General features: G+C 65.7%; 52 protein-coding genes, 7 tRNA genes, 1 pseudogene and 1 riboswitch (1 of these 61 cut by a window edge). Of the genes and pseudogenes, 39 read left to right on the top strand and 21 right to left on the bottom strand.

What is annotated here, in order from left to right; all coding sequences use genetic code 11:
* The 3 genes in view from J7I84_RS19425 to J7I84_RS19415 are tightly spaced (at most 10 nt apart) and all read left to right on the top strand, a layout consistent with a single transcriptional unit that may run on beyond the window.
* A protein-coding gene (locus J7I84_RS19425) for an ECF transporter S component (RefSeq protein ID WP_214946148.1) crosses the window boundary here: on the top strand, window positions 1-128 show its 3' end. It extends 766 nt beyond the left edge of the window; the window shows 128 of its 894 coding nt (coding positions 767-894); its start codon lies off the left edge, out of view; it ends in the stop codon at window positions 126-128.
* A gap of 10 nt (window positions 129-138) precedes the next feature.
* Window positions 139-921, top strand: coding sequence for an energy-coupling factor transporter transmembrane protein EcfT (locus J7I84_RS19420; protein ID WP_214946147.1), 783 nt, complete (start codon window positions 139-141; stop codon window positions 919-921).
* A complete protein-coding gene (locus J7I84_RS19415; protein ID WP_214946146.1) occupies window positions 914-2512 on the top strand; it encodes an ABC transporter ATP-binding protein in 1599 nt (532 codons plus the stop codon). Before J7I84_RS19420 ends, J7I84_RS19415 begins: the two co-directional genes overlap by 8 nt.
* A gap of 12 nt (window positions 2513-2524) precedes the next feature.
* On the opposite strand, the gene J7I84_RS19410 is transcribed toward J7I84_RS19415, so the two are convergent.
* From J7I84_RS19410 to J7I84_RS19370, 9 genes are all read right to left on the bottom strand, one after another.
* Window positions 2525-4690: a 3-hydroxyacyl-CoA dehydrogenase NAD-binding domain-containing protein gene (locus J7I84_RS19410; protein WP_214946145.1), complete on the bottom strand. Its 2166-nt coding sequence runs from the start codon at window positions 4688-4690 to the stop codon at window positions 2525-2527.
* On the bottom strand, window positions 4687-5967 hold the full coding sequence (locus J7I84_RS19405; RefSeq protein WP_214946144.1) for an acetyl-CoA C-acyltransferase: 1281 nt from the start codon (window positions 5965-5967) through the stop codon (window positions 4687-4689). The genes J7I84_RS19410 and J7I84_RS19405 overlap by 4 nt, the downstream gene beginning before the upstream one ends.
* A 122-nt stretch (window positions 5968-6089) precedes the next feature.
* Window positions 6090-7424: an HRDC domain-containing protein gene (locus J7I84_RS19400; RefSeq protein WP_214946143.1), complete on the bottom strand. Its 1335-nt coding sequence runs from the start codon at window positions 7422-7424 to the stop codon at window positions 6090-6092.
* Window positions 7425-7436: 12 nt separating this feature from the next.
* Window positions 7437-8126, bottom strand: a complete 690-nt coding sequence (locus J7I84_RS19395) for a DUF3000 domain-containing protein (RefSeq protein WP_214946142.1) — start codon at window positions 8124-8126, stop codon at window positions 7437-7439.
* A gap of 58 nt (window positions 8127-8184) precedes the next feature.
* Window positions 8185-9282, bottom strand: a complete 1098-nt coding sequence (locus tag J7I84_RS19390) for a low specificity L-threonine aldolase (protein WP_214946167.1) — start codon at window positions 9280-9282, stop codon at window positions 8185-8187.
* Window positions 9283-9322: 40 nt separating this feature from the next.
* Window positions 9323-10069, bottom strand: a complete 747-nt coding sequence (locus tag J7I84_RS19385; protein ID WP_311381170.1) for an SDR family NAD(P)-dependent oxidoreductase — start codon at window positions 10067-10069, stop codon at window positions 9323-9325.
* Window positions 10066-11433, bottom strand: a complete 1368-nt coding sequence (locus J7I84_RS19380) for a DUF6421 family protein (protein ID WP_214946141.1) — start codon at window positions 11431-11433, stop codon at window positions 10066-10068. Before J7I84_RS19380 ends, J7I84_RS19385 begins: the two co-directional genes overlap by 4 nt.
* A gap of 172 nt (window positions 11434-11605) precedes the next feature.
* Window positions 11606-12139, bottom strand: coding sequence for a peptide-methionine (R)-S-oxide reductase MsrB (gene msrB / locus J7I84_RS19375; protein ID WP_214946140.1), 534 nt, complete (start codon window positions 12137-12139; stop codon window positions 11606-11608).
* Between the two features lie 14 nt (window positions 12140-12153).
* Complete coding sequence (locus tag J7I84_RS19370) at window positions 12154-12645, bottom strand: hypothetical protein (protein WP_214946139.1); 492 nt, start codon at window positions 12643-12645, stop codon at window positions 12154-12156.
* Between the two features lie 160 nt (window positions 12646-12805).
* On the opposite strand from J7I84_RS19370, the gene J7I84_RS19365 reads away from it, so the two are divergent.
* The 3 genes and pseudogenes from J7I84_RS19365 to J7I84_RS19355 form a co-directional block, all read left to right on the top strand.
* Window positions 12806-14140, top strand: coding sequence for a S9 family peptidase (locus tag J7I84_RS19365; RefSeq protein WP_251046848.1), 1335 nt, complete (start codon window positions 12806-12808; stop codon window positions 14138-14140).
* Between the two features lies 1 nt (window position 14141).
* Window positions 14142-15713 carry a succinic semialdehyde dehydrogenase gene (locus tag J7I84_RS19360; RefSeq protein ID WP_214946138.1) on the top strand — a complete coding sequence of 524 codons (1572 nt, stop codon included), beginning with the start codon at window positions 14142-14144 and terminating at the stop codon, window positions 15711-15713.
* A gap of 37 nt (window positions 15714-15750) precedes the next feature.
* Window positions 15751-16275, top strand: a pseudogene (locus tag J7I84_RS19355) (SDR family NAD(P)-dependent oxidoreductase); the annotation flags it as partial.
* Here J7I84_RS19355 and ybaK read toward each other — a convergent pair.
* Genes ybaK through J7I84_RS19340 form a run of 3 tightly spaced genes read right to left on the bottom strand, consistent with a single transcriptional unit; the run spans window position 16249 to window position 18208 of the window.
* Window positions 16249-16794, bottom strand: a complete 546-nt coding sequence (ybaK, locus tag J7I84_RS19350) for a Cys-tRNA(Pro) deacylase (protein ID WP_214946165.1) — start codon at window positions 16792-16794, stop codon at window positions 16249-16251. The pseudogene J7I84_RS19355 and the gene ybaK sit on opposite strands and share 27 nt — an antisense overlap.
* 9 nt (window positions 16795-16803) lie before the next feature.
* On the bottom strand, window positions 16804-17256 hold the full coding sequence (locus J7I84_RS19345) for a SufE family protein (RefSeq protein WP_214946137.1): 453 nt from the start codon (window positions 17254-17256) through the stop codon (window positions 16804-16806).
* A gap of 28 nt (window positions 17257-17284) precedes the next feature.
* Window positions 17285-18208, bottom strand: a complete 924-nt coding sequence (locus tag J7I84_RS19340) for a sulfurtransferase (protein WP_214946136.1) — start codon at window positions 18206-18208, stop codon at window positions 17285-17287.
* A gap of 201 nt (window positions 18209-18409) precedes the next feature.
* Between J7I84_RS19340 and zapE the strand changes: the two genes are divergently transcribed.
* On the top strand, window positions 18410-19447 hold the full coding sequence (gene zapE / locus J7I84_RS19335) for a cell division protein ZapE (protein WP_214946135.1): 1038 nt from the start codon (window positions 18410-18412) through the stop codon (window positions 19445-19447).
* Here zapE and J7I84_RS19330 read toward each other — a convergent pair.
* The 7 genes from J7I84_RS19330 to J7I84_RS19300 form a co-directional block, all read right to left on the bottom strand.
* Window positions 19444-20676, bottom strand: a complete 1233-nt coding sequence (locus J7I84_RS19330; RefSeq protein ID WP_214946134.1) for a benzoate/H(+) symporter BenE family transporter — start codon at window positions 20674-20676, stop codon at window positions 19444-19446. The genes zapE and J7I84_RS19330 overlap by 4 nt on opposite strands.
* 182 nt (window positions 20677-20858) lie before the next feature.
* Window positions 20859-21122 carry an antitoxin gene (locus tag J7I84_RS19325; RefSeq protein WP_214946133.1) on the bottom strand — a complete coding sequence of 88 codons (264 nt, stop codon included), beginning with the start codon at window positions 21120-21122 and terminating at the stop codon, window positions 20859-20861.
* A 143-nt stretch (window positions 21123-21265) separates the two neighbouring features.
* Window positions 21266-21340, bottom strand: a tRNA-Val gene (locus J7I84_RS19320).
* A 33-nt stretch (window positions 21341-21373) separates the two neighbouring features.
* Window positions 21374-21446, bottom strand: a tRNA-Gly gene (locus tag J7I84_RS19315).
* Between the two features lie 57 nt (window positions 21447-21503).
* Window positions 21504-21575, bottom strand: a tRNA-Val gene (locus J7I84_RS19310).
* Window positions 21576-21612: 37 nt separating this feature from the next.
* Window positions 21613-21683: transfer RNA gene (locus tag J7I84_RS19305), tRNA-Cys, on the bottom strand.
* A gap of 47 nt (window positions 21684-21730) precedes the next feature.
* Window positions 21731-21803 (bottom strand) — tRNA-Gly (locus tag J7I84_RS19300).
* A 325-nt stretch (window positions 21804-22128) separates the two neighbouring features.
* Between J7I84_RS19300 and J7I84_RS19295 the strand changes: the two genes are divergently transcribed.
* The 14 genes from J7I84_RS19295 (at window position 22129) to hisF (ending at window position 33504) form a co-directional block, all read left to right on the top strand.
* Window positions 22129-22200: transfer RNA gene (locus J7I84_RS19295), tRNA-Val, on the top strand.
* 104 nt (window positions 22201-22304) lie between these two features.
* A complete protein-coding gene (locus tag J7I84_RS19290; RefSeq protein ID WP_214946132.1) occupies window positions 22305-23159 on the top strand; it encodes a cytochrome in 855 nt (284 codons plus the stop codon).
* A gap of 78 nt (window positions 23160-23237) precedes the next feature.
* Window positions 23238-23840, top strand: a complete 603-nt coding sequence (gene def / locus J7I84_RS19285) for a peptide deformylase (RefSeq protein WP_214946131.1) — start codon at window positions 23238-23240, stop codon at window positions 23838-23840.
* A complete protein-coding gene (gene fmt / locus J7I84_RS19280) occupies window positions 23837-24757 on the top strand; it encodes a methionyl-tRNA formyltransferase (RefSeq protein WP_214946130.1) in 921 nt (306 codons plus the stop codon). Before def ends, fmt begins: the two co-directional genes overlap by 4 nt.
* Window positions 24754-26382 (top strand): RsmB/NOP family class I SAM-dependent RNA methyltransferase, encoded by a 1629-nt coding sequence (locus J7I84_RS19275; RefSeq protein WP_214946129.1) that lies wholly within the window; start codon window positions 24754-24756, stop codon window positions 26380-26382. The genes fmt and J7I84_RS19275 overlap by 4 nt, the downstream gene beginning before the upstream one ends.
* A 115-nt stretch (window positions 26383-26497) precedes the next feature.
* Window positions 26498-27175: a ribulose-phosphate 3-epimerase gene (rpe, locus tag J7I84_RS19270; protein WP_214946164.1), complete on the top strand. Its 678-nt coding sequence runs from the start codon at window positions 26498-26500 to the stop codon at window positions 27173-27175.
* 39 nt (window positions 27176-27214) lie between these two features.
* A riboswitch (FMN riboswitch) is annotated at window positions 27215-27363 on the top strand.
* A 171-nt stretch (window positions 27364-27534) separates the two neighbouring features.
* Window positions 27535-28674: a bifunctional diaminohydroxyphosphoribosylaminopyrimidine deaminase/5-amino-6-(5-phosphoribosylamino)uracil reductase RibD gene (gene ribD / locus J7I84_RS19265; protein ID WP_214946128.1), complete on the top strand. Its 1140-nt coding sequence runs from the start codon at window positions 27535-27537 to the stop codon at window positions 28672-28674.
* A complete protein-coding gene (locus J7I84_RS19260) occupies window positions 28674-29336 on the top strand; it encodes a riboflavin synthase (RefSeq protein ID WP_214946127.1) in 663 nt (220 codons plus the stop codon). Before ribD ends, J7I84_RS19260 begins: the two co-directional genes overlap by 1 nt.
* Before the next feature lie 71 nt (window positions 29337-29407).
* Window positions 29408-30121, top strand: a complete 714-nt coding sequence (ribB, locus tag J7I84_RS19255) for a 3,4-dihydroxy-2-butanone-4-phosphate synthase (RefSeq protein ID WP_214946126.1) — start codon at window positions 29408-29410, stop codon at window positions 30119-30121.
* Window positions 30118-30852 carry a GTP cyclohydrolase II gene (gene ribA / locus J7I84_RS19250; protein WP_214946125.1) on the top strand — a complete coding sequence of 245 codons (735 nt, stop codon included), beginning with the start codon at window positions 30118-30120 and terminating at the stop codon, window positions 30850-30852. The genes ribB and ribA overlap by 4 nt, the downstream gene beginning before the upstream one ends.
* Before the next feature lie 33 nt (window positions 30853-30885).
* A complete protein-coding gene (gene ribH, locus J7I84_RS19245; RefSeq protein ID WP_018770776.1) occupies window positions 30886-31374 on the top strand; it encodes a 6,7-dimethyl-8-ribityllumazine synthase in 489 nt (162 codons plus the stop codon).
* 104 nt (window positions 31375-31478) lie between these two features.
* Entirely contained in the window at window positions 31479-31742 is a 264-nt protein-coding gene (locus J7I84_RS19240; RefSeq protein ID WP_009358176.1) for a phosphoribosyl-ATP diphosphatase, read from the top strand.
* Between the two features lie 84 nt (window positions 31743-31826).
* Complete coding sequence (gene hisG / locus J7I84_RS19235) at window positions 31827-32687, top strand: ATP phosphoribosyltransferase (protein WP_214946124.1); 861 nt, start codon at window positions 31827-31829, stop codon at window positions 32685-32687.
* Between the two features lie 40 nt (window positions 32688-32727).
* Entirely contained in the window at window positions 32728-33504 is a 777-nt protein-coding gene (gene hisF, locus J7I84_RS19230; RefSeq protein WP_214946123.1) for an imidazole glycerol phosphate synthase subunit HisF, read from the top strand.
* 17 nt (window positions 33505-33521) lie between these two features.
* Here hisF and J7I84_RS19225 read toward each other — a convergent pair whose 3' ends face one another.
* Entirely contained in the window at window positions 33522-34166 is a 645-nt protein-coding gene (locus J7I84_RS19225) for a TIGR03085 family metal-binding protein (protein ID WP_214946122.1), read from the bottom strand.
* Between the two features lie 112 nt (window positions 34167-34278).
* Between J7I84_RS19225 and hisI the strand changes: the two genes are divergently transcribed.
* The 11 genes from hisI to pyk all read left to right on the top strand — a co-directional run bounded on the left by hisI (window position 34279) and on the right by pyk (window position 49655).
* Complete coding sequence (gene hisI / locus J7I84_RS19220; protein WP_214946121.1) at window positions 34279-34722, top strand: phosphoribosyl-AMP cyclohydrolase; 444 nt, start codon at window positions 34279-34281, stop codon at window positions 34720-34722.
* A 110-nt stretch (window positions 34723-34832) separates the two neighbouring features.
* Entirely contained in the window at window positions 34833-36395 is a 1563-nt protein-coding gene (locus J7I84_RS19215) for an anthranilate synthase component I (RefSeq protein ID WP_214946120.1), read from the top strand.
* Window positions 36395-37072 carry a Trp biosynthesis-associated membrane protein gene (locus J7I84_RS19210; RefSeq protein WP_214946119.1) on the top strand — a complete coding sequence of 226 codons (678 nt, stop codon included), beginning with the start codon at window positions 36395-36397 and terminating at the stop codon, window positions 37070-37072. Before J7I84_RS19215 ends, J7I84_RS19210 begins: the two co-directional genes overlap by 1 nt.
* Before the next feature lie 105 nt (window positions 37073-37177).
* A complete protein-coding gene (locus tag J7I84_RS19205; RefSeq protein ID WP_214946118.1) occupies window positions 37178-37465 on the top strand; it encodes an HGxxPAAW family protein in 288 nt (95 codons plus the stop codon).
* Window positions 37465-38286 (top strand): indole-3-glycerol phosphate synthase TrpC, encoded by an 822-nt coding sequence (trpC, locus tag J7I84_RS19200; protein WP_214946117.1) that lies wholly within the window; start codon window positions 37465-37467, stop codon window positions 38284-38286. Before J7I84_RS19205 ends, trpC begins: the two co-directional genes overlap by 1 nt.
* A gap of 123 nt (window positions 38287-38409) precedes the next feature.
* Window positions 38410-39729: a tryptophan synthase subunit beta gene (trpB, locus tag J7I84_RS19195; RefSeq protein ID WP_214946116.1), complete on the top strand. Its 1320-nt coding sequence runs from the start codon at window positions 38410-38412 to the stop codon at window positions 39727-39729.
* A gap of 29 nt (window positions 39730-39758) precedes the next feature.
* Window positions 39759-40574, top strand: coding sequence for a tryptophan synthase subunit alpha (gene trpA, locus J7I84_RS19190; RefSeq protein WP_214946115.1), 816 nt, complete (start codon window positions 39759-39761; stop codon window positions 40572-40574).
* Window positions 40575-40577: 3 nt separating this feature from the next.
* Window positions 40578-41744 carry a prolipoprotein diacylglyceryl transferase gene (lgt, locus tag J7I84_RS19185; protein WP_214946114.1) on the top strand — a complete coding sequence of 389 codons (1167 nt, stop codon included), beginning with the start codon at window positions 40578-40580 and terminating at the stop codon, window positions 41742-41744.
* 262 nt (window positions 41745-42006) lie between these two features.
* Window positions 42007-46620, top strand: a complete 4614-nt coding sequence (gltB, locus tag J7I84_RS19180; protein WP_214946113.1) for a glutamate synthase large subunit — start codon at window positions 42007-42009, stop codon at window positions 46618-46620.
* Window positions 46613-48070 carry a glutamate synthase subunit beta gene (locus J7I84_RS19175; protein WP_214946112.1) on the top strand — a complete coding sequence of 486 codons (1458 nt, stop codon included), beginning with the start codon at window positions 46613-46615 and terminating at the stop codon, window positions 48068-48070. Before gltB ends, J7I84_RS19175 begins: the two co-directional genes overlap by 8 nt.
* Before the next feature lie 76 nt (window positions 48071-48146).
* A complete protein-coding gene (gene pyk / locus J7I84_RS19170) occupies window positions 48147-49655 on the top strand; it encodes a pyruvate kinase (RefSeq protein ID WP_214946111.1) in 1509 nt (502 codons plus the stop codon).
* Between the two features lie 133 nt (window positions 49656-49788).
* On the opposite strand, the gene J7I84_RS19165 is transcribed toward pyk, so the two are convergent.
* Window positions 49789-50394: an ANTAR domain-containing response regulator gene (locus tag J7I84_RS19165; protein WP_009358190.1), complete on the bottom strand. Its 606-nt coding sequence runs from the start codon at window positions 50392-50394 to the stop codon at window positions 49789-49791.
* A gap of 203 nt (window positions 50395-50597) precedes the next feature.
* Between J7I84_RS19165 and J7I84_RS19160 the strand changes: the two genes are divergently transcribed.
* The 7 genes from J7I84_RS19160 to J7I84_RS19130 all read left to right on the top strand — a co-directional run bounded on the left by J7I84_RS19160 (window position 50598) and on the right by J7I84_RS19130 (window position 57247).
* Window positions 50598-50679: transfer RNA gene (locus J7I84_RS19160), tRNA-Leu, on the top strand.
* Between the two features lie 135 nt (window positions 50680-50814).
* Complete coding sequence (locus tag J7I84_RS19155) at window positions 50815-51900, top strand: site-specific integrase (RefSeq protein WP_251046837.1); 1086 nt, start codon at window positions 50815-50817, stop codon at window positions 51898-51900.
* Window positions 51901-52002: 102 nt separating this feature from the next.
* Window positions 52003-52275 (top strand): hypothetical protein, encoded by a 273-nt coding sequence (locus J7I84_RS19150; protein WP_214946109.1) that lies wholly within the window; start codon window positions 52003-52005, stop codon window positions 52273-52275.
* 325 nt (window positions 52276-52600) lie between these two features.
* Complete coding sequence (locus tag J7I84_RS21660; protein WP_311381171.1) at window positions 52601-53128, top strand: HNH endonuclease family protein; 528 nt, start codon at window positions 52601-52603, stop codon at window positions 53126-53128.
* A 460-nt stretch (window positions 53129-53588) separates the two neighbouring features.
* Window positions 53589-55088 carry a class I SAM-dependent DNA methyltransferase gene (locus J7I84_RS19140; protein WP_214946108.1) on the top strand — a complete coding sequence of 500 codons (1500 nt, stop codon included), beginning with the start codon at window positions 53589-53591 and terminating at the stop codon, window positions 55086-55088.
* Window positions 55081-56244, top strand: a complete 1164-nt coding sequence (locus J7I84_RS19135) for a restriction endonuclease subunit S (protein ID WP_214946107.1) — start codon at window positions 55081-55083, stop codon at window positions 56242-56244. Before J7I84_RS19140 ends, J7I84_RS19135 begins: the two co-directional genes overlap by 8 nt.
* A gap of 655 nt (window positions 56245-56899) precedes the next feature.
* On the top strand, window positions 56900-57247 hold the full coding sequence (locus tag J7I84_RS19130; RefSeq protein WP_214946106.1) for a hypothetical protein: 348 nt from the start codon (window positions 56900-56902) through the stop codon (window positions 57245-57247).
* The last annotated feature ends 283 nt before the right edge of the window (window positions 57248-57530 follow it).

The raw sequence follows: 57530 nt of genomic DNA, 5'->3' as shown, positions 1-57530 counted from the left end.
TCCTCCGGCGCCACCGCGTGCTCGCCGGCAACAGCCAGCCCATCGGGACCCGTGCGGACGCCCCAGTGAAGGATAAGGCACACGGTACTGCTTCGGGTTCAGCCAGCGATTCAACGCTGAACGGCTGACCCGGGCACCGTGACGGCATCCCCGGCAGGCGCCGCCCCAGCACCGGCCAGGCGGGAACGGCTTAATCCGCTGACCCTGCTGGCGGCTGCCGCAGCCACGGCGGTAATCACGACGGCGGCCGGCAGCTGGGCACTGTCCCTCGCCGTGGTTGCCGCCTGCCTTGGCCTCTCCGCTGCAGGCGGCACAGCCGGGCGCGTGCTGCCGGCGGCCGCAGCGGTCCTGATCCCGTTTGGCCTGTCGCTGCTGGTCCTGCACGGGCTGTTCTTTCCCGAGGGCCGGACTGTCCTCGCCGAGTGGGGACCTGCCCGGGTCACCGCAGAGGGCCTGGACTTCGCCGGGCAGCGCATAGTGCAGCTGGCCGCCGTGGTCCTGGCCCTGCTGCTTTTCTCGTTCAGCGTCAGCATCCCGGACCTCGTGGCGGCGCTGTCCGCCCGCGGCGTCCAGGGCAGGTTCGCTTTCGTGCTGGCGTCCACCCTGACCCTGCTGCCGGCCATCGCGGACCGGGCGCGGCGGATCCGGCAGGCCCAGGAAGCGCGCGGCCTGGTGGTCTCGCGGAGCCTGTTAGCCAGGATCGGGGCATTCCGGCTCCAGGCAGTACCACTGGTCCTGTCCCTGATCGAGGATGCCGGTACCCGCGCTGCTGCCCTGGAGGCGCGTGGACTGAGCAACCCCGGGCCGCGGACCAGCTACCGGGAGGTGGCTGATTCCCGGCTTCAGCGGACAGTGCGGACAGTCCTGATGCTCGCGGCCCTGGCCGCGGTGGTTCTGCGGGTGGTGGCGCCCGGTGCCTGAATGCACCGCGGCTGCCGGCCGCGCCGTCCCCGTCAACAGGCCCGTCCTGGCTGCCGGCATCCGGGACTTCACTTTCCACGACGGGCATGCCCCCGTGCTGCATGATGTGGCCGTTACCGTGGCGCCGGGCTCCTTCACGGCCATCCTGGGCGCATCCGGAAGCGGCAAATCCACCCTGGGGTGCCTGCTGGCCGGTTGGCTGCCACCGGGCGGCCACGGAACGCTCGCAGGATTCCTGCAGCTGTCCGGTACACGGCTGGAGTTCGACGGCGGCGCGGGGGATCCCCGGATCGATCCCGCCCAGTGGGGCCGGCAGGTGGGGTTCGTGCCGCAGGACCCTGCCGCAGTCCTGTCGACTGTCCGGTCCACGGTGGCCGAGGAACTCGCGTTCGGCCTGGAAAATGCCGGCATGGAACGCGGCAGCATGAAAGCCGCCGTGGAGCGCACCGCACGGCTGCTGGGACTTGGCAGCCAGCTGGACCAGGACCCTGCCCGGCTCTCCGGTGGCCAGTTGCGGCGGTTGGCCATCGGCTGTGCAGTCATCCCCGGGCCCCCGGTGCTGGTCATGGACGAACCCTTCGCGTCCCTGGATGCGGCAGGAGCCAACGAGCTTGCCGCCCTGGTCCGGGATCTCATAAAGCGGGGGACCGCCGTCGTAATCCTCAGCCAGACAGTTAGCCCGCTCCTGCTGGAAGCCGGTACGTGGTTCGTGCTGAAGGACGGCAGGCTCACCGCCAGCGGGCCTCCCGCCGCAATGGGGCCCGGTTCCGGGCTGCTGCCGCCGGCCATTCGGCGCCTTGACGGCCTGGAAGCCGCTACGACGCCCGTGCTCCGGGCCTCGAGTCGCCAACCGGGGGAACTGCCGGCAGGCCCTGCGCTGGAGCTTCGGGGGGTGTCCTTTGGATACCCGAAAGCGCCCGTAAGCCGCCGCAGGCGTCGAAGGCAGGAGCCGGTGCCCGACCGCCGGGAAATGGTACTGCAGGATGTCCACCTGGCGGTTTATCCGGGGGAGATCGTGGCCGTCACCGGGCCCAACGGGGCAGGGAAGTCAACGCTCCTGCGGCACTTTAACGGCCTGCTGCGCCCCAGTGCGGGGACCGTCCTGGTGCATGGCGCCGACATCGGAGGTGTTCCAGTGGGAAAGACCGCGGCATCCGTGGGCCTGCTCTTCCAGCAGCCCCGTGACCAGCTGTTCGAACGGACTGTGCTCCGGGAGGTGATGTTCGGGCTGGACCGCCTGGTGGGAGCGGACGTGGCGGTGGCGCGCGCCGGCGCGGCGCTGAAGGCTGTCGGCCTGGCGGATGCAGCCCCGGAGCATCCCGCTGAGCTGCCGGCGTCCGCCCAGCGCCTGCTGGCCCTGGCCACCGTCCTGGCGCGCAGGCCCGCCGTCCTGGCGCTGGATGAACCTACCGTGGCGCTGGACGGGGACGGGCTGGCCCTGCTTGACGCCGCCGTACGCTCGGCAGCGGAGGCGGGCGCCGCCGTCGTGCTGGTCACCCATGAGTTGGGCTATGCACGTGCGGCGGCGCACCGCATCCTGGCGCTCGACGGCGGCCGGCTGCTGCCGGCGCACCGGCCGCCAGGGTACTGACCGCCGGTGCGCTTACCGCTGGGCCCGGCTTGAGGCCACGCCGGGTTGCAGGAACCGCTTGCCGTTGACCCGCTCCGACGCGCCCACGCGATCCAGGTACGGCGTGATGCCGCCCAGGAACATGGGCCAGCCCGCGCCCAGGATCATGCACAGGTCGATGTCCTCCGGGCCGGCGACGACGCCTTCGTCCAGCATCAGGCCGATTTCCTGAGCCAGTGCATCCTGGACGCGGTGCAGGACCTGCCCTGCCGTGGAAGGGCTGGTGCCAAAGGACATCAGTTCAAGGGTGGAGTGGGGGATGGCGCGGGAACCATCCGGGGCGGTCTCCCAGAGTGCCTTGACGTTGTTGTCGATGAGCTTCTTGAGGTTGACGGAGACCGGGAAACGGTCGCCGAAGGCAGCGTTCAGCGATTCCTGGACATGCTGCGCCACAGGGAGGCCCACCATGGCCAGCAGCGTGAAGGGCGTCATCGGCAGGCCCATGGGCCGCAGGGCGGTGTCCGCCACCTCTGCCGGAGTGCCTTCGTCGAAGGCGGCCGTCACTTCCCCCATGAGCCGCAAAAGGATGCGGTTGACCACGAACGCGGCCGCGTCCTTGACCAGCACGCCGGTCTTCTTCAGGGCCTTGGCCAGCTCAAAGGCGGTGGCCAGCACCGCGTCATCGGTCCGCGGGGCACGGACAATCTCCAGCAGCGGCATCACGGCCACGGGGTTGAAGAAGTGGAAACCCACCAGCCGTTCGGGGTGCTGCAGGTCCGCGGCCATTTCCGTCACCGAGAGGGAAGACGTATTGGTGGCCAGGATGCACTCCGGCGACACGATGCCTTCCAGCTCGGCGAAGACCTGCTTCTTGATGTGCAGTTCCTCGAAGACAGCCTCGATCACGAAGTCGGCGTCCGCGAAGGCTTCCTTTGACACCGATCCTGTCACCAGCGCTTTCGTGCGGTTGGCAGCGTCCTGGCTCACGCGCTTCTTCGCCAGCAGTTTGTCCACCTCGCCATGGACGTAGGCCACGCCTTTGTCCACCCGGGCCTGGTCGATGTCGGTGAGGACCACGGGCACCTTCAGTTGGCGGGCAAAGAGCAGGGCAAGCTGGCCGGCCATCAGGCCGGCGCCCACCACGCCCACCTTGGTAACGGGGCGGGCCAGCTTGCGGTCGGGAGCCCCGGCCGGGCGCTTGCCACGCTTCTGGACCAGGTCAAGGAACGCGTAGACGGTGGAGCGGAACTCATCCGTCTGCATCAGTTCAGCCAGGGTTTCGCACTCCAGGGCAGCGGACTCCGCTGCCGTCAAGGTGCGGTTGGCTTCCAGGATGTCCAGGACTTTGGCAGGGGCAGGGGAGGCATTGGAGGTCTTGCCTTCCACGAACTTCCGTCCGGCGTCCACGGCAGCGGACCAGCGGGCCGCTGCCTCAGGGGAGGTGGGGTCGACGGCGTTGGCACGGTCAGGGACCACCTCGCCGGAGATGACTCCCGCGGCCCAGGCCAGTGACTGCTCCAGGAAGTCGGCAGGTTCAAAGGCGGCGTCGGCGATTCCCAAACCGAACGCCTGCGCGCCGGAAAGCGTCCGGTTGTTGCTGAGCGGGTTCTCGATCATGACCTTGACGGCGTTTTCAGGCCCCACCAGGCGGGGAAGGATGTACACGCCGCCCCAGCCAGGCACCAGGCCCAGGAAGGCTTCCGGGAGCGCCAGTGCGCCTGCGCCGGTGGACACCGTGCGGTAGGTGGACTGCAGGGCGATCTCCAGGCCGCCGCCCAGGGCGACGCCGTTGATGAAGGCGAAGCTGGGGACGCCAAGGTTTGCCAGGGTTGCGTAAACGTCGTGGCCCAACTGAGCCATCCACAGCCCGTGCTCGCGGTTTTCCAGCGACTTCACGGCGGACAGGTCCGCTCCGGCCACTAGGTAATGCGGCTTTCCGGTCACCCCGACACCCACGATGTCTCCGCGGGCGGCACGGTCCCGCAGCCCTTCCAGCAACGTGCCGAGCTCGACCAAAGTGTTGGGGCCAAGGGTGGTGGGCTTGGTGTGGTCAAGGTCGTTGTCCAGCGTGACCAGGGCGAAGGTGCCCGGGCTTGGCTTCCCTGCAGTTCCCGGCAGGGTGATGTCCTGGACGTAAGAGTGGGTCACGGTTTCGTTGGGGAAGAGGTCCGCCAACTTGCGGTAATCTGCGGCGCTCATGCGTGGGCTCCTTCGGAAACGGTGGCGGAAGCGGTCTCCCCGGCGGGGGTTCCACTGTAGTCGGGGTGGTGCGGGTTCTCCCAGATCACGGTGCCCCCCATGCCCAGGCCCACGCACATGGTAGTCAGTCCATAGCGGACCGACGGGTCTTCCTCAAACTGGCGCGCCAGCTGGATCATCAACCGGACACCGGAGGAGGCGAGGGGGTGGCCCACGGCGATGGCGCCGCCGTAGCGGTTGACCCGGGGGTCGTCGTCGGCAATGCCGTAGTGGTCCAGGAAACTCAGGACCTGGACGGCGAAGGCCTCGTTGATTTCGAACAGCCCAATGTCATCGATGCCCAGGCCCGCAGTCTTCAGGGCCTTTTCGGTGGCTGGGACAGGACCGATGCCCATGACCTCCGGCTCCACTCCTGCATAGGCGTAGCTGACCAGCCGCATCTTGACGGACAGGCCCAGTTCGGCGGCGGCTTCGGCGGACGCCAGGACGGCGGCGGTTGCGCCATCGTTCAGGCCGGCGGCGTTTCCGGCGGTGACCCGGCCGTGGGCGCGGAACGGTGTCCGCAGGCCGGCGAGATCGGCCAAGGTGGTGCCCGGGCGGGGAGGTTCGTCCTTGCTGTGGACAGTCCAGCCCTCACCGGGCTTCCGGGCGGCAACGGGAACCAGGTCCGGCTGGATCATGCCGTCCTGGTAGGCGGCAGCCAGTTTGTCCTGCGAAGCCACCGCATAGGCGTCCGTGCGCTCCCTGGTGATGGCGGGGAAGCGGTCATGCAGGTTCTCGGCGGTGTTTCCCATGTTCAGGGCCGCCGGGTCCACCAGCCGTTCAGACATGAACCGGGGGTTGGGGTCGGCGCCTGAGCCCATGGGGTGGTGTCCCATGTGTTCCACCCCACCGGCAATTACCACGTCGTAGGCGCCAAAGCCGATGCCGCCCGCCGTGGTGGTGACAGCGGTCATGGCACCGGCGCACATGCGGTCGATCGCGAAGCCGGGAACCGTGCGCGGAAGGCCGGCCAGCAGCGCGGCCGTCCTGCCCAGGGTGAGGCCCTGGTCACCGGTCTGGGTGGTGGCGGCAATGGCCACCTCGTCGATCCGCTCCGCCGGCAGCGACGGGTTGCGGCGCAGCAGGCCGCGGATGCATTTTACGATCAGGTCGTCGGCCCGGGTTCCGGCGTAGATTCCCTTCTCGCCGGCCCTTCCGAAGGGTGTGCGGATGCCGTCCACAAAGACGACGTCGCGGACAGTGCGCGTAGATGCGCCGCTTCCGTGCTGGCTCACGTGTAACTCCTCATCGAGATGTGGCGCGCCGGGTGCATGCCGGAGGGCGGCAGCAGCCTGGCGTCGGTTCCACCGATGTTACTCGTGAGTAACTTAGCCTGCAAGGGCTTGGGCTTGCCTGGCTACTGTCCGCCGGCTACAACAGTGGCTTTGGGCTCCTTGGGCGGCAGCGGCTGCGGGCTCAGGAAAGCGGCCGTGATCAGCGGAGCAGCGAGTTCCACCTGCCACCCGCGGGCGCCGAGTTCCCGCAATTCAGCGGAAATTGAATCCTCGGAAACGTCTTCAGGCGGCCGCCATGCGACCCGCCGCAGGTAGTCGGGCGTCAAGAGGTTTTCCAGCGGCAGGTTCAGTTCCTCGGCCTTGGCCTGGAGCAGCGGGCGGGCGGTGGCCAGGCGTGCGGCGGCCTCGGGATCGCGGTCTGCCCAGACCCTTGGCGGCGGCGGGGCGTTCGTGGCCAGGTGCAGGGGCGGCAGTTCCTCCAGGTCCCGCGCTGCGGCGATGCAGCGCAGCCAGCGTGGAGCTTCGCGCTGGGCCGCGCGGCCGTGGAACCCCTTGGTGCTGAGCAGTTGCGGGACGGTGGCGGGCATGGCTTTTGCCGCAGCTACCAGGGCAGAGTCCGGAATGAGCCTGCCGGGCGCCACATCGCGTTTCTGCGCCAGTGAATCGCGTTCCAGCCACAGCTCCCGGACAGCGGCGAGCTGGCGGCGGTCCCGGATCTGGTGCAGGCCCGAGGTCTTCCGCCAGGGGTCCACCCGAGGGGGAGCGATGCCGGCGTCGAGAATGGCTGCGAATTCCTGCTCGGCGTACTCCAGTTTGCCGTCCGCCTGGAGCAGTTCGATAAGTTCCTCGCGGAGCTCGGTGAGGACCTCGACATCGAGCGCGGCGTAGCGCAGCCACGGCTCCGGCAGGGGGCGGGTGGACCAGTCCGCGGCGGAGTGTTCCTTGGCAAGCCCGAACCCCAGGAGCTGTTCGATGACCGCAGCCAGGCCCACGCGGGGAAGCCCGGCCAGGCGTGCGGCGAGTTCCGTGTCGAAAAGCTTGTCCGGCCACATCCCAAGTTCGGACAGGCAGGGCAGGTCCTGGCTCGCGGCGTGCAGGATCCACTCAACCCCGCGCAGGGCGTCGTTGATGATGCCCAGGTTCCCGAACGGCTCAGGATCGATCAACCAGGTCCCCGCGCCTTCGCGCCGGATCTGGACCAGGAACGCGCGCTGGCCGTAGCGGAACCCGGAGGCGCGCTCGGCGTCAACGCCGGCCGGACCGGTGCCGGCGGCAAGGGCTGCGGCGCAGCGTTCCAGGCCGGACAGGGTTTCGATGACCAGGGGAACGCCATCCCGGGGTGCGTCGAGATCGATGATTTCGGGGATGGGGCTGTCAAAGCCTTCCACCGTGATGTGGGGTGCGGCAGCAGCAGCCGGGACGCCGGCTGTGGTGTTTTCCGGAATGTTTGGGGTCATGATGCCCCCAGTTTACCGGGCTGCCCCATAACCGTTCTGTTGGCCCCTGCGCCGGGGCGGAAGGGCGGTAACGCCGTCAGGCAGCGGCGGGAGGCCCGCGAACGTGCACACCATGTCTGACCACGCTTCCAGATGCGCCTGGATATCGGCGGAATCCGGCGTCCAGGAGGCCCGGAGTTCGATGTCGATGGAGCCCGGCCGGCCGGCCAGGGTGCCGAAGCTTTCGGAAAGGACCCGGGTGGCGGTCCCGCCGGCTGCCCGGTAAGCAGCCTTGTGGTTCTCCAGCGCCTCCACCAGCCATGTCCATGCCACGGTTCCCAGCATTTGGTCGTTGCCCATCTCCGGTTCCAGCTCGGCCCGGATGTAGGTGACGATGCGGAACTCGCCGTCCCAGACTGCGGAGCCGTCCGGGTCATGCAGCAGGATGAAGCGCCCGGTGGCGAGTTCCGTCTCATCGTCGTCCGCCGGAGCGGCTGCGGTACCGGAGGCTGCGGCGAAAGCCAGTGCCGCCGGTCCGTGAACGGGTGTGGAAAGGGTACCTGCGCCGGGGGCCATGACTTCAGCACCGAGCGCGACGGCGAAGGGAGCCAGCCGTGCGGGGGCAGGGATTTCGGCCAGGCGCAGTTCCTTGCGGCACCGGGCTTTCCTGAGGGTTCCCAAGGCGTGGAGAAAATCCGGGGGAACCTGGTCAAGTGCGTTCACCTTGGCAGATTACGGGGCGGGGCGGGGCTGGACGGGAAGGCTCGCCGCCAGGGGCACGTCACCCTGCCTGGCCGTCCCGGTAATCCCGCAGTTCGTGGCGGATTGCGGCAGCGAAGGCATCAACATCCTCCTCGGTGGTGTCAAAGGAGCACATCCAGCGGACTTCCCCTGCTGCCTCGTCCCAGTCGTAGAACCGGAAGGAACTGCGCAGCCTGTCCGCCACCCCGGGGGGGAGGATGGCGAAGACGCCGTTGGATTCCGTCTTCTGCGTGGGGTGGACGCCCTCGATGGTGTCGATGGCGGCCCGCAGCCGGGCGGCCATGGCGTTGGCGTGGGAGGCGGAGCGCAGCCAGAGGCCGCCTTCCAGCAGGGCGATGAACTGGGCGGACATGAACCTCATCTTGGAAGCCAGTTGCATGTTCATCTTGCGCAGGTATACCAGGCCGTGGGCAGCCTCAGGGTTCAGCGCCACCACCACCTCACCAAAGAGGAGCCCGTTCTTGGTGCCACCGAAGGACAGGATGTCAACACCGGCGTCCCGGGTGAAGGCCCGCAGGGGAACGCCCAGGTGGGCGGCGGCGTTGGCCAGCCGTGCTCCGTCCATGTGCAGCTTCATGCCCTTGGCATGGATATGGTCTGCGATGGCCCGCACTTCCTCCGGCGTGTAGCACGTGCCCAGTTCAGTGGTTTGGGTAATGGAGACGGCCAGCGGCTGGGCGCGGTGCTCGTCGCCCCAGCCCCAGGCCTCCCGGTCAATAAGCTCCGGGGTCAGCTTGCCGTCCGGGGTGGGAACCTGCAGAAGCTTCATGCCGCCGATGCGCTCAGGTGCACCGTTTTCATCCATGTTGATGTGGGCGGTGGAGGCGCACACCACGGCTCCCCAGCGGGGGAGCAGGGACTGCAGGGACAGGACATTGGCGCCGGTGCCGTTGAAGACCGGGAAGCATTCGATGCCGGGGCCGAAGTGTTCAACCATGAGTTCCTGCAACCGGGCGGTGTAGTCGTCTTCCCCGTAGGAGACCTGGTGCCCGTCATTGGCCGCTGCCAAAGCTGCCAGGACCTCGGGGTGGACGCCGGAGTAGTTATCGGAGGCGAAGCCGCGCACGTTGGGGTCGTGGAGCCGCAGCGCCGCGACTGTTTCTGCTGTTGTCGTCATAGGGTTGCTCACGCTTTCAGTTTAGGTACAGTCGCGGCGGTCAGTCCGCCAGCCGGAGCCGGGCGCCGTTGAGTTCGGTGGACGGTGTGCCGAAAAGCCGGACGACGGCGGCGGCAAGGTCGGCCACGTCCGTCGCCCCCGGAAACTTCCGCTCCGGGTGGGCGCGCCGGAGTTCATCGTCTACCAGCGCCCTGACCACCAGGATGCTGGCAGCCGCCTGGCTTCCGTCGTCCCCGGCGGCCCGGCGGAAGCCGTCGGCCATGGCCATGGTCCAGGCTTCCGCCGCCGCCTTCGCTGCAACGTAACTTGCTGCCGCTGCGGTTGGTTTTTCCACGGCCGTAGAGGACACGATGGCAAACCTGCCGGCAGGGGACGCGGCGATGTCGTCGAAAAAGACCCGTGACACATTGCGCAGCGTGGTGATGGCGCCGCGCTCCAGGAAGTCCCAGTCGTCGTCGGACTGGTCAGTGATGCCCTTGGCCCCGCGCCAGCCGCCCACCAGGTGGATCACGGCATCCACTGGCCCGGCGGCGCCGGAGAGCTGCGCCCGCAAGTGCCGGACGCCGTCGAGATCCGCGAGGTCGCAGGTGTAGGGGGTGACGCCGTCGCCCGCCTTCTCCGCCGCCGCACGGATCCTGGCCTGGTCCGATCCCACGGTGGCCACGCGGTGCCCGGCCGCAGCCAGCGCACGGGCAACGGCGACGCCGGACGCGCCGCCGCCGCCAGCCACCAGGACATTCAGCGGCCTGTTGTCCAGTGCGGCAGCTGCAGTGGCGGAACCGGTCACAGCGCGGAGCGGCCGGTGATGCCGGCCGTGGATTCAATCACGGGGCGCATCTTCTTCTCCAATGCTTCGTAGAACATGGAAAGCGGGAATTCGTCGTCCAGTACCTGGTCAGTGAGGCCCCGGGGTGTTCCCGCCAGCGGCAGCGCGTCGGGCCCCTTTGCCCACACGGAGGCCGGGTTGGGTGTGACGGTTGCCGAAACCAGTTGGTAGGCCGCCAGCCAGTGCGCGGTCTTGGGCCGGTCGATGGAGCGCCAGTACAGTTCGTCGATGCTGGCTCCCAAAGCGATGACGGCATCGGCAACTTCATCCCAGTCGATGGTAAGCCGGGTGTCCGTCCAGTGCAGCACGTGCTGCTGGTGCAGCCACGCGAAGAGGAGTTGGCCGCCCAGGCCGTCGTAGTTGCGGACCCGGCTGCCGGTGATGGCGAAGCGGAAGATGCGGTCGAAGATGATGGCGTACTGCACGAGCTTGGCGTGCCGCCGGGCTTCGGGGTCGGCGTCGTCGTCCTTTTCGATCCGGACCGATTCGCGGAAGGCGGTGAGGTCGCAGCGGAGTTCCTCGAGGGAGTAAAGGAAGTAGGGCATCCGCTGCTTGATCATGAAGGGATCGAAGGGCAGGTCGCCGCGCATGTGCGTCCGGTCGTGGATCAGGTCCCACATGACGAAGGTGGCCTCGGTGAGGTCCTGGTCAACGAGCAGTTCCGCGGCCCCCTCCGGGAGCTCCAGGGAGGTGATCTCCGCGGCGGCCTTCAGCACACGGCGGAACCGGGCAGCTTCCCGGTCGGCGAAGATGGCGCCCCACGTGAAGGTGGGGGTTTCGCTGACCGCTACCGTCTCGGGGAAGAGGACAGCCGAGTTGGTGTCATAGCCCGGCGTGAAGTCGACGAAGCGGATGGGGACGAACAGTTTGTTGGAGTACTCGCCGGCTTCCAGGCCGGCAATGAACTCCGGCCAGATGACCTCCACCAGAACGGCCTCCACCAGCCGGTTGCTGCTGCCGTTCTGGGTGTACATCGGGAAGACCACCAGGTGCTGCAGCCCGTCATGGCGCTGCGCCTGGGGCTGGAACGCCAGCAGGGACGACAGGAAGTCCGGGACCGCGAAGCCGCCGGCGGCCCATGCCTGGAAGTCGGTGCAGGCGGCCTCAAGGTAGGCGGCGTCATGGGGAAAGGCGGGAGCCAGGGCCTTGACAGCACCCACGATGGTTTCCACGTGTCCGGCTGCTTCCAAGTGGTTGGCAGCGTCCGGGACGGACCCGTCCTTGGCCTGGAGGGCCTGAAGGGCGGCTGCCGCGCCCTTGAGCCGGAGCCAGTCCTGGTTCTGCGCGGAAATCCCGGTTACGGCGGTGGTCAGGGTCTCTGTCATCGTCGGCTGCCTTTCTGGTTGCTTGCTTCTCTTGCGAGCGTAACAAGCAACCAGCAGGACTTATGCCCGGCAGGTCTTTGCATAAGAAGGACTTGGCCTCGGGGCTTTTTGGACTGGACCGAGACCTGCCTTCGCCTGTGGGATCGGCTCCGTTTCCCGGGCCTTTGGGGCCTTAGTTTTGCTCCCCGTCATTCGCTTCGTTGTCTTGTGCTGCGTCCCTGGCCACGAGCCGGAGGGAGACCGAGTTGATGCAGTAACGCTGGTCCGTGGGTGTTCCGTAACCCTCGCCCTCGAACACATGCCCCAGGTGCGAGTCACAGGTGGCGCACCGTACTTCGATCCTCTCCATGCCCAAGGTGCGGTCATGGATGTAGCGGACGGTACCGTCGGCCAACGGAGCCCAGAAGGAAGGCCAGCCGCAGTGGGAATCGAACTTTTCGTTGCTGGTGAACAGCTCGGCGCCGCAGGCGCGGCATTGGTAGACACCCTCGGTGTGGGTGTCCCAGTACTCACCGGTGTACGGCCGTTCGGTCCCGGCCTGGCGGAGGACGTGGTACTCCTCCGGGGTCAGTTCCTCCCGCCACTGGGCATCACTCTTCCCGACAGACCCTCCTTGGGCCGTAGCCTCCTGCGCACTGCTGTTCTGTGTCCCACCAGCAACGCCTGGTGCCTTGTTACCGAAGATGCTGTTTCCAAATTTGCTCATAGCATTCCCAACGCTCAGGAGTCGCCGATAAATCCCGAGCCCGCGTACAGGTGGAGCACAGGAACGCCGAGTTGGTCCTGGGCCTTGTTGGCCCAGTCGGTATGGAAGGTATCGGCCACGGCATGCGGCCTGGTGATCACCACGGCCTGGGACGCGCCCGTTTCCCGGACCTTGGCCACGAGGCCGTCCACGGCCTTACCGTCCACCACCTGGCCGGTCACAGCGGAGCCCAGTCCCTCAAGCGCCGCGAGCGATACCGCCAGGGTTTCGTCTGCGCGGGTCCGTTCGGCGGCGGCATCCGGGTTACGGGCGGCCAGTTCGCGGAAGGCCTTGGCAACGTCCAGCATGGACAGGTTTTCCAGAAAGTCCACGAGCAGGTGCCGCTCCGTGTTGGCTGGCACCAGGACCACCAGGCGGCTGTCCGAACCATCCACGAGCCGTTCGATGTTAAGGCGGTCGTCCGCGCCCAGGGGTTCTTCAGTCAGGATGACGATGGGATCACTCATGGCCTTAGCCTAGTCCCGCACGTAGAGCCCTGCACTGCACTTCGGAGCGGTCCCGGTTCAGCCGGACGGCGCCGTGCCGGGCCGGTCCTGGAATGCGGGCATCTGCGGCAGGGCCGGTAAGAATAGTCCCATGGCACCTTTCCGGCGAGCGCGCCCTGCAATGACTGCACCCACCAGGGAATCCGGCGGGGTTTCGCCGGGGGCCAAGTGGGCCATTGGCGGTGCCATCGCCGGCGGGTCGGTGGCGGGCCTGCTGGGAGCGGGTTCCTCGGCGCTCGCCGTGTATTTTGCCCGCCGGGTCATCACCCCGGCCCGGCAGCGGGTGGCGGACAAGGAAGTGCTCGCCGTGATTCGCGACGGGCAGCAGCAGCAGGTGATCCTGGCCGCCAACGATGACACCACCGTGGACGGGGTCTACGGGTTCTTTTTCGACGGCGGCAAAGGGCATGCACGGATCGGACGCATCGTTTCCTACTCGCCCGCCGAGCGGACAGTGCTGCGCGAGGTCGAAGCCGTCTACAGCGGCGATCTCGCCACGGCCCGCTGGGGATGGTGGAGCGGCGCCACCTACCCGGACCCGGCCGCCGTCGGAATTCCGGCCGAGGACGTGCAGATCCCTGTTGAGCGCGGCGAAGCTCCCGCCTGGCTGGTCCGGGCAAACGGGACGGCGCGGACCTGGGCCATCATGGTGCACGGGCGCGGGGCCACCCGGCAGGAAGCGCTGCGCGCGGTGGGTCCGGCGCTGGAACTGGGCCTGACCAGCCTGTTGGTGTCCTACCGGAATGACGGACTGGCGCCGTCAGCCGACGACGGGCGGTACGGCCTGGGGTCAACGGAGTGGCAGGACATCGAAGCTGGCATTGGGTACGCGCTGGCCAACGGCGCCGAGGAAGTTGTCCTGTTCGGCTGGTCCATGGGCGGGGCCATTTGCCTGCAGACTGCGGATCTTTCCCGCTACCGGCACCTGATCCGGGCCATGGTGCTGGACGCACCGGTGATCGACTGGGTCACAGTGCTGGCGCACCACGCGCAGCTGAACCGGATCCCGTCCCTGGTGGGCCGGTATGGACAGCTGATGCTGGGCCACCCGCTGGGACGCAGGCTCACGGGCCTCTCCGCGCCCGTCGACCTGAAAGTCATGGACTGGGTGTCCCGGGCCGTTGAGCTGCGGACTCCCACCCTGATCATCCACAGCGTGGACGATGAGTATGTACCGTACGGACCGTCAGCCCTGCTGGCAGAGCGGAACCCGGAAATGGTGACGTTCGAAACGTTCAACCACGCACGGCATACCAAGGAATGGAATGTGGACCCCGAGCGCTGGGAACGGCTGGTGAAAGCCTGGCTGCGCCAACAGCTCGCCCCGCGGCTCAACCCGGGATCAAGCCTTAACCCGGGATCGGGCCTTAACCCTGAATCAGGCCCTGGTCCGGAGTCATCGGACTCAAGGCCCGGGGCGGATGCGCCGGCCCGGTCAACGCAGCCGGGGGCCTGATATGGGGAAGCAACGCGGTACAGGAGCCCTGCTCGAACGGGGCCGGCAGCTGGCGGCGGAACTTCCAGGACTGGTGGCGTCAGCTCCGGGCAGGCCGGCCCAGGCCTCGCACGCACCCTTCGACGGCACGGTGGTGGGTGAAGTACCCGTTTGCATTCCGCAGGACGTGCGGGCCGCCGTCGACACTGCCCGCCTTGCCCAGCGGCACTGGGCAGGCCTGTCCATCGCTGAACGGAGCGCCGTGATCCGGCGGTTCGTGGCGCTGCTGCTGGAGCGGGAGCGGGACATCCTTGACCTGGTGCAGGCGGAGAGCGGCAAGTCCAGGTTGAGTGCCTTCGAGGAGTTCGCGGATGTTGTCCTGACGGCCGGCTATTACGAGCGCAACGCCGAGCGGTACCTGGGACCGCGCCGCCGGAAGGGCGCAGCCCCGGTACTGACCCGCACCACCGAATACCGCGTGCCAAAGGGAGTAGTGGGGGTCATCAGCCCCTGGAACTATCCGCTGACGCTTGCGGTTTCGGATGCCATCCCGGCACTGCTGGCGGGCAACGGCATTGTCCTGAAGCCGGATTCCCGAACGCCCTTCACGGCCCTGCTGATGCTCAGGCTCCTCCGGGAGGCCGGCCTTCCGGCTGACCTGTTCCAGATCGTCACCGGCCCGGGCACTGTGATAGGCCGGGCCTTGATTGACTGCGTTGACTTCCTGATGTTCACCGGATCCTCCAAGACCGGCAAGACCGTTGCCAGGCAGTGCGGTGAGCGGCTGATCGGTTTCTCCGCCGAACTGGGCGGCAAGAACCCCATGCTGGTGCTGGCCGATGCGGACGTGGGCAAGGCCGCCGCCGGCGCGGTGCACGCCTGCTTCTCCAACTCCGGGCAGCTGTGCGTCAGTATTGAGCGGATTTATGTGCACGCTGACGTCCATGACAGCTTCCTGGCTGCGTTCACGGCCAAGGTAAAGGACATCCGCATGGGCGCCGGCCCGGACTGGGACATCGGGATGGGATCGCTGATCAGCACGCAACAGGTTGAGCGGGTGGACCGCCACGTCCAGGATGCGCTCGCCAAAGGGGCCCAACTCCTCACCGGCGGCCGGCGCCGGCCTGACCTGGGCCCCTTGTTCTACGAACCCACCGTCCTGGCAGGAGTCAGGGAGGACATGCTCCTTGCCCGGGAAGAGACCTTCGGGCCGGTGGTCTCCGTCTACCGGGCGGCGGACGACGACGAGGCCGTCGCCCTGGCCAACGATTCCGACTTTGGCTTGAATGCCAGTGTCTGGTCCGCCCGGCACGGGGAAGAGGTGGCCCGCCGGCTGCTGACAGGAACTATCAACGTCAATGAAGGCTATGCCGCAACCTGGGCATCCCATGATGCACCCATCGGAGGCATGAAGGACTCCGGTGCCGGCCGCCGCCACGGCCGGGAAGGCATCCTGAAATACACCGAGCCGCAGACCATCGCCGTGCAGCGGCTGCTCCGGGTGGCTCCCGCGCCCGGGATGTCGAACCAGGCCTACGCACGGATCATGAAAGGCGCCATCACACTAATGCAGCGCTTCCCCCGAAACCGCTAAATGCCACAGCCTGTGCCACGACCCGAGGAGAACTGAGATGGCTAAAGGAACCCGGCTTTCCGGCGCAACACTGTTGGTCACGGGAGGGGGAAACGGGCTGGGCCGCCGCCTGGCGGTCGGCGCCGCCCGGCGCGGCAGCCGCGTGCTGATCTGGGATATGGACGCAGCACGGGGCACAGCGGTGCGCGACGAAATCCGGGCCGCCGGCGGGCACGCCGAGGCCCGGGCCGTGGACGTCACGGACCGGGAAGCCGTCAAGGCTGCCGCGGCGGAGGCAGGGCCGGTGGATGTCCTGGTCAACAACGCGGGGGTGGTCAGCGGCCAGCGACTCAGTGACGCCACGGAGGAAGCCATCGAACGGACCATGAATGTCAACGTCATGGCCTTGTACTGGGTCACCCGCGCTTTCGTCGGCGGCATGGCACAGCGCGGGCGCGGCACCATGGTCACCGTTGCCAGCGCTGCCGGGCTGGTGGGAGTTGCCCGGCAGACGGACTACTCCGCCAGCAAGTTCGCCGCCTTCGGCTTCAACGAATCACTCCGGGCAGAGCTCCGGGCGGATCAAACGCCTGTCGGCACGCTCGCCTGCCGCCAGGGAACTGATGGGCGCCGTGACGGCGTTCGTCAGGCGGACCAGGTCGGCAGGGGCCAGCTCAATGTCCAGGCCACGCTTTCCCCCGGATACGAGCAGGGTTTCCAGGGCCAGGGCGCTGGAATCCAGCACCGTGGGGGAGGGCTGGCGCTGGCCGAGCGGGGAGATACCGCCCAGGACATAACCCGTGCGGCGCTGGGCCGCAGCAGGATCGGCCATGGCAGCTTTCTTGGCGCCGAGTGCGGCGGCCATGGCCTTCAGGTCCAAGGTGCCGCTGACCGGAACGATGCCTACCGCGAGCCTGCCCTCCACTTCCACCATCAACGTCTTGAAGACGCGGGATGGATCGATGCCCAGTGCTTCCGCAGCTTCGGCACCATAGCTGGCGGCGGAGGGATCGTGGGTGTACGGATGCAGCACAAAGGGAACCCCGGCCGCGGTCAAGGCCGCGGTGGCCGGGGTTCCCTGGGATGAGTTTTTTCGCGCCATCGATGCGCGTCAGGCCTGGGTTCGGGACGCCGCAGCCACCTTGCGCTTGATCCTGCCCAGCATGGCGGTCATGCCGCGCATGCGCAGCGGCGTGATGGCCCTCGTGAGCCCCAGCAGTTCCGGCATGTCGTCAGGCACGGACAGGATCTCCCCTGCCGACAGGCCGTCCAGGCCCTCGTGCAGGACGCCGGCGAATCCCCGCGTAGTTGGGGCCTCGGCAGGTGCCTTGAAGAACAAACGGACGGCGCCGGCGTCGTTATTCTCCGTCTCAATGGTGAGGAACAGCGGCGACTGGCACTCCACCACCTGCTCGAGGAGTTCCGGGTGGTCCTTGAGCCGGTCCGGGAGTTCCGGCAGTCCTTCAGAGAACTCCAGCAGCAGCTGCAGCCTCTCGGGTTCGGACAGGGCCTGGAAATCGTCCACGATTGCCGCCAGGGCGGAAGGCAAAGCTTGAGTAGTCATCGGTCCAAGTCTACGCGGGGGAGCCTGGTTACGCTCCGACGGCGACGGGCACGGAACCGCGCTCGGCGCCCTTGACGATCGGGACGCGCACGGCGTTGCCCCACTCGGTCCAGGATCCGTCATAGTTGCGGACGGTCTCAAAGCCCAGGAGGTACTTGAGGGCGAACCAGGTGTGGCTGGACCGTTCGCCGATGCGGCAGTACGCCACGACGTCGTCGCCCTCGGCCAGTCCGGCCTCGCCCAGGTAGATGGCTTCCAGTTCCTCCCTGCTGCGGAACGTTCCGTCCTCGGCGGCGGCACGGGCCCACGGAATGGAAGCTGCGGTGGGGATGTGGCCGCCGCGCAGGGCGCCCTCTTCCGGGTAGGCCGGCATGTGGGTGCGCTGGCCGGTGTACTCCTCGGAAGAGCGGACATCGATGAGCGGCTTGCCCAGGTGCGCCAGGACGTCGTCCTTGAAGGCGCGGATGGGGGCGTCGTCGCGCTCCACGACCGGGTAGTTTCCGGGAACGGGGGCGGGCCGGTCCTTGGTCAGTTCGCGACCTTCGGCGACCCACTTGTCCCGGCCGCCATCCAGCAGCCGGACGTCCTGGTGTCCGAAGAGCGTGAAGACCCAGAGGGCGTAGGCGGCCCACCAGTTGGACTTGTCACCGTAGATGACCACGGTGCTGTCGCGGGAGATGCCTTTCGACGCCGCGAGTTCAGCAAACGCGGCACCGTCAACGTAGTCGCGGGTGACGTCGTCGTTCAGGTCCGTGTGCCAGTCGACTTTCACGGCACCCGGGATGTGGCCGGTTTCGTACAGGAGCACGTCCTCGTCGGACTCCACCGCGATGAGGCTGCCGTTTGCCACTGCGCCGTTTTCGATGGCGGCCGCGAGCCACTCGGTGGACACGAGTCGCTCCGGGTGGGCGTAGGCTGCGAACTTCTCATTCTGTTCAACCGGGTAGGGCATGGCTTGGCCTTTCAGTAAAGAGAGCGGGAATTGGAACCTGTTCCCACCCTAGCCAGCGCCCGTGGGGTTGTCCGTATTCCGTTAATAGGGCGAAATGTTGCCTTCGTCACGCCGCGGGGCGGCTGGACGGCGTCCCGCCCGGGTACGGTCCGCATTGCCGGTATCCTTTCTGGGGACCAACCACCAGCAGAACGGACCACCTTGGTACAGATCGAACAGCTTGCCGCCCGCACTCCGGCAGTCTCGGTGGACGAACTCCTCAAGGGGTTCTACCCGTCACCGCGGTTTGGGGAGGTTTCCTTTTCGAGCTACCGCCCGGACCCCAAGCAGCCCAGCCAGGCCGCCGCCGTGCGTGCACTGGAGGGATTTGCCGACGGCGTTGGGTCGGGTAACGGGGGCGGGCTTTTCAAGAAGCTGTTCGGCAAGAAGGACGAATCCAGGGCGGGCATTTACCTGGACGGCGGTTTCGGCGTGGGCAAGACCCACCTGCTCGCATCCCTGTGGCACGCAGCGCCTGGCCCCAAGGCTTTCGGCACCTTCGTGGAGTACACCAACCTTGTGGGCGCACTGTCCTTCCGCAAGACCGTAGACGCCCTGAGCGGTTACCAGCTGGTCTGCATTGACGAATTCGAACTGGACGATCCGGGCGACACGGTCCTGATGTCCCGGCTCATGCGGGAGCTGGCCGACGCCGGGGTCAAGCTTGCCGCCACATCCAACACGTTGCCCGGCTCCCTGGGGGACGGCCGTTTCGCCGCCGTAGACTTCCAGCGCGAAATCCAGGTCCTGGCAGACCAGTTCGACGTGATCCGCATCGACGGCGAGGACTTCCGGCACCGTGGCCTCCCCGCCGCACCGGCACCGCTGAAGAACAGCGAACTCAACGCGCACATGAAGGCCGAATTCGACGGCAAGACCGTGGCCCAGGACGAGTTCTCCACCCTCATCCACCACCTCGCCGGCGTACACCCCAGCCGCTACCGCCAACTGATAGCGGGCGTGGACGGCGTGGTGTGGCGCAACGTCGAAACCATCACGGAGCAGGCCGTGGCGCTGCGCTTCGTGGTCCTCGCGGACCGGCTGTACGACAAGGACGTGCCCATCCTGGCCAGCGGTGTTCCGTTCGACAAGCTGTTCACGGAGGAAATGATGACCGGCGGGTACATGAAGAAGTACTTCCGCGCGGTCTCCCGGCTCACGGCGCTGGCCCGCGAAGGCCAGAACCACGAACCTTCCTAGGCGGACTTCTTCCCCACCCGGAGGCCGGGCCGGGGCTGCAACACCAACCGGACTGCCAGCCCGGCAAGGAGCGCCCAGAAAGCGGAACCGATTCCGGCGAAAGCCAGGCCCGAAGCCGCCATCAAAAAGGTGACGGAGGGGGCAATGCGGTCTTCCGGGTCCGCCAGTGCAGCGGAGACTGCTGAAGCCAGCGTCCCCAGCAGGGCCAACCCCGCCACGGTTTCCAGCATTCCTGCCGGCGCCTGGTTCACCAGGGAGACCAATGCCGTGGAAAAGGCGGCCAACACCAGGTAGGCCAGCCCGGACGTAAAGCCGGCGATCCACCGCCTGCTTCGGTCCGCCCCCGCTTCCTCACCGGCAGCCAGGGCTGCGCTCAGCGCTGCCAGGTTGATGGCGTGGCCGCCAAACGGCGCCGCCGCGACAGTTCCCGCTCCCGTGACCAGCATGGCCGGCCGCCACGGCGTGTGGTATCCGAAGGAACGCAGCACCGCTACGCCCGGCACGTTCTGCGAGGCCATGGTCACCACGAACAACGGGAGGGCAATCCCTGCCATAGCTTGCAGGCTGAAGGTGGGCGTGGTCCACGCCAGTGCAGGCAGCATGGTTCCGGGGTCCGCCGACGGCACGCCGGAGGCCAGGGAAATGCCGATCACGGCCAGGGCCGTGAGCAAGGCGCCGGGAACGGCCCAGCGCGGAGCGAACTTCATCATGACCAGCCAGCAGAGAATCACCGGCGCCACGAATACAGGCACGGTGCCCACGGCCTTGAAAGGGGCCAGGCAAAGCTGGAGCAGGACCCCGGCAAGCATCGCCTGGGCCAGGGAGGAGGGGATGCGCGCCATCACCCTGCCAAGCGCCGGCACCAGGCCAGTCAGGGCCAACAGCAGCCCGGCGGCAACGAAGGCCCCGACGGCGGCCGGCCACCCGCCGTCGGGCACTCCTGACGCCGCAAGCAGCGCCGCGCCGGGCGTGGACCAGGCCAGGGTCACCGGGACCCTGGAACGCCACGCAAGGAGCAGGACACCAAGGCCGACAGCGAGCGTCAGTGCGAGCAGGCCGGACGCCGCCTGGGCAGGGTTGGCCCCCACAGCAGTGAGCCCGGCCAGGACGACGGCAAACGATGAGGTAAAGCCCACCAACGCGGTGACGATCCCCGCCACTACCGGACGGGAATCCATCTGGAAACGGGCGGCATGCTGGGTGGTGGAAGGTGCGGGGGACTTGGGCATATCCGCAGGTTACCGGTGGGGCATGATGAAGCGGGAATTGGAGCGGATCGGCCGGGCCAGCGGCGAACCCGCCTTACCCAAGGCGGGTCCACCCGGCTTTAAACGCCAAAGGCGCGGGCACCGCCTCGCGGCGGGACCCGCGCCCCGTTGACGTGCTAGGGCAACGCCTTGGCCAAATCCTTTTACGGAGCCCTGTCTACCGGTGGAACCGGATTTCCAGGAGCTGCCGGGGGAACTTGTCCGGCGGCAGGTGCCTGGCCCGGGGTTCCGTTCTGGTCAACGAGCTTGGAAGCGCCATCCTGGATCTTGTCGACATGGCCCGCGTACTTGCCGCCGGTCTTGGTGTCGACGAAATCGCCGGCCTTGGTGATGCCGTCCTTGATGGCCTGCTCGTTGCCGCGGATGAGACCCTGAGCCTTGCCCTTTAGATCGTCAATCAAACCCACGGGCACCTCCCTTCTATCGCGGAGCCAGATCGCTCCTCGCGCATTCGATCTTATCGGGGCGCGGAAGAGGTGCCAAGGGAATCGCGTTCGCCTGCAGCGGATGCGTCGAAACGACAAAAGCAGCTCCGGGGAGCTGCTTTTCATGGTGGGCGATACTGGGATCGAACCAGTGACCTCTTCCGTGTCAGGGAAGCGCGCTACCGCTGCGCCAATCGCCCGGGACCGGAAGACCGGCATATGGGATATAAGAGAGCGGACGACGAGATTCGAACTCGCGACATCCACCTTGGCAAGGTGGTGCTCTACCAGCTGAGCTACGTCCGCATTGTGCAGATTGTCCCGGGATAACCGGTGGTACTGCCGGCAAGCCGCCTTGCCGAGTGGGCGATACTGGGATCGAACCAGTGACCTCTTCCGTGTCAGGGAAGCGCGCTACCGCTGCGCCAATCGCCCATTGCATCCGGAAGTCCGGAAACCATGGTTTTCACCGAGGTGGGTACGGGATTCGAACCCGTGTATACGGCTTTGCAGGCCGCTGCCTCGCCTCTCGGCCAACCCACCGTGTAAGCGTCAATTCCGAAGAATATTTGCTCTGACAGTGTCCTGCGAGCGGACGACGAGATTCGAACTCGCGACATCCACCTTGGCAAGGTGGTGCTCTACCAGCTGAGCTACGTCCGCATTTTGGAGGCTTGAATCCCTGCCGTTTCCGGCATTTCCTCGCGTTCCAACGAGTAAAAACAATATAGGAGGTTCGGGGAAACTCCAAATCGCCCGGGCGCCCCGGGGTAACGTCCCCCGTACAACCGCGGGATTCTGCGGATCCTGGAAGTTACAGGCGTGTAATTTTGGGCGGGGTCAAGGCCTCGATGCAGGTCTGGTGCTGTCCGCTGTGGTGCTCCGGCCTGTTTGCGGGCGGGGGATAGCGCGGCGCCGGCCCCGACTTCAGGGCGGCACCGCTGATTTTTGAATTGGGGCAGAGGTGGGCTAGCATTCAAATGCATCGGGGCGATTGGCGCAGTGGTAGCGCGCTTCGTTCACACCGAAGAGGTCACTGGTTCGAACCCAGTATCGCCCACCGCAGAGGTCCGTTTCCGCTCATCAGCAGCGGAAACGGACCTCTTTTGCGTGCGGCTCCTGCCGCCGGAGATTTTGTCGGCCCCCTGTGAAAGAGTCTTTTGTATGACTGATCCGCTTCTCGCCCACGCCACCGAATACGGCCGGATGTACGCACGATCGACGTCTGAGCAGTTTTCGGTCCCATCCATCACTACGGTGATCGGCCAGCAGCCGCATGGCCTCGACGGCTGGTTCGGCTACATGGGTGCCAGCAGCCTGGCCAATGATCCGCTGCTCTCCGACTGCCTGGGGAGCCCGGCCAAAATCAAGCAGGCCATCAACCGTGCGGCAAAGGCTGCCGAGGCCTATCGGGACGACGCCGCCCGGCGCGGGGACCGCGTCCACACCTACTGCGAGCAGGTGGCGCTGCGTGCGCTCGGACGGCCGCATGCCATGAAGGAAGCCCGCGATGCGCTGGCTGCAAACGGGGAGGAAGCCTTCGCCGTTCGTTTCGACGAATGGTGGGAACTCTTCCAGGTGGAGCCCATCGCCCCGGAGATCACGGTCTGGAACCACTCTGTGGGGTACGCCGGAACCCTTGACCTCGTGGCAAGGATCAATGGACGCATCTGCCTTATCGATTACAAGACCAAGGGCACCACGCGGGACGGACAGGTCAAACCCCTGGATGACAAAGTGGTGATGCAGCTGGTGGCCGGCATGAAGGCGGAAGAGAGCCTCGTGGATCCGGAGGCTGGAACCTGGGAGCCCTGGAAGTACGGGGAAGACCCGGTCCTGCTGGCCGTGGCTATTGGCGAGACGGAGGTCCGCCCCGTCCGCGCCAACCCCGAAGTCCTTAAGCATCACTGGTGGAAGTTCTGCGCCCTGCGCCGGGTTTGGGAACTGTCCGCGGACACCATCGGTGCAGGAACCGCGCTACTGCCGATTGCGCCCCCGCCCCTGGCCCGCACCGCCTAGGGCAAACGGTGCACGTGAAGAGACTGCACCTAAACTGGATAGGTTCCCTTTGCCGCCAACCGTGAGGACACACAGCGCATGGCCATTCTGAATATCCGCATCATCGGCGATCCTGTGTTGCGCACAGTTGCCGATCCCGTGACGGAATTCGGACCCGAGCTTGCCAAATTGGTCGCCGATATGACCGAGACCATGGAGGATGTGGACGGAGCCGGGCTCGCCGCTCCCCAAATTGGCGTCAGTAAGCGCATCTTCACCTACCGGATCGACGGCGTCGAAGGGCACATCATCAACCCTGTCCTGGAGAACAGCGAGGACTACCAGCCGGACCACGTGGAAGGCTGCCTGTCCATCCCGGGCCTCGGCTTCCCGGTCCGCCGGTTCCGAGCCACGCGGATCACCGGCGTGGACATGCACGGGAACCCGGTATCCATCGACGCGGAAGGCATGCTGGCGCGTTGCTTCCAGCATGAGAACGACCACTTGGACGGCATCCTTTACACCGACCGCCTTGAGGGCGAAGACCGGAAGGCAGCGCTGCGGTCCATCCGCAACGCCAAATACGACGCCGTCACCGAGCGCACCACAGCCAAACGCGCCAAGAGTGTTGGGTCGAGCTTCGGCGGGGCAAGCTTTGGCGGAACCAGCACCCCCGGCTCCAGCTTCGGCGCAGCCGGGTGAGGGTCCTCTTCGCGGGGACACCCGCCGTCGCAGTTCCATCCCTGGACGCACTTGTTGATGCCGGGTTCAACGTCGTCGCCGTCCTGACCAGGCCCGATGCGCCGGTGGGCCGGAAACGTGTGCTGACGCCGTCGCCCGTTTCGCAACGGGCTGCTGAACTGGGCATTGAGGTGATCCACGCCGCGCGGGTCGATGCCGAAGCCATAGCCGGTATTACCGCCGTCCAGCCGGACGTTGCGGCCATCGTTGCCTACGGCGGCCTGGTTCCCCGCGATGCCCTCCGCATACCGCACCACGGCTGGGTCAACCTGCACTTTTCCCTGCTCCCGGCCTGGCGGGGGGCGGCGCCTGTCCAGCGGGCCGTCATGGCCGGCGACGACGTCACCGGCGCCGTGACCTTCCAGCTTGAGGAAGGCCTGGACACCGGACCCGTCTTCGGCACCCTGACGGAAACGGTCAAACCCCAGGACACTGCCGGTGATCTCCTTGAACGGCTGTCCCACAGCGGCGCCGTACTGCTGGCCCAGACGCTGTCTGCCATCGACGCCGGGAAAGCATCACCGCAGCCACAGGCGGGCGATGTCTCGCTTGCGCCGAAACTGACCCTGGAGGATGGCCACGTCAACTGGGCCCATCCGGCCCTTGCCATCAGCAGGCAGGCACGCGGTGTCACCCCCGAGCCCGGTGCATGGACCCTGCTGGATGGGCAACGGGTCAAGCTCGAGCCGGTCCGGCTGCGGCCGGAGGTTTCCCGGCTTGCCCCGGGGTCCGTGGCGCTGGAGGGGAAATCCGTACTGGTTGGAACGGGGTCGCACGCGGTGGAACTTACCCGGATCCAGCCCGCCGGGAAAAAGATGATGGCCGCCGCCGACTGGGCGCGCGGTTTGGCTTCACTGGAGAGCGTGGTGTTCGAATGACCGGGTCCGAAGGCAACACAGGCGGACGGGGAAGTTCCGGGGGACGCAGCGGCGCCGGGAAAGGCGCGCAGGGCGCTGGCGGACCTGCCGGCGGCGGTCGGGGCAACGGCAACACCCGGGACGCCAGCCGGCGGAATGCCAAGGGCCGGGAACGCAACCGCGGGCCGCAACGGAGCTTCACTGAGCAGGCGCCGTCCCAGCGAACCAGGCGCGCGGACCCCGCCCGCCTGGTGGCCTTCGAAGTGCTGCGCGCCGTGGCGGCTGAGGACGCCTACGCCAACCTGGTGCTGCCGGCACGGATCCGGCACCACCATCTGGACAAGAGGGACGCCGGCTTCGCCACCGAACTGAGCTATGGGGCCCTGCGCAGCCAAGGCACCTATGACGCTGTCCTGGCGCGATGCGTGGACCGTCCCCTCGCCCAGCTTGACCCGGCCATCCTGGACGCCCTCCGCATCGGTGCCCACCAGTTGCTGGCCATGCGGGTCCCCGCCCACGCGGCACTGGACCAGACCGTGGGGCTCGCCCGGGCGGTGATCGGCGCCGGCCCGTCCACACTGATCAACGCCGTTCTTCGCAAGGTCGCCGCCCGGAGCCTTGAGGAATGGCTAGACCTGCTGGTGGAAGGCGAAACCGACGCTACGAAGGTAGCCGCGGTGAGGTACGCCCACCCCGAATGGATCGTCCGGGCCATGCGCCAGTCGCTCGTGGCGCACGGCCGTTCTGCAGCCGAGATCGACCAACTGCTGGAAGCAGACAACGAGGCACCTGTCGTCAACCTCGTGGCCCTGCCCGGACTGGGCAGCCTGGACGAGGCACTGGAAAACGGCGCCACCCCCGGGGACCTGGTTGAAGGCTCTGCACTTTCCAGCGGCGGAGACCTGGGCCGCCTGGCCTCTGTCCGCGCCGGTACCACCAGGGTGCAGGACGTCGGTTCCCAGCTGGTGGCACGGGCCTTGGCCGCAGTGGACCTCGGAACGCCAGGAGGAGGAAGCGGCGCTGGAAGTGCATCCATGGCCGAAGACCCTGAAGCGTGGCTGGACCTCTGCGCCGGGCCCGGAGGAAAGGCTGCGCTCCTTGGCGCATTGGCACACCAGCGGGGTGCCACGCTTCTCGCAAACGAACCTGCCCCGCATCGCGCCAAGCTGGTCAGCCAGGCACTGTCCGCCATTCCGCACGGCAGCTGGCAGGTCCGCACCGGGGACGGCCGGGACGTGGGAGGGGAGCAGCCGGAGCGGTATGACCGTGTCCTGGTGGACGTTCCCTGCACAGGCCTTGGGGCACTTCGCCGCAGGCCCGAGTCCCGGTGGCGCCGCTCGCCCAAGGACATCGCAGACCTCGGTCCGCTGCAGCGCGAACTGCTGGCTTCTGCCCTCGCGGCTGTCCGGCCAGGGGGCGTGGTGGCCTACGTAACCTGTTCACCGCATCCTGCCGAAACCACAGCTGTTGTTGCCGACGTCGTGCGGAAGCGCACCGACCTCGAACTCCTTGACGCCGGTGCCGCCCTGGACGCAGTCAGCCTGACCGGCAGCCTCGGTGCCGGCCATGAGCTGACGGCCCAGCTCTGGCCCCACATCCACCACACCGACGCGATGTTCCTGGCCCTCATAAAAAAGAAAGCATGATCGGGGCGGAAGCCTGACCAGGAACGAAAGCTAGACCCGGAAGAACGCCGCCTGGTCAGCTTTCCCGTGACCACAACACCGTGAGACCAAAGCACCTTCAGTGAAAGGCATCCCCGTGACTCAATGCTGCATCAACCCGAGCATCCTCTCCGCCGACTTTGTCAACCTTGAGGCCGAACTGCAGCGGATCAGCAACGCCGATGCCGTGCACGTGGACGTCATGGACAACCACTTCGTCCCCAACCTGACCATCGGGTTGCCCGTCGTGCAGCGGATCCAGGCCGTCAGCCCGGTTCCGCTCGATGCCCACCTGATGATTGCCGATGCGGACCGCTGGGCGCCCGGATTCGCGGACGCCGGCCTTGCGTCCGTCACTTTCCACGCAGAGGCCTCGATTGCGCCGATCAAACTGGCAAGGGAACTGCGCAGCAGGGGAGCCAAGGCGGGGATGGCACTGCGCCCCGCGACCCCGGTGGAGCCCTACCTGGACATGCTGCCGGAGCTGGACATGCTGCTTATCATGACCGTGGAACCGGGCTTCGGCGGCCAGGCGTTCCTGGACATCACCCTGCCCAAGATCCGCAGGGCCCGTGCGGCCGTGGAGGGCTCCGGGCTGGGGGTGGCCATCCAGGTGGACGGCGGCATCACGGAAGAGACCATTGCCCGCGCTGCCGAGGCCGGGGCCAACGTCTTTGTGGCCGGTTCCGCCGTGTACGGCGCCGATGATCCGTCCGCGGCCATCGACCTGCTGCGGGCAAAGGGCAGCCGGACATTACGTGCGGCGACGGAATAACCGGGAACCCATTCCGGTTGTGGCAGAATAACAACACACATACGTGCTCCGGGGTCGGTGTAAGTCCGAACCGGCGGTGACAGTCCGCGACCCGCGCGCCGGCGTTCTCCCAGGAGGCCTCCGGCAGACGGTTGAACCGGTGGAATTCCGGTACCGACAGTTAAAGTCTGGATGAGAGAAGCACGTACAGCTGTATCTGCGCAGCCTTTGGGCTCCGCAGCGTTCTGCTGTCGTATCCCCGGAGCCATCGCGGTTCGACAGGGAAGGAACGACACACGAATGAACCCCCAGCGATGGCTCTTTAACGCCGCAAGTCCTGCCGCTTCAAAGGCAGGCACCAACTCCACAACGGCCGTCGCATGACGGGCGCCGTCAAGCTCCAGCCCGCCGTAGGAGTGGTCACTGCCTTCAGCGCCGCCGAAACCCGCGCCATGGAGGATGCCCTCCAGGCAGCACTGAAAGGCCCACGCGGTGCGAATCCCCTGGTGGGCGCCGTCGTCGTGGGCCCTGACGGCCGGCACCTCGTTGCCGGCTACCACCGCGGTGCCGGCACCGCACATGCCGAAGCCGACGCCATTGCCCAGGCCGCCGCCGTCGGACTGGACATTTCCGGCTGCACCATGGTGGTCACGCTGGAACCCTGCAACCACGTGGGCCGTACGGGGCCGTGTACGGAAGCGATCATTGCCGCCGGGATCACGGATGTGGTCTACGCCGTGGATGACCCCCATGACCCCGCTGCCGGTGGCGCCGCAACGCTGCGCGCAGCCGGGGTCCGGGTCCGCAGCGGTCTGGGCGCCGACGAAGCCCTGGACCTGAACCGCCAGTGGTTTGAGGCGGTGGCTGCCAGGCGGCCGTTCGTCACCCTCCACATCGCGCAGACCCTTGATGCCCGGATCGCCGCCGAAGACGGCACCAGCCAGTGGATCTCCAGCCCTGAGTCCCTCGCGGACAACCACGGAATCCGCAGCCGCATCGACGCCATCCTCGTGGGGACCCAGACCGTGCTGGTGGACAACCCGCGGCTGACCGCCCGCGATGCCTCCGGCAACCCTGCGCGCAAGCAACCGGTTCGTGCCGTTATGGGCTTCCGCAACGTTCCGGATGACGCCGCAATCCTTGGCGATGACGGTCTGGCTGTCCACCTCCCCACCCGTGACCCCCACGAAGCGTTGTCCATGCTGTACTCGTCCGGCGTCCGGCACGTCATGGTCGAGGGCGGCTCAAGAATCCTGAGCTCCTTCCTGTCGGCGGGCCTGGTTGACGAACTCATCGTGTACCTGGCCCCCACCTTGCTGGGGTCCGGCACCCCCGCACTGAACGGCTTGGGCATCACCAGCCTTCCGGACGCCCAGCAATGGGAGTGGGACGCGTCCGACGGCGGCGCGGTGCGGACGCTGGGCCGGGACCTGCGACTCCACCTCAGACCGCAACGGAAAGTTGCACTCGATCACCAAACTACCCGCGATAACGCGGAGCAAGCCCAGGGAGGCTACTGATGTTCACCGGAATTATTGCCGAGCAGGGGCAGGTGCTGTCCGTGGAGCGGGACGGCAACACCAGCGCCATCGTCCGGCTGCACGCGCCCGCTTCCACCGAAGGACTGGCGCTGGGCGGCTCCATTGCCGTGAACGGGGTCTGCCTCACGGCAACCGCGATTGACGGCAAGGAGTTCAGCGTGGACGTCATGGGGGAGACCCTGGTCCGGAGCACCATCGGCGAGCTTACTGCGGGTGACTCCGTCAACCTGGAGCGCTGCGTTCCCGCGGGCGGCCGCCTGGACGGTCACGTGGTGCAAGGCCACGTGGACGGGGTGGGCGTCCTGCTGGAGCGGGAACCCCAAGGCAACTGGGAGCGGCTGCGCTTCGGTGTCCCCGCCAACCTGGCCCGCTATATCGCCGAGAAAGGCTCCATCGCCATCGACGGCGTCTCCCTCACCGTGACGGCCGTCAGCCCGGCCGCCGAACAGGAACCCTGGTTCGAAGTGGGCCTGATCCCCACCACCCTCGCCGAAACCGGCCTGGGTACCAAAACCGCGGGCAGCCGGGTGAACCTGGAGGTCGACGTCCTGGCCAAGTACACTGAACGGCTGCTTGCGTTCCGTGATGCCGGGGCACCGGCCGGCAGCGGCGAAGCCGCCATTGCGGGAGGTGCCAAGTGAACGCTGCGGTACGGCTGGAGCCCGCCGTCGCCAGTGGCCCCGCGGCCCGCAATCCTGTGCAAACCAACCCGGTGACCAGCAACCCAGTTACGGGCGGCGCGTCGTCCGGACCCGGCAGGGGACTGGACTCCATCGCGGACGCCGTGCGAGCCATGGCCGCCGGCCGTCCGGTGCTGGTGGTCGATAACGAGGACCGGGAAAACGAAGGTGACATCATCTTCGCCGCCCAGCACGCCACGCCGGCGCTGATGGGTTGGACCATCCGCTACAGCTCGGGCGTTATCTGCGTGCCGTTGACCGGTGACCGCGCCGATGCGATGGCATTGCCTCCAATGACGGCCGTCAACGAGGACGCAAAGGGCACCGCCTACACCGTCTCCTGTGATGCGGCCATCGGGGTCAGCACAGGAATTTCCGCCACGGACCGGGCGCTGACCGCCCGCATCCTGGCGGACCCGCAGGCCGGTCCGGCCTCCGTGACGCGGCCGGGGCATATTTTCCCGCTCCGTGCAGTTGACGGAGGTGTGCGGGAACGCCAGGGCCACACCGAGGCCGCTGTGGACCTGTGCCGCCTCGCAGGCCTTGAGCCTGTAGGGGTGATCGCGGAAGTGGTGTACGACGACGGCGAAATGATGCGCCTGGACGGGCTTCGTTCGTTCGCAGCGGAACATGGGTGCCCCCTCATCTCCATCGAGGACCTGGTGGCGTATCTTGAAGCCGGGGCCGGGGGAGGCCTGGAAGAGGATGCCCGGGTGATCCCGGGTGAAGAAAAGGAGAAACGATGACGGCAGCGGCAGCCAGCGACGACAGCCCGCACAACGGTCACCGGAAGTCCCACCCGATGTCCGGTGAGGCGCCCCATCCCGTCAGTGGAGGGCCGGTGGTGCAACTGCCCACCGCCTTTGGTGACTTCGTGGCGCAGGCGTGGACGGACCTGGTGACCGGCGTGGAGCACTTGGCCGTCAGTTCCCCCAATGCTCCCACCGACGGAAAAGCGCCCCTTGTCCGGCTGCACTCCGAGTGCCTCACCGGGGATGTTTTCGGATCCTACCGGTGCGACTGCGGGGAGCAGCTTGCCTTCGCACTGGAGCTGATCCGGGACAACGGCGGAACCCTGCTCTACCTTCGCGGCCAGGAGGGCCGCGGTATTGGCCTGGCCAACAAGATCAAGGCCTACGCACTGCAGGAAGCCGGTTTCGACACCGTTGAGGCCAATGAGCAGCTGGGCCTGCCGGTTGATGCCCGCTGCTACAAGGCCGCGGCCCAGATCCTGGCGGAAATGGGACTGCACGAGGTGCGGCTGCTAAGCAACAACCCGGACAAGCAGAACAGACTGGCGAAGGCCGGGGTGAGGGTGGTGGAAATGGTTCCCACCGAGGTCCCGTCCCGCGAACAGAACATCCGCTACCTGCGCACCAAAAAGGACCGGATGGAACACCGGTTGCTGCTGGACACCCAGGTGGCTCCCGTGCCCGTCGTCGCCTCCGAAACCCCTTACGACCACGAACAAGACTGACGTCTTCACAAACGAACGGAACAGAAGAAACCCATGAGCGGACACGGCGCCCCCGACATTGACCTGAGCACCCTCAACCCCGCCGAGACCTCGCAGCTGAAGCTGGCCATCATCGCAGCCAGCTGGCACACGCAGATCATGGACGGGCTCCTGGACGGCGCACTCCGCGCTGCCAAGGATGCCGGCATCGCCGAGCCCACCGTGCTGCGCGTTCCCGGCAGCTTCGAGCTCCCCGTCGCTGCCGCGCGGCTGGCCCCGCACTTTGACGCCGTGGTGGCCCTCGGCGTCGTGATCCGCGGCGGGACCCCGCACTTTGACTACGTCTGCCAGGCCGCGACGTCGGGCCTCACCGACGTCAGCGTGTCCACCGGCGTGCCCGTGGGCTTCGGCGTGCTCACCTGCGACAACGAACAGCAGGGCCTGGACCGTGCCGGCCTGCCCGGCTCCAAGGAAGACAAAGGCCACGAGGCCGTGACCGCGGCGCTGGCCACCGCCGTCGTCCTGAAGCAGTACCGGAGCTAAGCGGCAGCACGCTGATCGGGCGCGGTGTGTATTCCATCACATCGCGCCCGTCATGCAACCGCCCGGGAAGCGTCCCCGCGGCCGCAGCAAGTAGGCTGGAGGGCGTGAAGAATTTCGAGACGCTGTTCGCTGAGCTCAGCGAGAAGGCAGCCACCCGCCCGGAAGGCTCCCGCACCGTCGCTGAATTGGAGTCCGGTGTTCACGGCATCGGCAAAAAAGTCGTTGAGGAAGCAGCCGAAGTGTGGATGGCTGCCGAATATGAATCCGATGAAGCCGCGGCCGAGGAAATCTCCCAGCTGCTGTACCACCTGCAGGTCCTGATGCTCGCCAAAGGCCTGACCCTGGAAGACGTCTACAAGCATCTGTAGCCACCGGTCCGGCGCGCTGCCGCCGGGCCCCCTGTGGCCTGCACTGCCTGAAACCAAGACCTCTCACCCCAGAAAGAATCTCCCATGCTGCGAGTAGCCGTCCCCAACAAGGGCTCCCTGTCCGAAGCCGCCTCCGCCATGCTCTCCGAAGCCGGATACCGCCAGCGGCGCGACAGCCGCGAGCTGGTCATGGTGGACCCGGACAACGACATTGAGTTCTTCTTCCTCCGCCCCCGCGACATTGCCGTGTACGTGGGCCGGGGAACGCTCGACGTCGGCATCACCGGCCGCGACCTGCTGCTGGACGCCGAGGTGGAAGCCGAAGAGTTACTTCCGCTGGGGTTCGCGGCGTCCACATTCCGTTTTGCCGGTCCCGTGGGCGATTTCAGCTCGGCCGCCGAGCTCGAGGGAAAACGCCTGGCCACCAGCTACGACGGCCTGCTGCGCAACTACCTGGCAGAACGCGGCATCAACGCCAAAGTAGTCCGGCTCGATGGTGCGGTTGAATCCTCCGTGCGCCTCGGGGTCGCGGACGCCATCGCCGACGTCGTGGAAACCGGCAACACCCTCAAGGCCGCCGGTATGGAGATCTTCGGCGAACCCATCCTCAAATCCGAGGCCGTCCTGATCCGGCGCATCGGAAACGGTGGAGCTGCCAATGGCACGGCCAAGGAAATTGAAGTCCTGATCCGCCGCCTCCAGGGCGTCCTTGTGGCGCGCCAGTACGTGCTGATGGATTACGACATCCGCAAGGAACTCGTGGAGAAGGCCGCAAGCCTGACTCCCGGCCTTGAATCGCCGACGGTTTCCCCGCTGCGTGATTCCGACTGGGTGGCCGTCCGGTCCATGGTGCCCAAAAAGGAAACCAACCGGATCATGGATGAACTCTACGACCTCGGCGCCCGCGCCATCCTGGTCAGCAGTATCCACGCCTGCCGTATCTGATAACCGGCACCCCAGCACCACAAAATATCCAGGAGTTCCCATGGCAGTAGCTGTACGCGTCATTCCCTGCCTTGACGTCGACGCCGGACGCGTCGTCAAGGGCGTCAACTTCGAGGGCCTCCGGGATGCCGGCGACCCGGTGGAGCTCGCCCACCGCTACGACAACGCCGGCGCGGACGAACTGACCTTCCTTGACGTCACCGCGTCGTCGGGCAACCGGGAGACCACTTTCGACGTTGTCCGGCGCACGGCCGAGGAAGTGTTTATCCCGCTCACTGTTGGCGGCGGCGTCCGCGGCGTGGCCGAGGTGGACAAGCTCCTGCGCTACGGTGCGGACAAGGCCTCCATCAATACCGCTGCCGTGGCCCGGCCCGATGTCATCGATGAGATCACCCGGCACTTCGGTTCCCAGGTGCTGGTCCTGTCCGTTGACGCCCGCCGCACCCGGCCGGGATCCCGGCCCACGCCGTCGGGATTTGAGGTAACGACCCACGGCGGCCGCACCGGCACCGGAATCGACGCGATTGAGTGGGCCAGGGAAGCGGCAGACCGCGGGGTGGGGGAGATCCTGCTGAACTCGATCGACGCCGACGGCACCAAGGACGGCTTCGACCTTGAACTCATCAAACTGGTCCGGGCCGCCGTCAAGGTCCCCATCATCGCATCTGGGGGTGCGGGGGAGCCGGCACACTTCCCGCCTGCCGTTGCCGCGGGTGCGGACGCCGTCCTGGCCGCCTCGATTTTCCACTGGGGGCCAGACAACATGATGTCCCAGGTCAAGGACGCCATCCGGGCAGCCGGGTTCGAAGTTCGGTAGTCCCCACCCGCAGTGTGTCAGAGCCCTACTTCCGCTGACTGGAGGAGGGCGACGGCGTCCGGCTGGCCTTCGAAGGTGACCAGGGCGTGGCGGGTGCGGCCGTGGGCGTGCATCAGCAGTTCGCCCGGCTCGCCGACGATTGCCACCGAAACGGGGGCGCGCTTGGCGACGTGGCGGGGCCCGGACGGGCGGACGAGGACAATGCCCAGGTCCACGCCCCGGTACAGGATGGCAGCGCGCTTGACCAGTTCGTCCCACAGCGCCTCCGAGTATGCCTCGTCCAGCGCGCGGGGGGCCCACCGGTCCACGGCGCGCCGGACGTCCTCTGTGTGCACAAAGTACTCGATCAGGTTGGCGCTCTCGTCCAGCGCCCGGATACTCATCGGGGAGAAGGCCGGCGGGCCGGCCCGGAAGGTGTTCACCAGCCGGGCGTAGTCCTCATTGCTGGTGAGCTTGGCGGCCAGCCTGGCGGTGGCCTGGTCCGACGCCTTGGCCAGGCGCTTGATGATCAAACCAAGCCCGACGGCGGCTTTCCGCTCGCGCAGGTAAAGGTGCGCGGCAAGGTCCCTGGTACGCCAGCCCTTGCACAGCGTGGGCGCATCAGGGCCGGCCGCAAGCAGGGTTTCGGCCAGGACTTCTCGGGATGGTTCGACGAAATGCATCACTTGGAAAACTAGCACGAGTGGTGAGGAGTTGGGCAGCACGGCAGCGGGCGGTGGCGTGCCGTTGTTCACAACAGGAGACCGGACGGGCGAAGGCACTAGACTTGACCCGATGTCTGAGCAGCCAGCCCCCGTCCACGCCGCAGGATCCGCCGTGTCCCCGGCGCCGCCGTCGGCCGCTGAATCCTCGCCGCAGGCAAGCCCGCTCCCCAAGGAAGTGGCCGCTGCGCTCAAGCGCGACGCCGCCGGGCTGGTGGCTGCCGTGGTGCAGCAGTACGACACCAATGAAGTGCTCATGCTCGGCTGGATGGACGATGAAGCCCTGAACCGCACGATGACCACCGGCCGCGTGACGTTCTACTCCCGCTCGCGCCAGGAATACTGGCGCAAAGGGGATACTTCCGGACACGTCCAGTGGGTCAAATCCGTGGCCATGGACTGTGACGGTGACGCATTGCTTATACGCGTCGACCAGGTGGGTGCCGCCTGCCACACGGGGACCCGCACCTGCTTCGATGGCAGGTCACTCGACGTGGTGGCGGGCCAGGCGGGCTAAGCGGCACCGCCGCCCAGCCGGCGATTCCACCCGCGACGGCCATCCAGCAAAGCACATCCAAGGTGCCGGCAACGCCGGGCCTCTCGAAGAACAGGCGGACAAGCACAGCCATGCAGGACCTCGGAACCATCAGCCCAAGCCTCGAGGAGTTCCGGGAACTCGCCGGCCACAGCCGCGTCATTCCCGTCAGGCTCAAGGTCCTCGCCGACGCCGAAACCCCCATCGGCCTGTACCGGAAGCTGGCCCAGGGGCAGCCCGGGACCTTCCTCATGGAATCGGCGGCCGTGGGCGGAGCATGGTCACGCTACTCCTTCATCGGCGCCAGGTCCCGCGCCACCCTGACCACCAAGGACGGCCAGGCGCACTGGCTCGGCGAACCACCCGCAGGCGTGCCGGTCAGCGGCAGCCCGGTGGACGCCATCCGCGACGCCATCGATGCCCTGCGCACCGACCGGTTCGACGGACTGCCGCCCTTCACCTCCGGCCTGGTGGGCTTCCTCGGCTGGGAAACCGTCAGGCACTGGGAGCGGCTGGTCAGCCCACCAGAGGACGATCTGCAGCTGCCGGAAATGGCGCTGAACCTGGTTACTGACATGGCCGTGCACGACAACGTGGACGGCACCGTCCTGCTGATCGCCAACGCCATCAATTTCGACAACAGCTCGGAGCGGGTGGATGAGGCCTGGCACGACGCCGTGGCCCGGGTCAAGGAACTCCTGGCCAAGGTCAGCGCTCCCGTGGTGCAGCCCGTGTCCGTGCTGGCACCTGCTGCCCTGGACTTCGCGTCCAGCGTCCAGGAGCGCTGGGACGAGGCCGAGTACCTGGCCGCCCTGGACCGCGGCAAGGAAGCAATCGTGGACGGCGAGGTCTTCCAGGTGGTGATCTCGCGCCGCTTCGAGATGGAGTGCCAGGCGTCCGCGCTGGACGTGTACCGGGTGCTGCGCAACACGAATCCCAGCCCCTACATGTACATTTTCAGCCTTGCCGACGCCGACGGCCGCGAATACTCCATCGTCGGCTCCTCCCCGGAAGCGCTGGTGACCGTCACCGGCGAGGAAGTCATCACCCACCCCATCGCCGGCTCCCGCCCGCGCGGGAAAACGGTCGAAGCGGACAAGGCCCTGGCCGAGGAACTCCTGGCGGACCAGAAAGAGCGCGCCGAGCACTTGATGCTGGTGGACCTGTCCCGCAACGACCTCTCCAAGGTCTGCGTGGCCGGCACCGTTGATGTCACCCAGTTCATGGAGGTGGAGCGTTTCAGCCACATCATGCACCTGGTGTCCACCGTGGTGGGCCGGCTGGCACCGCAGGCCAAAGCCTACGACGTGCTGAAGGCCACCTTCCCGGCCGGCACGCTCTCCGGTGCCCCCAAGCCCAGGGCGCTGCGCCTCCTCGATGAACTGGAACCGCACCGCCGCGGCATCTACGGCGGTGTGGTGGGCTACCTCGACTTTGCCGGCGACATGGACATGGCCATCGCCATCAGGTCCGCGCTGATCCGGGAGGGGCGCGCCTATGTCCAGGCCGGGGGCGGCATCGTGGCGGACTCGGTGAATCCCACCGAGGCGATGGAAACCGTCAACAAGGCCGCCGCACCGCTCCGCGCGGTGCACACCGCGGGATCGCTCCACAACATTTCCGCGGAATCCCTCCCCGGCCGGACGGATTCCTGATGCCTGGTTCCGGAGCAACGGCGGACCCGGCAGGCACCGCAGGCACGGCCGGCAATGCGGCCAAGGCGCGCAAGGCGGGGAAGAGCCGGACCCCGGTGTGGGCGCGCAAGTCCACGCTGGTGCTGCTGATCACCCTCCTTGCCCTGGCCGCCTTCGGCACCACCACCCAGACCTGGATCACCGCCACCCTGGACCCCAACCAGGTGGGCCAGGCCGCCGCCACGCAAAGCGCCATCCAGGTGCAGGGCAGCAAGGCCGCCACCACTGTTACGGCCCTGGCCCTGGTGGCCCTTGCCGGCGGACTCGCGGCCGCCATTGCGGGCAGGATCGCACGCTGGGTCATCACCGCCATCATCGCTCTTGCCTCGGCCGGTGTGGTCGCGGCTGCAGCAACTGTACTGGCGGACCCGCTTGCGGCCGCGCAGGGAACGATCGCAGGTGCCACGGGTATTTCCGGAAGCCAGGCGCACGTTGAACTTACCCCCTTCCCGGTGCTCGCCGTCGTCGCCGGCTGCCTGCTCGCGCTGGCAGCCCTGGTGATCCTGCCCGCGTCCCGTTACTGGAAGACGCGCACCAAGTATGACGCAGCCGGGGCCGCGGGGACCGTTGCAGCGGCAGGGCCCGTGGACGAGATCGACAGCTGGGACCGGCTTTCCCGCGGCGAGGACCCCACCTAAGGCCAGCGGCCGCCTGCAAGGGCCTGGGCGTCGAGCCCGGCGGTACGCGGGCGGCGGCCAAAAAATGGCAGAATGTAAGCAGTATCCATCCTGAGGAGATTTTCCATGAGCAAAGCACCTGCGTCCGTTTCCAAGTCAGGCAGCCGCACGGTGGCCCCCGGCGCCATTGACCACAGCCAGGAACTGGGCCACGGCAACAGCCCGGCCGCCTGGACCTGCGTGATCGTCATGCTCGTAGGCGCACTCATCGCAGCCATCGCCTTCGTCATCGCCAGCACCCCCATCTTCATCGGCGGCGCCGTTGTCATGGTGATCGGCCTGATCCTCGGTTACGTCATGCGCAAGGCAGGCTACGGCGTCGAGGGCAGCAAGCTGAAGAACTCCGGCCACTGATGGCCACTGTTCTCGATGACATCAACGCCGGTGTCAGGGAGGATCTGGAGGCCAGGAAACGGCTCGTTTCCTTGGCTGAGCTGAAGGACCTGGCCCAGGCCGCGGCGCCTGCCCGCGATGCCTGGGCGGCCCTTGGTGGAACCTCGCCAACCCGGGAACAGCTGAAAGTCATCGCCGAAATCAAGCGCCGCAGCCCGTCCAAGGGCGATCTCGCCAGCATCGGGGATCCGGCGTCGCTCGCCCGGCAGTACGCCGACGGCGGTGCCTCCGTCATCAGCGTCCTCACCGAACAGCGCCGTTTCAACGGGTCCCTGGCCGACCTGGACGCCGTGCGCGCCGCCGTCGACGTCCCGCTGCTGCGCAAGGACTTCACACTCGACGAGTACCAGATCTGGGAGGCCCGCGCCCACGGCGCCGACCTCATCCTCCTTATTGTCGCCGCGCTCTCTGACGCCCAGCTCACTGAATTCAGCGCCCTCAGCCGGGAACTCGGCATGAACGTACTGGTGGAGACGCACACAGAGGAAGAAATCCAGCGGGCCGTCACGGCCAACGCCCGGATCATTGGCGTCAACGTGCGCAACCTGAAGACGCTCGACGTCGATCGTTCAGTCTTCGCCTCACTGGCGGGCCTCATTCCCGCAGAGGCCCTCGTGGTTGCCGAATCTGGGGTCCGGGACGCCGGCGACGTCACGCACTACGCCGCCAGCGGCGCGAACGCCATACTGGTGGGCGAGGCCCTGGTAAGCCACGCCACCCCGCGGGAACGCATCGCCGAATTCACTGCCGCGGGTGCCGCCGCCATCGCCGCACGCGGCTGAGGCACGGCACCACATTTGTCCTGCGGGGCCGGGAACCTTTGGCCCTGCAGGATGGGCATACCTTTCCGGCCTCCCGCCGGAGCTGCACATCTTTGACCAATTCGATCGAACAGGACAGGACTGATGGCTGACGCACCCTCAGGAAACGCTGACAACAACACCGCGGAAGCATTCCTGCAGGGGGGATCCCTCCGCCACGCCCCGGGGCCGTACTTCGGCAACTACGGCGGGCGATGGATGCCCGAGTCCCTCATCGCCGCCCTGGACGAACTTGAAGAGACCTTCAACAAGGCCAAGGACGATCCCGATTTCCGGGCGCAGATCGCCGACCTGAACAAGAACTACTCCGGCCGTCCCTCCCTGCTGACCGAAGCAAAGCGGTTCTCCCAGCACGCCGGGGGAGTGCGGGTCTTCCTCAAACGCGAGGACCTCAACCACACCGGGTCGCACAAGATCAACAACGTCCTGGGCCAGGCGCTGCTCGCCAAGCGCATGGGCAAGACCCGCATCATCGCAGAAACAGGAGCCGGCCAGCACGGCGTAGCCAGCGCCACCGCTGCGGCCCTGATGGGCCTGGAATGCGTGGTCTACATGGGTGCGGAGGACTGCCGCCGCCAGGCGTTGAACGTCGCCCGCATGGAACTCCTGGGCGCCAAGGTGGTGCCCGTGACCAGCGGGTCACAGACACTCAAGGACGCCATCAACGACGCCCTCCGGGACTGGGTGGCCAACGTTGCCAACACGCACTACCTGCTGGGGACCGCGGCCGGCGCCCACCCGTTCCCGGCCATGGTCCGGTACTTCCACGAGGTCATTGGCGAGGAAGCCCGCGCCCAGATCCTCGAGCAGGAGGGCCGCCTCCCGGACGCCGTTTGCGCATGCATCGGAGGCGGCTCCAACGCCATCGGCATCTTCCACGGGTTCCTTGACGATCCTTCCGTGAAGATCTACGGCTTCGAGGCCGGGGGCGACGGCGTCGAGACCGGCCGGCACGCCGCCACCATCACCCTGGGCAAGCCCGGCGTCCTCCACGGCGCACGCTCCTACCTGATGCAGGACGACGACGGGCAGACCATCGAGTCCCATTCCATCTCCGCCGGCCTGGACTACCCCGGCGTCGGCCCCGAGCACTCCTACCTTTCCGACATTGGACGGGTCAGCTACGAGCCCATCACGGACAGCGAAGCCATGGAGAGCTTCCGCCTCCTGTGCCGCACCGAGGGCATCATCCCTGCCATCGAGTCCTCACACGCGCTGGCCGGAGCCATCAAGGTGGGCCAGCGGCTTGCAGCGGAAGACCCGGCAGCGGCCGCCGACAAGATCATCATCGTCAACCTTTCCGGCCGCGGCGACAAGGACGTGGCCACCGCAGCCGAATGGTTTGACCTGCTGGACAAGAATTCGGCCGAATCCGAAATCGGCAAAGAGGGGGAGCAGCTGTGAGCAGTGCAGGTACGTCCGGGAGGGCAGAAATGACCAGCAAGTCGGCAGCAGCCATCGACAGGGCCCGTTCCCAGGGACGCTCGGCACTCATCGGTTACCTCCCGGCGGGTTACCCCAGCGTGGAGGAGACCATCGCCGCGGGCATTGCCCTCGCGGAGAACGGTGCCGACCTGATCGAGATCGGCATTCCCTATTCCGATCCCGTCATGGATGGCCAGGTCATCCAGGCGGCCACCACCGAGGCACTGGCCAAGGGCTTCCACGTCAGGCAGGTATTCGACGTCGTTGCCGGCATCACCAGCAAGACCGACGCCGCCGTCCTGGTCATGACCTACTGGAACCCCGTGGTCCGCATGGGCGTGGATGAGTTCTCGCGCAGGCTTGCCGAGGCCGGAGGCGCCGGGCTCATCACCCCGGACCTGATTCCGGACGAAGCCGCCGAATGGATGGAAGCCTCGGACAAGTACGGCCTGGACCGGGTGTTCCTGGTGGCGCCGTCGTCCACCCCTGAACGCATGCAGCGGACCGTCGATGCGAGCCGCGGGTTCGTCTACGCCGTTTCCATCATGGGCGTCACCGGTGCCCGGACGTCCGTCAGTACCGCCGCCAAGGATGTTGTTGCCGCCGCGCACGGCGCCGGCGCCGAACGCGTCTGCGTGGGACTCGGCGTCTCCACCGCGGACCAGGTCCGTGAAATCGCCGCTTACGCCGAAGGGGTCATCGTGGGCACTGCCCTGGTCGCCGCACTTCGCGACGGGGGAGTGGACGCCGTCGGCGCCCTCACCAAGGACCTCAGCACCGGGCTGGCCCGGGAATCCGGCCTGACGCAGGGAACCGGGGCCTAAGCCATGCAGCCACTCCTTCAGGCAGCCGCCCTGGCGCCCACCCTGATGCCTGCCAGCATCCCCAGCCCGGACTGGTCCGGCTTCGATATTCCCCTCCCATGGGGCAGCCTGCGGATCCACGCCTATGCCCTGTGCATCCTGGCCGGCATTATCGTGGGCCTGTGGCTGACGTCGGTCCGCTGGGCCAAACGCGGAGCCCCTGAAGGCAGCGTCTGGGACATCGTTATCTGGGCCATCCCTTTCGGCATCATCGGCGGCAGGCTCTACCACGTGGTGTCCTCACCGGACGCCTACTTCGGTCCGGGCTTCGACGGCACCGGCGACCTCTCGCTGATCCCGCAGATCCAGCGGGGCGGCCTGGGAATCTGGGGCGCCGTGCTCCTCGGTGCCGTCGGCGCCTGGATCGGCTGCCGCCGCAGCGGCGTCAAGCTGAGCGCCTTCGTCGATGCCGCGGCACCAGGACTGCTCCTGGCCCAGGCCGTCGGCCGGTGGGGCAACTACTTCAACCAGGAACTCTTCGGCGGCCCCACCACCCTGCCGTGGGGCCTGCAGATCGACGCCAACAACCCCAACTTTCCCGCCGGCATGCCTGCGGACACCCTCTTCCACCCCACGTTCCTCTACGAGTCGCTCTGGAACCTGGCCGGCGTCGTGATCCTGCTGGCCCTGGACCGGCGGTTCAACTTCCGCCGGAGCAGGCTCTTCTGGCTGTACGCCATGTACTACACCCTGGGCCGGGTCTGGATTGAAATGATGCGCATAGATGATGCCGAACAGATCAACATCCTGGGCATCACCACCAGGCTCAACGTCTGGACCAGCATCTTTGTTTTCCTCGCGGCCCTGGCTGCCTTCCTCCTCCTCGGCCGCAAGGGCCGCCCGGAACCGGACACCGTGTACCTTGCCGGCCGTGAACCGGACCAGCCCGTGACGGCGGGCCCACATTCCGGGGCCGTCACAGAAGTCCGTGATCCGGACGATGTTGTCTCAGATAGTGATTCGCGTGGTAATCTCCGTGATAACCACAGCGGTTCCAGGCATGCTTCCGACCCCACGGAAGAAGCCGCGGCGGCACCGGCCGGCTCAACGCCCGGAACGGATGCGACCGCTGCCGGACACTCCGGCAGCACAGCCACGGAACCCGCATCGGAGGCCGGCACCGGCAAGTAGGGCGCCGGCCCAGGCAGGGCAGTAGAGCCACCGCTCGAAGAGCCCGAAACCACAACGTCGTGGCATGGGGCGAGTCCGGACGGCACAGATGTTGCCGGCCGGTGTTGCCTCGGACAGGGGCCTGCGTAACCGTTAGTTCAGCAGGCCGCGCTGACCTACAATTTCCAGTAATCAACACTTTGTTGTGCCCTAGCAGCGGCGCCGACGAGTGGGGCCAACGGTGTCCCTTCCATACGCACGATCAGGAGGAAGGACGTCTCCCATGACCCAAACTCTTAACACTCCCAGCTGGTCCGAACCGGATCAGCCTGAGACTGCACTGTCGCCGTTCAAGCGCTTCGCAGCCATGCCTGAGGCAGCCGGGCTGTACAACCCCGAACAGGAGAAGGACGCCTGCGGACTCGCCATTATTGCGACGCTGCGCGGCGAACCTGGGTACGACATCGTCGATGCCGCACTGACCGCCCTGCGCAACCTTGAGCACCGCGGCGCCGTGGGCGCCGACGAGGGGACCGGCGACGGTGCAGGGCTGCTCATGCAGATCCCGGACGAGTTCTTCCGCGCCGTTACCGAGTTCGAGCTGCCGGCTCCCGGCCAGTACGTTGCGGGCACCGCATTCCTTCCTGCCGAGCAGCGGGAGGCCGACGCCGCCAAGGCAGGTATCGAGGGCCTGGCCGCCGACGAGGGCCTCAAGGTCCTCGGCTGGCGTGAGGTGCCGGTGGTCGCCGACCTCGTGGGCGCCATGGCCCGTGCCTGCATGCCCTACTTCTCCCAGCCCTTCCTGGCGTCCGCCAACGGCGAGGAACTGGACTTCAACGAGCTGGACTCCCGCGCCTGGCGCATCCGCAAGCGCGCCCAGAACAAGTTCGGCGTGTACTTCCCGTCGCTGTCCTCCCGCACCATCGTCTACAAGGGCATGCTCACCACCGCGCAGCTGGAACCGTTCTACCCGGACCTCTCCGACAAGCGGTTCAAGACCAAGCTCGCGATTGTGCACTCCCGCTTCTCCACCAACACCTTCCCGTCCTGGCCGCTCGCGCAGCCGTTCCGGACCATCGCCCACAACGGTGAAATCAACACCGTCAAGGGCAACCGGAACTGGATGCGTGCCCGCCAGTCCCAGCTGGCCAACCCGCTGCTGGGTGACTCGCCGGAAGAGCTGTACCCCATCTGCACCCCCGGGGCCTCGGACTCCGCATCCTTCGACGAGGTAGCGGAACTGCTCTGGCTTTCCGGCCGGCCCATCACGCACTCGATCATGATGATGATCCCCGAGGCCTGGGAAAACCACGCCACCATGGATCCGGCCCGCCGCGCCTTCTACGAGTACCACTCGCTCCTGATGGAACCCTGGGACGGCCCCGCCGCCGTCTCCTTCACCGACGGCAACCTGGTCGGCGCCACCCTGGACCGCAACGGACTGCGTCCGGGCCGCTTCTGGATCACCGAGGACGGGCTGATCGTCTTCGCCTCCGAGGTGGGCGTGATCGACGTCGAGCCCTCCAAGGTGGTTAAGAAGGGCCGGGTGTCCCCGGGCAAGATGTTCCTGGTGGACACCGAGGCCGGCCGCATCATTGACGACGAAGAGGTCAAGGCGGAAGTCGCCGCGGCCAACCCGTGGGCCGAGTGGGTCAAGGACAACCTGATCGACCTCAACGATTTGCCCGAGCGTGAGCACGTGGTGCACACCGCCGCGTCCGTGAACATCCGCCAGCGCACCTTCGGCTACACCACTGAGGAACTGAAGATCCTGCTGGGCCCCATGGCCCGCACCGGTGCCGAGCCCCTGGGCGCCATGGGCTCCGACACTCCCGTGGCCGTGCTGTCCAAGCGCCCGCGCCTGCTCTTCGACTACTTTGTGCAGTCCTTCGCGCAGGTCACCAACCCGCCGCTGGACGCCATCCGCGAAGAGCTGGTTACCTCCCTCACCTGCGCTATCGGACCCAACGGCAACCTGCTGGACACCAAGCAGGTCCGCCAGCCCCAGGTCCAGCTGCCCTTCCCGGTGATCAACAACGACCAGCTCGCCAAGATCGCCAACATCGAGGACGCCGAAGGCTTCCGCGTGGCCATGAAAGTCCGCGGACTGTACCGGCCCGAAGGCGGCGAGAACGCGCTCCGCGCCCGGCTCACCGAAATCTGCGAGCAGGTTTCCGGCGCCATCAACCGCGGCGTCCAGTACATTGTGCTGTCCGACCGCGACTCCAACGCCCAGTGGGCGCCCATTCCCTCGCTGCTGCTGGTCAGCGCCGTGCACCACCACCTGCTGCGCAGCGCCAACCGCACCAAGACCGCCCTGGTGGTCGAGGCAGGCGACGTCCGCGAAACCCACCATGTGGCAGTCCTGATCGGCTATGGCGCCTCCGCCGTCAACCCGTACCTGGCCATGGAATCCGTGGAGCAGCTCATTGCCGCCGGCGACGTCACCGGGGTCACCCCGCAGGACGGCGTCCACAACCTCATCAAGGGCCTGGGCAAGGGCGTCCTGAAGATCATGTCGAAGATGGGCATCTCCACGGTGGCCTCCTACACCGGAGCCCAGACCTTCGAGGCACTGGGCCTGGGCCAGGAACTGGTGGACGAATTCTTCGCCGGCACGCACTCGCAGCTGGGCGGTGTGGGCCTGGACGTCATCGCCGCCGAGGTCTCCGCCCGCCACCAGATGGCCTACCCCGACGGCGGCATCGAGCAGCCGCACCGTCCCCTCCTGGGCGGCGGCGAGTACCAGTGGCGCCGCGACGGCGAGCCGCACCTGTTCAACCCGGAGACGGTGTTCCGGCTGCAGCACGCCACGCGTGAGCGCCGCTACGACATCTTCAAGGCGTACACCAGGGGAGTGGACGACCAGTCCACCAACCTGATGACCCTCCGCGGGCTGCTCAAGTTCAAGAACGAACGGCCGGCCGTTCCACTTGAGGAAGTTGAGCCCGTCTCCAGCATCGTCAAGCGGTTCTCCACCGGCGCGATGAGCTACGGCTCCATCTCGCAGGAAGCCCACGAGACGCTGGCCATCGCCATGAACCAGCTGGGCGGCAAGTCCAACACCGGCGAGGGCGGCGAGGACGTGGACCGCCTGCTTGATCCGAAGCGCCGCTCTGCCGTCAAGCAGATCGCCTCTGGCCGCTTTGGCGTGACCAGCCTCTACCTGACCAACGCCGACGACATCCAGATCAAGATGGCCCAGGGTGCCAAGCCCGGTGAAGGCGGCCAGTTGATGGCGCAGAAGGTCTACCCGTGGGTGGCCCGCACCCGCCACTCGACGCCCGGCGTCGGCCTGATTTCACCGCCCCCGCACCACGACATCTACTCGATCGAGGACCTGGCGCAGCTCATCTACGATGCCAAGCGCGCCAACCCCTCGGCCCGTGTGCACGTGAAGCTCGTCTCCGAAGTGGGGATCGGCACCGTGGCGTCCGGCGTGACCAAGGCCAAGGCCGACGTCGTACTCGTTTCTGGGCACGACGGCGGAACCGGCGCCTCGCCGCTGAACTCGCTCAAGCACGCCGGCGTTCCGTGGGAACTTGGCCTGGCCGAGACCCAGCAGACGCTGATGCTCAACGGCCTGCGCGACCGCGTGGTGGTGCAGGTGGACGGCCAGCTCAAGACCGGCCGCGACGTTGTCATCGCAGCGCTGCTGGGGGGTGAAGAGTTCGGCTTCGCCACCGCCCCGCTGGTGGTTGAAGGCTGCATCATGATGCGTGTCTGCCACCTGGACACCTGCCCGGTGGGCGTTGCCACCCAGAACCCCGAGCTGCGTGCCCGGTTCAGCGGCAAGCCGGAGTTCGTGGTCAACTTCTTCGAATTCCTGGCTGAGGAAGTCCGCGAGATCCTCGCCGAGCTTGGTTTCCGGAGCCTCGAAGAGGCAATTGGCCACGCCGAGGTCCTGGACACGCGTGAGGCGATCAACCACTGGAAGGCCGACGGCCTGGACCTGGACCCGATCCTGCACGGCCTGGAGTTCGACGACGACGCGCCGCTGCGGAACATGACCGGCCAGAACCACGAGCTGGACAAGCACTTCGACCAGCGGCTGATCACCATGGCCACCGAGGCGCTCACGGACCGCAGTCCGGTGAAGATCACCGTGGACGTCATCAACACCGACCGTTCGGTTGGCACCATGCTGGGCCACGTCGTCACCAAGACCTTTGGTACCGACATCCTGGCCACGGACACCATCGACGTGACCCTCAACGGCACCGCCGGCCAGTCCCTGGGCGCCTTCCTGCCCGCGGGCATCACCCTGCGGCTGTACGGCGACTCGAACGACTACGTGGGCAAGGGCCTGTCCGGGGGCCGGATCATCGTCCGTCCGGACCGTACCAACGTCTTCAAGGCGGAGACCAACGTCATCGCCGGCAACGTGATTGGTTACGGCGCCACCAGCGGCGAGATGTTCCTGCGCGGCCAGGTGGGCGAACGCTTCCTGGTCCGGAACTCCGGTGCCACCGCCGTCGTCGAGGGCATTGGCGACCACGGCTGCGAGTACATGACCGGCGGCCAGACGCTGATCATCGGACGCACCGGCCGCAACTTTGGAGCGGGCATGTCCGGCGGCACCGCCTACGTCCTGGACCTGCGGACCACCCGCGTCAACAAGCAGGCGCTGGAATCCGGCGAGCTGCAGCTGCGCGAGCTGGACTCTGAAGACCGCGACATCGTCCACGGCCTGCTGGTCAAGCACGTGGAAGAAACTGACTCCCAGCTGGCGGCACGCCTCCTCGAGAACTTCGATGACACCGCCGCCCGCATCACCAAGGTGCTGCCGCGCGACTACGCGGCCGTGCTGCAAACCCGTCTCGACGCCATCGAAGAGGGCCTTGACCCCGACGGCGAAGAAGTATGGTCCCGAATCCTGGAGGTTACCGGTGGCTGATCCACGCGGATTTCTGAAAGTACGCCAGCGTGAAACGCAGCCGCGCCGTCCCGTTCCCGTCCGCATCATGGACTGGAAAGAGGTATACGAGGCGCAGGAAAAGGGCACGCTGAAGGCGCAGGCCGGACGCTGCATGGACTGCGGCATCCCGTTCTGCCACCAGGGCTGCCCGCTGGGCAACCTCATCCCGGAGTGGAACGACCTCATGTGGCGGGACAAGGGCGACGAAGCAATCGAGCGGCTGCACGCGACGAACAACTTCCCTGAGTTCACGGGCCGGCTTTGCCCGGCGCCCTGTGAGGCGTCCTGCGTGCTGGGGATCAACCAGCCCGCCGTGACCATCAAGCAGGTTGAAGTTTCGATCATCGACGAGGCCTGGGACAACGGCTGGGTCAGCCCGTTGCCGCCCACGCGCCTCACCGGCAAGACCGTTGCGGTGGTCGGCTCAGGCCCCGCCGGCCTTGCCGTCGCACAGCAGCTCACCCGGGTGGGCCACACCGTTGCCGTTTACGAACGGGACGACAAGATCGGTGGCCTGCTGCGTTACGGCATCCCCGACTTCAAAATGGAAAAGGAGCAGGTGGACCGCCGCGTCGAGCAGATGAAGGCGGAAGGCACCAGGTTCCGGACCGGCGTTTCCGTGGGCACCGACGTCACCTGGGAGCAGCTGCGAAGGCGCTACGACGCCGTCGTGGTGTGCACCGGAGCCACAGTTCCCCGCGACCTGCCCATCCCGGGCCGTGACCTGGACGGCGTCCACTTCGCCATGGATTACCTGGTGCCCGCCAACCGTGCGGTGGCCGGGGAAACCATCGAGAACCAGATCAACGCCCACGGCAAGCACGTGGTGATCCTGGGTGGTGGCGATACCGGTGCCGACTGCCTGGGCACCGCGCACCGGCACGGCGCCGCGTCCGTCACCACGCTGGCCATCGGCAAGCAGCCGCCGGCAGAGCGTGCCAGCCACCAGCCGTGGCCCACATTCCCCACCCTCTTCGAGATGGCCAGCGCGCACGAGGAAGGCGGCGAACGCACGTACCTCGCCTCCACCGTCGAGTTCGTCGGCGAAAACGGCAAGCTCACCGGGGTGAAGGTGGCCGAGACCGAATTTGTCGATGGCAAGCGGCTTCCCAAGGCCGGCACCGAGCGGATCATCCCTGCTGACCTGGTGTTCCTGTCCCTCGGCTTCACCGGTGCCGAACCTGCCGGCATCACCGAGCAGGTGCACGCCGAGTTCGATGGCCGCGGCAACGTGGCGCGCGATGGCTACTACATGACCAACACCGAGGGCGTCTTCGTTGCCGGTGACGCCGGCCGCGGGCAGTCCCTGATCGTGTGGGCCATTGCCGAGGGCCGCGCCGCCGCTGCCGCGGTGGACAAGTACCTGATGGGAAGCACCATCCTTCCTGCACCTGTCGCGCCAACGGACCGCGCCATCGCCGTCCTCTAGCCGCTGTCCCGGGGATGCATCGAGGGTTCACCTCGCAGACAACTTAACCAATGCAAGAGACCAATAGGGTAGGTATATGAGACGCGCAAAAATTGTTGCCACGTTCGGCCCGGCAATCGCCAGCTACGAGAACACGCTCGCGGTGCTGGAGGCCGGCGTTGACGTCGCCCGCATGAACATGAGCCACGGGGACTACACCGTGCATGACAACACCTACGAGAACGTCCGCAAGGCCGCTTCCGACCTGGGCAAGGCCGTGGCCATCATGGCCGACCTGCAGGGTCCCAAGATCCGCCTGGGCCGTTTCGTTGACGGTCCGCACGCCCTCGCCGTGGGCGACATCTTCACCATCACCACCGAGGATGTTCCCGGCACCCAGGAGATCTGCTCCACCACGCTCAAGAGCCTCACCGAGGACGTCAAGGTGGGCGATGCCCTGCTGATCGACGACGGCAAGGTGGCACTGCGTGCCATCGAGGTCGACGACGTCAAGGTGGTCGCCGAGGTGACCGTCGGCGGCATGGTGTCCAACAACAAGGGCATCAACCTCCCCGGCGTGGCCGTCAACGTCCCCGCGCTGAGCGAAAAGGACGAGGACGACCTCCGCTGGGCCATGCGCCGCGGCGTTGACCTGGTGGCGCTTTCGTTCGTCCGGGACGCTTCGGACATCACCCGCGTGCACGAGATCATGGACGAAGAAGGCCGCCGCGTGCCGGTCATCGCCAAGATCGAAAAGCCGCAGGCCGTGGAGCAGCTGCCCGAGATCATCGACGCATTCGACGCCATCATGGTGGCCCGTGGCGACCTCGGCGTCGAACTGCCCCTCGAAGAAGTGCCGATCGTCCAGAAGCGTGCCGTTGAACTGGCACGGCGCTGGGCCAAGCCGGTCATCGTGGCCACCCAGGTCCTCGAGTCCATGATCGACAACCCGCGCCCTACCCGCGCAGAGGCTTCCGACTGCGCCAACGCCGTCCTCGATGGTGCTGACGCCGTCATGCTCTCGGGTGAGACCAGCGTGGGCAAGTACCCGATCGAAACCGTGAAGGTCATGGCCCGGATCATCGAGTCCACCGAGGTCCACGGCCTGGAACGCGTACCCCCGCTGGGGACGAAGCCCCGGACCCGCGGCGGCGCCATCACCCGTGCCGCCGTCGAAATCGCCGACCAGCTGGATGCGAAGTACATCTGTACCTTCACCCAGTCCGGCGACTCCGCCCGGCGCCTCTCCCGGCTGCGGCCCATCAAGGCCGTGTTCGCCTTCACCCCGGTGGAGCATGTGTGGAACCAGCTTGCGCTCACCTGGGGCATCCAGCCGGTGCTGGTCCCCATGGTGGGTCACACCGACGAGATGACCTCCCAAGTTGACCGCAGCCTGCTGGAAATGGACCTGGTGGACGACGGCGACCTGGTGGTCATTGCCGCCGGTTCGCCTCCCGGAAAGGCCGGCTCCACGAACATGCTGAAGGTCCACAAGGTGGGCGACCTCGCCGACGCCGGCAGCCAGGGTGGTGTGCCCGGCAGCAACCGCGAAAAGCTCGGCCCCTGGCCGGAAAAGAAGAAGAAGAACCAGGCCGCCGAGGCCTAGTCTGCACAGACAGCAGAGGACCCCTGCCGCTTGGCAGGGGTCCTTTTTGCTGTGGTGGCCCGGTCGCGTTGGTGACCGTTCCTGTCCGGTGACCGGGCCGTCGTCGTTAGCTCTCCGGGCCCGCCCAGCGGCGTTAGTTGACCTGGTTGATGATGGTCTCGGCGACTTCGCGCATGCTGAGGCGCCGGTCCATGGAGGTCTTCTGGATCCAGCGGAAGGCTTCCGGTTCCGTCAGGCCCATCTTGGTGGTCAGCAGGCTCTTGGCACGTTCCACGAGCTTGCGGGTGGCGAACTGCTCCTGGAGATCGGAGACTTCACTCTCAAGGGCCTTGATTTCCTCGTGGCGGGAGAGCGCGATCTCCAGGGCCGGGATGAGGTCTGCAGGCGTGAACGGCTTGACCACGTAGGCCATGGCACCGGCGTCGCGGGCGCGCTCCACGAGCTCCTTCTGGCTGAAGGCGGTGAGCAGCACCACGGGAGCGATGCGGGCCTTGACGATCTTTTCGGCGGCAGAGATACCGTCCATGACAGGCATCTTCACATCCATCAGGACCAGGTCCGGCTTCAGTTCCTCGGCAAGCTGGACGGCCTTCTCGCCGTTGTCCGCCTCGCCGACGACGTCATAGCCTTCGCCGCGCAGGATCTCGATGATGTCGAGGCGGATGAGGGTTTCATCCTCTGCCACAATGACGCGGCGCGCCGGCTGGGACGTGGGCTTGGACTCCGTCTGTTCAGTCACGGGATCTCCTTGAAAAGGTACGGCGGGACATCACTATCTTAGGTGCCACCGCGGCTGTACTTGGCTTGCAGGGTTTGTTTGCGGCGACGGCGGCGCGATTCTGGAATTCAGCCTATCTGCATGTAGAGTAATTCCGCGTACGTGAAGCGATCGCGTTGCTCACAGTCAGCTGTGGGCGTAGCGTTCCGCTCCATGTAATCCGCGCCCGAGTGGCGGAATTGGCAGACGCGCCGCACTCAAAATGCGGTATCGAAAGGTGTGTGGGTTCGAGTCCCACCTCGGGCACAGTGTTTCCGCAGGTCAGACCCTTGTTTCTTCTTTGGGTGTTGACAAATCCGCCCAAAGTGTTGACAGCGGCGTACCGTTTTTTATGTGGCCAGCATTCGAAAACGCACCAAAAAGGACGGGTCGTCGTCCTACATGGTGCTGTGGCGGGACTCAAAGAGCCGCGAGCAGCAGGGACTGACAGTCGCAAGTCTCGTCGAGGCTGAAACCCTGAAAAGGTTGCTGGACGCCAATGGCCAGTCTTTTGAAATCGCGCAGCACGCCATCCTCACCAGCGAGAAGCGCGCGCCGACTGTGGCGGAAGTCATCCAGGAACATATCGACCTGCTGGTCCGTCCATCGAGCGGAACGGTCAAGACGTACCAGACCATGCTTGAACTTCACGTCCGGCCGGTCATAGGACACGTTCCTGTGGACAAGCTCGACTATCGCGTCATTGCCCACTGGGTGAAGTCGATGATGGCCAAGGGCAAGGCGCCCAAAACGATCCACAACATCCATGGCCTGATCTCGGCTTCGATGAACACTGCCGAGATGCTCGGCTACATTGCCCGGAATCCCTGCCGGGGCGTGCAGCTGCCGAACATTGAGAAGGCTGAGGATGAGGCCATGTTCCTGACGCATGCCGAGTACAGGCTGATTATGGAGGGGATGGGGGAGCGGTACAAGGCCTTCACGGACTTTCTTGTCATGACCGGCACCCGCTTTGGAGAGGCCACCGCCTTGACCGTGGCGGACGTGGATCTGCTTTCCAAACCGCCCACCGCTCGTATCAACAAGGCTTGGAAGCGGGATGGGCAAAACCAGTTCTACGTTGGGCCGACCAAGACCGGCGCTGGTAAGAGGACCATCGGACTGAACCCGGCGCTTGTGGAGCTGCTGATACCGCTGGTGGCAAGCAGGCCAGGAAAGGACCTGGTGTTCACGACGCCCACAGGCGGACGCATTGTCCACAAGCTCTACTGGGCCGACTACTGGGTCCCCGCTGTCCGCACGGCCCAGGCCCTCGGTCTGACCAAGAGCCCACGGATCCACGACCTCCGCCACACTCACGCGTCCTGGCTAATTCAGGACGGCGTACCTCTGTTCACCATCTCGCGCCGGCTAGGGCACGCCTCTACGAAGACTACCGAGCAGGTTTACGGGCATCTGATGCCTGAGGCATTGCAAGTGGGTGCCGATGCCACTGAGCGGTCCGTGACGGCTTTCCAGCGGCTATAGCGGGCCTTCAATGAATCGGCCGGCGACTACGGAATTCAGTCATGTTGGCGCGTCCTGGCGGGCGCATGAACTAGAAACGTGCACCTATTCCTGGGAGACGCTGTGGATATTGAATTTTTTGAGCCTGCCGAAGCAGCGGCTCTGATGCGCTGCACCGAGTCTTGGCTGCGTGACGGCGCGACCAGCGGACGGTTCCCTCACGCCTGCTGGGGAAAGGGAAAGATCATCTTTACGTCGGAACACATCCGGGAAATTGCGAGATTGAGTGAAATTCTTCCTGATGGCGCGGAGTCCAAGCAGACACCGGAGCAACCACTGACCAAGCAGCGGCTCATAGGGACCCGTTCCAAGGTCCGCCTGGCCACGGTGAACTGATTCAGCCTGACAGGCGACTCCTGGTTCGGTTCTTCCATTTGCCCCGGTGTGGCCGGCACGACATGTCCTCTTACGGCTTGCGCAAGGTAGCCGAAGTTAGGGTGGAGCAACCCGCCTCAACAGAAGGGCCGTTCAAATCATCCGCTCGATTGCCCCAGCCCTGACCGCTGCTGCCGCCCTCTTGTTGGCTGGCCCGCTTGCCGGCTGTAACGTTGCCGCCCATGCTATTGAGGGCATCGGGACCGCTCCAAGTACCTCTGCCGCTCAGCCGGTGGGCGGTGGCTCTGCCCAAGAGGCAGCCTAGGCGCTCGTCCAGCTTGAGAGTATCCCGGTCAAGGGCCGAGCGCCGAAGACCGGCTACACGCGCGATGAGTTCGGACCCGCTTGGGCCGATACAGACCATAATGGTTGCGACACCCGTAATGACATCCTCGCTCGCGATCTCACCGGGGAGACGTTCAAGCCCGGCACCGACAACTGCGTCGTCGCCACAGGCAGACTGGCGGACAAATACACCGGCACTACTATCAACTTCGTCCGGGGGCAGGACACGAGCTCGGACATCCAGATCGACCACATAGTTCCACTCAGTGACGCTTGGCAGAAAGGTGCCCAGCAGTTGAGCGCAGACCAGCGCAAAGAACTGGCGAATGAGCCGCTGAACCTCATGGCTGCCGACGGCCCCACCAACAGCGCCAAGGGTGACAAGGACGCAGCAACTTGGCTGCCGCCGAACAAGGCCTTTCGGTGCGAATACGTGGAGCGGCAGACAGCGGTCAAAACGACATACAGTATCTGGGTCACGCAAGCTGAGCATGATGCCATCAAAGAGATCCTTGAAGCCTGCAAGTAGGCCAGCGGGTGGAGACAGCGGCGCCAGCGGGACGGCCCACGCTTGGTGAGGTGGGGCCAAAACTTCTCGAGAACATTATGCGGGGAGTCCTTGATCTAGCACTCATCCCGAATCTTGATCGGTGTCTTGGTCGGCTCTATAGTTCGAAACCTCTCGATACCGCACTTCTCCGTTCCTTCACAGGGATTTCGGCGCCCGAAGTGTCCAGAACGGTGCAAAATTAACAATCCCCGGTATAGATTTTCTTGACACTAGCAATTGTTAATGTCGTCCGACCGAGCCGGGGCTGGATGCCAGGCAAGAGTTGCCGGCCCGACCGGCCCGATACCTTCTGAAGGGGCCGACGTTTGGTCAAGCACAGGGCCATGCGACCCTATGGGCATGAGGTCGTAGTAGGCAATGTCAGGCGACCGGCAGGCCGACGGGCGTAGACGTTCAGTTGAGTTTGTAAGATAAGTCGGTGATAACGGGTGAAATCAAGGTTCAAGTAGACAAGGTTTGGAACGCGTTCTGGACCGGCGGCATCTCCAATCCGCTCGAAGTGATCGAGCAAATCACGTATCTGCTCTTCCTGAAGCGCTTGGATGAAAACCAGACACGTGCGGAAAACAAGGCGAATCGCACTGGTAAGCCCATCGAGAACCCCATCTTCCCTAATGGCCTGGATGAGAAGGGTCGTTCGTACCAGGACTACCGTTGGAGCAAATTCAAGAACTTCTCGCGGGACGAGATGTACGAGGTTTTCGCTGAGCACATCTTCCCGTTCCTGCGCACCGGGCTGGTCCAGCTGACCAACGACGAGGAGTCCTCCTATGCCCAGCACATGAAGGACGCCCGCTTCACCATTCCTAACCCAGGGCTACTGGAAAAAGTCGTCGACATCATAGATGAGATTCCCATGGATGGTCGGGACACTAAGGGTGACCTCTATGAATACATGCTAGGCAAGATCGCCGCTGCCGGCACGAACGGCCAGTTCCGAACGCCGCGTCATATCATCAATTTGATGGTCAAGATGACGGCACCCCAGCCCATGGAGGCGATCTGTGATCCCGCCGCAGGCACCGCCGGCTTCCTGGTCCAAGCCGGGGAATACCTCAGGCAGAACAACCCCAACCTGTTGAGCACGTCTGTGCAGAGTCGTTTCTTCCACCACCACCAGTTCCACGGCTACGACTTCGACAGCACCATGCTCCGCATCGGTTCCATGAATATGCTCCTCCATGGCGTTGAGAACCCTGAGATCACCTACAGAGACTCGTTGGCGGACTTGCACGGGAGTGAAGAGGGAAGATACGACCTCATCCTCGCGAACCCGCCTTTCGCGGGCAGTCTCGACTACGAAAACGTGGCTAAGGACCTGCTTTCACTGGTTAAGACCAAAAAGACCGAGTTGCTCTTCCTGGCGCTGTTCCTCAGGCTTCTCAAACCCGGCGGCCGGGCCGCCGTGATCGTGCCGGACGGTGTGATGTTCGGCGCATCCTCCGCGCACATTGCCCTCCGTAAAATTCTGGTCGAGGACCACAAGCTCGACGGCGTTGTAAAACTTCCCTCCGGCGTTTTCAGACCCTATGCCGGGGTCTCAACAGCAATCCTCTTCTTCACCAAGACCAACTCCGGCGGGACCGACAACGTCTGGTTCTACGACGTCACCTCCGACGGCTTCAGTTTGGACGACAAACGGAATCCGCTGGAGTCGTCCGATCTTGACGACGTCCTGACCCGTTGGCAGCAGCGGACGACGACGGAGACTGCTCGGGCACGCACCGACCAGTCTTTTCTTGTTCCCAAAGCTGAGATCGCGGAGAACGGCTATGATCTGTCGCTCAACAGGTACAGAAAACTCGAGCACGAAGAGATCGAGCATCGGAAGGCGGCTGAAATCATTGGGGATCTGGAAGTTCTCGAAGCTGAGATTGCCCAGCGCTTGGCAGAGCTGAAAGCGTTAATCTGTGCTTGAAAATGTATTGCTTGGTGATGTAGCCAAGATTGATCGAAATCTTGTCGCCCCCGAGAACATCGAGACCGGTTCAATTTACGTCGGCCTCGAAAATGTTGAATCTGGTGGCCGGCTGATAAACGTAGGAACCGTCGTCAATGGTGAACTTGCGAGTTCCAAGTTCAGATTTACAAGTAAGCACGTTCTTTATGGGAAGCTACGGCCCTACTTGGCAAAAATCGCGCTTCCAGAGTTTGACGGGATCTGTAGCACCGACATTTTGCCGGTCCTGCCTGGCCCCAAGTTGGACAGAAGATACCTAGTTCATTTCCTTCGCCAACCAAATAAGGTGCAGTTGGCCAACTCATTGGCCACAGGTGTAAATCTTCCACGGCTCAGCCCAAAAGCATTGGAAAAGATGACCGTACCGCTCCCACCTCTTGATGAGCAACGCCGGGTAGCGGCCATACTGGACGCCGTCGACGAACTGCGCATGAAGAGCAGTAAGGCGCTGGTGTATCTTGAGGCGCTAGCTCAATCGTTGTTTGACAGCATGGTCCGGAACCCGGAAAGATTGATGCCCGCCACGACTTTGGCAGATTTGGGCCTCAGATTCAGTAGCGGCAAGAATTTGGTCTCAGTTGATGGCGACGCGCATGAACATAATCGCGTAATCAAGGTGAATGCCGTTTCGGGAGGCGTTTTTCAACCAGCCGAGAGTAAGCCACTCCCACGGAGCTACGTTCCGAACGAGCAACACCGGATTCGATCCGGCGATCTCTTGTTCACTCGTGCCAGTGGTTCGCTTGACCTAATAGGAATCTGCGTTCGCGTGGGCGTGGTAGATGAACAACTGTTCTTGCCGGATAAAATCTGGAGAGCTGAGTTTGCGCCGGGGGCCAGGGTTTGCCCTGAGTACCTCCAAAGTTTGTTCAAAACACCTTCATTTCGCGCATTCGTAAACAACGCGGCCAGCGGTGCTGCAGGCGTCAAGAACATTTCCCAGAGGAGTGTCCTGGGCTTCGTAGTGAACGCTCCCGACCCCGCCGCCCAAGCAGACTTTGCCCGAGCATTTACTGCCATTGAGCTTGTCAAAGAGCGGTACCGCTGCCAGCTTGTTGAACTCGACTCACTATTTGCTTCGTTGGAGCAAAGGGCTTTTAGCGGGGTTCTCTAAAAGACCGAGCCCCTGCCTTGGCATGGATGATAGGGCATGAGGGCATTGACTGGGACCATACCTACGTCTGGCAGAAAGGTTTCACAAACAGCCTCTTCACAGCTGAGCTTCATACCGAGATTGGAGGTCTTCCTAGCCGCGCAGATGTAAGGGACCAGACCTCTTCTTCCCTCATCAATTTGTCGGCTCCGACTCAGGGCGGCAGCCAGGGTATTGCGTCGCTGAACAGTAGGGTGAGTTGTTGCTGGAGTATGAGGATCGTGGGCTGAATCGGGCGGTATAGACCGCGATGTCATCGGTCATGGGACGAGTCTGCCGCTGCGGATATGACCAGGCCGGGACAAGCTTTCTGGTCGTCAACGCCCCCGGTTTTGCCGGATGCCAGTTCTGCAATAAATGCGGGGCTGTCTATTACCAGTCCGGACGCTTCAGTTAAGCAGCGACAGATGCATTTGGTGCTTTGAATAGACCCTGCTGTACTGGCCAAGGTCTAGTAATGGACATCGGTGATGAGTCGGATCAACTAAATCCGGCTCTCCCGGAGGATTCGGGATGTTAAATCTCCTTGGGGAGAGTAGAGGGAATAGTGACTAACCATTGGGACGTCCGGGTAGACCGGAAAATCGTAGGGGACTTTTGGTGGGCTCGTCAGCCCTTGGCAGACCAGAAATCCATGGGCGATGACGCATACCTGGCCGAAGCTGTCGGGGTGCCCCCGCGCATTCGTCATGAGATTTACAGGTACGGCAGTGACATCAATCCGGTTCAGTGGCTGAACTGGATTGACAACATTGGCGTGATTCTCGTGGCCGAAGGACGGGCCGGTGAGGGGGGAACTTTTCATGCGTGGATCGCCGGGGCCGACGGGTTACCGCCTCGTGAAATCACGGAAATCGCGGAGAAGTTTCGCTTTTCTTGGAGAGGCTCCGCAGACACTCAGAAAGCTGCCGTGCTGAGGCTATGCGAGATGACCGCACTTCCAGTGCCTGACGACTTCAATTAGCCGCAGCGAATAAACGATCGTTTTTTGGCGGGGGGATGGTGCTGATCGCGTCGTCCCCCCGTTGCTTGCGCTAGGAATGCAAAAAACGGTGCAAGATTGAGTCCGGTGCAGCAAACCGCCGACATACGTTTTTTGCAGAATGTGAGTGCATATGAATGCTCCGACGGACAGGGCAAGCGAACTTGATACCCAAGCGGCCCTCAGCGAGTCCATGCGAGCTGCACTTGCTTCTACCCGGGCGATTGCAGGGAACCTGGATACCCATGCGGCTCTCAGCGAGTCC

The sequence above is a fragment of the Arthrobacter sp. ISL-85 genome (assembly GCF_018613675.1).
Taxonomy (GTDB): Bacteria; Actinomycetota; Actinomycetes; order Actinomycetales; family Micrococcaceae; genus Arthrobacter.
This window is presented reverse-complemented; position numbering and strand designations above follow the sequence as displayed.

Bases quoted from the DNA above. Each gene is read 5' to 3' on its own strand.
- J7I84_RS19410 (WP_214946145.1), bottom strand. From the start codon at position 4,690: ATGAGCGCCGCAGATTACCGCAAGTTGGCGGACCTCTTCCCCAACGAA.
- J7I84_RS19400 (WP_214946143.1), bottom strand. From the start codon at position 7,424: ATGACCCCAAACATTCCGGAAAACACCACAGCCGGCGTCCCGGCTGCT.
- J7I84_RS19390 (WP_214946167.1), bottom strand. From the start codon at position 9,282: ATGACGACAACAGCAGAAACAGTCGCGGCGCTGCGGCTCCACGACCCC.
- J7I84_RS19380 (WP_214946141.1), bottom strand. From the start codon at position 11,433: ATGACAGAGACCCTGACCACCGCCGTAACCGGGATTTCCGCGCAGAAC.
- msrB (WP_214946140.1), bottom strand. From the start codon at position 12,139: ATGAGCAAATTTGGAAACAGCATCTTCGGTAACAAGGCACCAGGCGTT.
- J7I84_RS19370 (WP_214946139.1), bottom strand. From the start codon at position 12,645: ATGAGTGATCCCATCGTCATCCTGACTGAAGAACCCCTGGGCGCGGAC.
- J7I84_RS19365 (WP_251046848.1), top strand. From the start codon at position 12,806: ATGACTGCACCCACCAGGGAATCCGGCGGGGTTTCGCCGGGGGCCAAG.
- J7I84_RS19360 (WP_214946138.1), top strand. From the start codon at position 14,142: ATGGGGAAGCAACGCGGTACAGGAGCCCTGCTCGAACGGGGCCGGCAG.
- ybaK (WP_214946165.1), bottom strand. From the start codon at position 16,794: ATGGCGCGAAAAAACTCATCCCAGGGAACCCCGGCCACCGCGGCCTTG.
- J7I84_RS19345 (WP_214946137.1), bottom strand. From the start codon at position 17,256: ATGACTACTCAAGCTTTGCCTTCCGCCCTGGCGGCAATCGTGGACGAT.
- J7I84_RS19340 (WP_214946136.1), bottom strand. From the start codon at position 18,208: ATGCCCTACCCGGTTGAACAGAATGAGAAGTTCGCAGCCTACGCCCAC.
- J7I84_RS19330 (WP_214946134.1), bottom strand. From the start codon at position 20,676: ATGCCCAAGTCCCCCGCACCTTCCACCACCCAGCATGCCGCCCGTTTC.
- J7I84_RS19290 (WP_214946132.1), top strand. From the start codon at position 22,305: ATGACTGATCCGCTTCTCGCCCACGCCACCGAATACGGCCGGATGTAC.
- def (WP_214946131.1), top strand. From the start codon at position 23,238: ATGGCCATTCTGAATATCCGCATCATCGGCGATCCTGTGTTGCGCACA.
- J7I84_RS19275 (WP_214946129.1), top strand. From the start codon at position 24,754: ATGACCGGGTCCGAAGGCAACACAGGCGGACGGGGAAGTTCCGGGGGA.
- ribD (WP_214946128.1), top strand. From the start codon at position 27,535: ATGACGGGCGCCGTCAAGCTCCAGCCCGCCGTAGGAGTGGTCACTGCC.
- J7I84_RS19260 (WP_214946127.1), top strand. From the start codon at position 28,674: ATGTTCACCGGAATTATTGCCGAGCAGGGGCAGGTGCTGTCCGTGGAG.
- ribA (WP_214946125.1), top strand. From the start codon at position 30,118: ATGACGGCAGCGGCAGCCAGCGACGACAGCCCGCACAACGGTCACCGG.
- ribH (WP_018770776.1), top strand. From the start codon at position 30,886: ATGAGCGGACACGGCGCCCCCGACATTGACCTGAGCACCCTCAACCCC.
- hisG (WP_214946124.1), top strand. From the start codon at position 31,827: ATGCTGCGAGTAGCCGTCCCCAACAAGGGCTCCCTGTCCGAAGCCGCC.
- hisF (WP_214946123.1), top strand. From the start codon at position 32,728: ATGGCAGTAGCTGTACGCGTCATTCCCTGCCTTGACGTCGACGCCGGA.
- J7I84_RS19225 (WP_214946122.1), bottom strand. From the start codon at position 34,166: ATGCATTTCGTCGAACCATCCCGAGAAGTCCTGGCCGAAACCCTGCTT.
- hisI (WP_214946121.1), top strand. From the start codon at position 34,279: ATGTCTGAGCAGCCAGCCCCCGTCCACGCCGCAGGATCCGCCGTGTCC.
- J7I84_RS19215 (WP_214946120.1), top strand. From the start codon at position 34,833: ATGCAGGACCTCGGAACCATCAGCCCAAGCCTCGAGGAGTTCCGGGAA.
- J7I84_RS19210 (WP_214946119.1), top strand. From the start codon at position 36,395: ATGCCTGGTTCCGGAGCAACGGCGGACCCGGCAGGCACCGCAGGCACG.
- J7I84_RS19205 (WP_214946118.1), top strand. From the start codon at position 37,178: ATGAGCAAAGCACCTGCGTCCGTTTCCAAGTCAGGCAGCCGCACGGTG.
- trpC (WP_214946117.1), top strand. From the start codon at position 37,465: ATGGCCACTGTTCTCGATGACATCAACGCCGGTGTCAGGGAGGATCTG.
- trpB (WP_214946116.1), top strand. From the start codon at position 38,410: ATGGCTGACGCACCCTCAGGAAACGCTGACAACAACACCGCGGAAGCA.
- trpA (WP_214946115.1), top strand. From the start codon at position 39,759: ATGACCAGCAAGTCGGCAGCAGCCATCGACAGGGCCCGTTCCCAGGGA.
- lgt (WP_214946114.1), top strand. From the start codon at position 40,578: ATGCAGCCACTCCTTCAGGCAGCCGCCCTGGCGCCCACCCTGATGCCT.
- gltB (WP_214946113.1), top strand. From the start codon at position 42,007: ATGACCCAAACTCTTAACACTCCCAGCTGGTCCGAACCGGATCAGCCT.
- pyk (WP_214946111.1), top strand. From the start codon at position 48,147: ATGAGACGCGCAAAAATTGTTGCCACGTTCGGCCCGGCAATCGCCAGC.
- J7I84_RS19155 (WP_251046837.1), top strand. From the start codon at position 50,815: ATGGTGCTGTGGCGGGACTCAAAGAGCCGCGAGCAGCAGGGACTGACA.